This is a genomic window from Nocardioides daedukensis (assembly GCF_013408415.1).
Taxonomy (GTDB): domain Bacteria; phylum Actinomycetota; class Actinomycetes; order Propionibacteriales; family Nocardioidaceae; genus Nocardioides; species Nocardioides daedukensis.
Map to the genome: position 1 here is coordinate 2827766 of NZ_JACCAA010000001.1, position 57524 is coordinate 2885289.

At 66.9% G+C, this 57524-nt stretch carries 49 protein-coding genes and 1 pseudogene (2 of these 50 running past the window's edge); 38 read left to right on the forward strand and 12 right to left on the reverse strand.

Annotation, left to right across the window (positions count from 1 at the left end):
* The 4 genes in view from BJ980_RS13950 to BJ980_RS13965 are tightly spaced (each overlapping or abutting the next) and all read left to right on the forward strand, a layout consistent with a single transcriptional unit that may run on beyond the window.
* Positions 1-688: the 3' portion of an ABC transporter permease subunit gene (locus BJ980_RS13950; protein ID WP_179502850.1), read on the forward strand. Its footprint begins 194 nt before the window's first position; the window shows 688 of its 882 coding nt (coding positions 195-882); its start codon lies beyond the left edge, outside the window; the stop codon is at positions 686-688.
* The gene (locus BJ980_RS13955; RefSeq protein WP_179502851.1) at positions 685-1833 is read left to right on the forward strand and encodes a branched-chain amino acid ABC transporter permease; all 1149 of its coding nucleotides are present in this window, start codon (positions 685-687) and stop codon (positions 1831-1833) included. Before BJ980_RS13950 ends, BJ980_RS13955 begins: the two co-directional genes overlap by 4 nt.
* The gene (locus BJ980_RS13960) at positions 1830-2558 is read left to right on the forward strand and encodes an ABC transporter ATP-binding protein (RefSeq protein WP_179503917.1); all 729 of its coding nucleotides are present in this window, start codon (positions 1830-1832) and stop codon (positions 2556-2558) included. Before BJ980_RS13955 ends, BJ980_RS13960 begins: the two co-directional genes overlap by 4 nt.
* Positions 2558-3262: an ABC transporter ATP-binding protein gene (locus tag BJ980_RS13965; protein WP_179502852.1), complete on the forward strand. Its 705-nt coding sequence runs from the start codon at positions 2558-2560 to the stop codon at positions 3260-3262. Before BJ980_RS13960 ends, BJ980_RS13965 begins: the two co-directional genes overlap by 1 nt.
* A 78-nt stretch (positions 3263-3340) precedes the next feature.
* On the opposite strand, the gene BJ980_RS13970 is transcribed toward BJ980_RS13965, so the two are convergent.
* Together BJ980_RS13970 and BJ980_RS13975 are read right to left on the reverse strand one after the other, a co-directional pair.
* Positions 3341-3931 carry a TetR/AcrR family transcriptional regulator gene (locus BJ980_RS13970; RefSeq protein ID WP_179502853.1) on the reverse strand — a complete coding sequence of 197 codons (591 nt, stop codon included), beginning with the start codon at positions 3929-3931 and terminating at the stop codon, positions 3341-3343.
* Entirely contained in the window at positions 3928-4962 is a 1035-nt protein-coding gene (locus tag BJ980_RS13975; RefSeq protein ID WP_179502854.1) for a CaiB/BaiF CoA transferase family protein, read from the reverse strand. Before BJ980_RS13975 ends, BJ980_RS13970 begins: the two co-directional genes overlap by 4 nt.
* 142 nt (positions 4963-5104) lie before the next feature.
* On the opposite strand from BJ980_RS13975, the gene BJ980_RS13980 reads away from it, so the two are divergent.
* Positions 5105-6697 (forward strand): AMP-binding protein, encoded by a 1593-nt coding sequence (locus BJ980_RS13980; protein ID WP_179502855.1) that lies wholly within the window; start codon positions 5105-5107, stop codon positions 6695-6697.
* A 10-nt stretch (positions 6698-6707) separates the two neighbouring features.
* A complete protein-coding gene (locus tag BJ980_RS13985; RefSeq protein ID WP_179502856.1) occupies positions 6708-9977 on the forward strand; it encodes an acetyl-CoA carboxylase family protein in 3270 nt (1089 codons plus the stop codon).
* Between the two features lie 65 nt (positions 9978-10042).
* On the opposite strand, the gene BJ980_RS13990 is transcribed toward BJ980_RS13985, so the two are convergent.
* A complete protein-coding gene (locus BJ980_RS13990) occupies positions 10043-11062 on the reverse strand; it encodes an NAD(P)H-dependent flavin oxidoreductase (protein ID WP_179502857.1) in 1020 nt (339 codons plus the stop codon).
* A gap of 118 nt (positions 11063-11180) precedes the next feature.
* On the opposite strand from BJ980_RS13990, the gene BJ980_RS13995 reads away from it, so the two are divergent.
* Genes BJ980_RS13995 through BJ980_RS14005 form a run of 3 tightly spaced genes read left to right on the forward strand, consistent with a single transcriptional unit; the run spans position 11181 to position 13809 of the window.
* A complete protein-coding gene (locus BJ980_RS13995; protein ID WP_179502858.1) occupies positions 11181-12281 on the forward strand; it encodes an enolase C-terminal domain-like protein in 1101 nt (366 codons plus the stop codon).
* A gap of 1 nt (position 12282) precedes the next feature.
* Positions 12283-13170, forward strand: a complete 888-nt coding sequence (locus BJ980_RS14000) for a ketopantoate reductase family protein (RefSeq protein WP_179502859.1) — start codon at positions 12283-12285, stop codon at positions 13168-13170.
* Between the two features lie 57 nt (positions 13171-13227).
* A complete protein-coding gene (locus BJ980_RS14005) occupies positions 13228-13809 on the forward strand; it encodes a TetR family transcriptional regulator (RefSeq protein WP_179502860.1) in 582 nt (193 codons plus the stop codon).
* Positions 13810-13851: 42 nt separating this feature from the next.
* Here the strand turns inward: BJ980_RS14005 and BJ980_RS14010 are convergent, their stop codons facing one another.
* The gene (locus BJ980_RS14010; RefSeq protein ID WP_179502861.1) at positions 13852-14958 is read right to left on the reverse strand and encodes a mandelate racemase/muconate lactonizing enzyme family protein; all 1107 of its coding nucleotides are present in this window, start codon (positions 14956-14958) and stop codon (positions 13852-13854) included.
* Positions 14959-15153: 195 nt separating this feature from the next.
* On the opposite strand from BJ980_RS14010, the gene BJ980_RS14015 reads away from it, so the two are divergent.
* The 8 genes from BJ980_RS14015 to BJ980_RS14050 all read left to right on the forward strand — a co-directional run bounded on the left by BJ980_RS14015 (position 15154) and on the right by BJ980_RS14050 (position 26022).
* A complete protein-coding gene (locus BJ980_RS14015) occupies positions 15154-15771 on the forward strand; it encodes a TetR/AcrR family transcriptional regulator (RefSeq protein ID WP_179502862.1) in 618 nt (205 codons plus the stop codon).
* A gap of 160 nt (positions 15772-15931) precedes the next feature.
* On the forward strand, positions 15932-17572 hold the full coding sequence (locus BJ980_RS14020; protein ID WP_179502863.1) for an ABC transporter substrate-binding protein: 1641 nt from the start codon (positions 15932-15934) through the stop codon (positions 17570-17572).
* 57 nt (positions 17573-17629) lie between these two features.
* Positions 17630-18616: an ABC transporter permease gene (locus tag BJ980_RS14025; protein ID WP_179502864.1), complete on the forward strand. Its 987-nt coding sequence runs from the start codon at positions 17630-17632 to the stop codon at positions 18614-18616.
* Positions 18616-19506 carry an ABC transporter permease gene (locus BJ980_RS14030; protein ID WP_179502865.1) on the forward strand — a complete coding sequence of 297 codons (891 nt, stop codon included), beginning with the start codon at positions 18616-18618 and terminating at the stop codon, positions 19504-19506. Before BJ980_RS14025 ends, BJ980_RS14030 begins: the two co-directional genes overlap by 1 nt.
* A gap of 5 nt (positions 19507-19511) precedes the next feature.
* A complete protein-coding gene (locus BJ980_RS14035) occupies positions 19512-20465 on the forward strand; it encodes an ABC transporter ATP-binding protein (protein WP_281363806.1) in 954 nt (317 codons plus the stop codon).
* Positions 20462-21310 carry an ABC transporter ATP-binding protein gene (locus BJ980_RS14040; RefSeq protein WP_179502867.1) on the forward strand — a complete coding sequence of 283 codons (849 nt, stop codon included), beginning with the start codon at positions 20462-20464 and terminating at the stop codon, positions 21308-21310. The genes BJ980_RS14035 and BJ980_RS14040 overlap by 4 nt, the downstream gene beginning before the upstream one ends.
* 13 nt (positions 21311-21323) lie before the next feature.
* The gene (locus tag BJ980_RS14045) at positions 21324-22442 is read left to right on the forward strand and encodes an enolase C-terminal domain-like protein (RefSeq protein ID WP_179502868.1); all 1119 of its coding nucleotides are present in this window, start codon (positions 21324-21326) and stop codon (positions 22440-22442) included.
* Positions 22443-22509: 67 nt separating this feature from the next.
* Positions 22510-26022, forward strand: a complete 3513-nt coding sequence (locus BJ980_RS14050; protein ID WP_179502869.1) for an indolepyruvate ferredoxin oxidoreductase family protein — start codon at positions 22510-22512, stop codon at positions 26020-26022.
* Between the two features lie 64 nt (positions 26023-26086).
* Here the strand turns inward: BJ980_RS14050 and BJ980_RS14055 are convergent.
* The 4 genes and pseudogenes from BJ980_RS14055 to BJ980_RS14070 form a co-directional block, all read right to left on the reverse strand.
* A pseudogene (locus BJ980_RS14055) lies at positions 26087-26993 on the reverse strand (TIGR02677 family protein).
* A 355-nt stretch (positions 26994-27348) separates the two neighbouring features.
* Positions 27349-28503, reverse strand: coding sequence for an acyl-CoA dehydrogenase family protein (locus BJ980_RS14060; RefSeq protein WP_179502871.1), 1155 nt, complete (start codon positions 28501-28503; stop codon positions 27349-27351).
* Positions 28500-29429 carry a crotonase/enoyl-CoA hydratase family protein gene (locus tag BJ980_RS14065; protein ID WP_179502872.1) on the reverse strand — a complete coding sequence of 310 codons (930 nt, stop codon included), beginning with the start codon at positions 29427-29429 and terminating at the stop codon, positions 28500-28502. The genes BJ980_RS14060 and BJ980_RS14065 overlap by 4 nt, the downstream gene beginning before the upstream one ends.
* Before the next feature lie 7 nt (positions 29430-29436).
* Positions 29437-30243, reverse strand: a complete 807-nt coding sequence (locus BJ980_RS14070; protein WP_179502873.1) for an enoyl-CoA hydratase/isomerase family protein — start codon at positions 30241-30243, stop codon at positions 29437-29439.
* Positions 30244-30340: 97 nt separating this feature from the next.
* On the opposite strand from BJ980_RS14070, the gene BJ980_RS19495 reads away from it, so the two are divergent.
* From BJ980_RS19495 to BJ980_RS14105, 7 genes are all read left to right on the forward strand, one after another.
* A complete protein-coding gene (locus BJ980_RS19495) occupies positions 30341-30976 on the forward strand; it encodes a TetR/AcrR family transcriptional regulator (protein ID WP_179502874.1) in 636 nt (211 codons plus the stop codon).
* 4 nt (positions 30977-30980) lie between these two features.
* Positions 30981-31640: a nitroreductase gene (locus BJ980_RS14080; protein WP_179502875.1), complete on the forward strand. Its 660-nt coding sequence runs from the start codon at positions 30981-30983 to the stop codon at positions 31638-31640.
* A 77-nt stretch (positions 31641-31717) separates the two neighbouring features.
* Complete coding sequence (locus tag BJ980_RS14085; RefSeq protein WP_218855514.1) at positions 31718-32773, forward strand: phosphotransferase family protein; 1056 nt, start codon at positions 31718-31720, stop codon at positions 32771-32773.
* A 66-nt stretch (positions 32774-32839) separates the two neighbouring features.
* Complete coding sequence (locus BJ980_RS14090) at positions 32840-34069, forward strand: acyl-CoA dehydrogenase family protein (RefSeq protein ID WP_179502876.1); 1230 nt, start codon at positions 32840-32842, stop codon at positions 34067-34069.
* Positions 34066-34818: an SDR family NAD(P)-dependent oxidoreductase gene (locus tag BJ980_RS14095; protein WP_179502877.1), complete on the forward strand. Its 753-nt coding sequence runs from the start codon at positions 34066-34068 to the stop codon at positions 34816-34818. The genes BJ980_RS14090 and BJ980_RS14095 overlap by 4 nt, the downstream gene beginning before the upstream one ends.
* 25 nt (positions 34819-34843) lie before the next feature.
* The gene (locus tag BJ980_RS14100) at positions 34844-35887 is read left to right on the forward strand and encodes an LLM class F420-dependent oxidoreductase (protein WP_179502878.1); all 1044 of its coding nucleotides are present in this window, start codon (positions 34844-34846) and stop codon (positions 35885-35887) included.
* Positions 35884-36630 (forward strand): enoyl-CoA hydratase-related protein, encoded by a 747-nt coding sequence (locus BJ980_RS14105; RefSeq protein WP_179502879.1) that lies wholly within the window; start codon positions 35884-35886, stop codon positions 36628-36630. The genes BJ980_RS14100 and BJ980_RS14105 overlap by 4 nt, the downstream gene beginning before the upstream one ends.
* Before the next feature lie 225 nt (positions 36631-36855).
* Here BJ980_RS14105 and BJ980_RS14110 read toward each other — a convergent pair whose 3' ends face one another.
* The gene (locus tag BJ980_RS14110) at positions 36856-37377 is read right to left on the reverse strand and encodes a thioesterase family protein (RefSeq protein WP_179502880.1); all 522 of its coding nucleotides are present in this window, start codon (positions 37375-37377) and stop codon (positions 36856-36858) included.
* A gap of 134 nt (positions 37378-37511) precedes the next feature.
* Between BJ980_RS14110 and BJ980_RS14115 the strand changes: the two genes are divergently transcribed.
* The 3 genes from BJ980_RS14115 (at position 37512) to BJ980_RS14125 (ending at position 41001) form a co-directional block, all read left to right on the forward strand.
* Positions 37512-38783, forward strand: coding sequence for an acyl-CoA dehydrogenase family protein (locus tag BJ980_RS14115; protein WP_179502881.1), 1272 nt, complete (start codon positions 37512-37514; stop codon positions 38781-38783).
* Between the two features lie 63 nt (positions 38784-38846).
* The gene (locus tag BJ980_RS14120; protein ID WP_218855515.1) at positions 38847-39869 is read left to right on the forward strand and encodes a phosphotransferase family protein; all 1023 of its coding nucleotides are present in this window, start codon (positions 38847-38849) and stop codon (positions 39867-39869) included.
* Positions 39870-39915: 46 nt separating this feature from the next.
* Positions 39916-41001, forward strand: coding sequence for a CaiB/BaiF CoA transferase family protein (locus BJ980_RS14125; RefSeq protein WP_179502882.1), 1086 nt, complete (start codon positions 39916-39918; stop codon positions 40999-41001).
* Positions 41002-41090: 89 nt separating this feature from the next.
* Here BJ980_RS14125 and BJ980_RS14130 read toward each other — a convergent pair whose 3' ends face one another.
* Positions 41091-41885: a TetR/AcrR family transcriptional regulator gene (locus BJ980_RS14130; RefSeq protein ID WP_179502883.1), complete on the reverse strand. Its 795-nt coding sequence runs from the start codon at positions 41883-41885 to the stop codon at positions 41091-41093.
* Positions 41886-42037: 152 nt separating this feature from the next.
* Between BJ980_RS14130 and BJ980_RS14135 the strand changes: the two genes are divergently transcribed.
* From BJ980_RS14135 to BJ980_RS14170, 8 genes are all read left to right on the forward strand, one after another.
* Positions 42038-43255: an ABC transporter substrate-binding protein gene (locus BJ980_RS14135; RefSeq protein ID WP_179502884.1), complete on the forward strand. Its 1218-nt coding sequence runs from the start codon at positions 42038-42040 to the stop codon at positions 43253-43255.
* 24 nt (positions 43256-43279) lie between these two features.
* On the forward strand, positions 43280-44149 hold the full coding sequence (locus BJ980_RS14140) for a branched-chain amino acid ABC transporter permease (RefSeq protein WP_179502885.1): 870 nt from the start codon (positions 43280-43282) through the stop codon (positions 44147-44149).
* Positions 44146-46236, forward strand: a complete 2091-nt coding sequence (locus BJ980_RS14145) for an ABC transporter permease subunit (RefSeq protein ID WP_179502886.1) — start codon at positions 44146-44148, stop codon at positions 46234-46236. The genes BJ980_RS14140 and BJ980_RS14145 overlap by 4 nt, the downstream gene beginning before the upstream one ends.
* Complete coding sequence (locus BJ980_RS14150) at positions 46233-46949, forward strand: ABC transporter ATP-binding protein (protein WP_179503920.1); 717 nt, start codon at positions 46233-46235, stop codon at positions 46947-46949. The genes BJ980_RS14145 and BJ980_RS14150 overlap by 4 nt, the downstream gene beginning before the upstream one ends.
* Before the next feature lie 48 nt (positions 46950-46997).
* Positions 46998-48257, forward strand: a complete 1260-nt coding sequence (locus BJ980_RS14155) for an acyl-CoA dehydrogenase family protein (RefSeq protein WP_179502887.1) — start codon at positions 46998-47000, stop codon at positions 48255-48257.
* An 87-nt stretch (positions 48258-48344) separates the two neighbouring features.
* A complete protein-coding gene (locus tag BJ980_RS14160; RefSeq protein WP_179502888.1) occupies positions 48345-49946 on the forward strand; it encodes a class I adenylate-forming enzyme family protein in 1602 nt (533 codons plus the stop codon).
* Positions 49943-50902: an LLM class F420-dependent oxidoreductase gene (locus BJ980_RS14165; protein WP_343047815.1), complete on the forward strand. Its 960-nt coding sequence runs from the start codon at positions 49943-49945 to the stop codon at positions 50900-50902. The genes BJ980_RS14160 and BJ980_RS14165 overlap by 4 nt, the downstream gene beginning before the upstream one ends.
* A 28-nt stretch (positions 50903-50930) precedes the next feature.
* The gene (locus BJ980_RS14170) at positions 50931-51689 is read left to right on the forward strand and encodes an SDR family NAD(P)-dependent oxidoreductase (RefSeq protein WP_179502889.1); all 759 of its coding nucleotides are present in this window, start codon (positions 50931-50933) and stop codon (positions 51687-51689) included.
* A gap of 163 nt (positions 51690-51852) precedes the next feature.
* Here BJ980_RS14170 and BJ980_RS14175 read toward each other — a convergent pair whose 3' ends face one another.
* Positions 51853-52623 (reverse strand): IclR family transcriptional regulator, encoded by a 771-nt coding sequence (locus BJ980_RS14175; protein ID WP_179502890.1) that lies wholly within the window; start codon positions 52621-52623, stop codon positions 51853-51855.
* A 146-nt stretch (positions 52624-52769) separates the two neighbouring features.
* On the opposite strand from BJ980_RS14175, the gene BJ980_RS14180 reads away from it, so the two are divergent.
* The 3 genes from BJ980_RS14180 to BJ980_RS14190 are packed head-to-tail and all read left to right on the forward strand — an operon-like array spanning position 52770 to position 56805.
* Positions 52770-54410 carry an acyl-CoA synthetase gene (locus BJ980_RS14180; protein WP_179502891.1) on the forward strand — a complete coding sequence of 547 codons (1641 nt, stop codon included), beginning with the start codon at positions 52770-52772 and terminating at the stop codon, positions 54408-54410.
* The gene (locus BJ980_RS14185; RefSeq protein WP_179502892.1) at positions 54407-56002 is read left to right on the forward strand and encodes an ABC transporter substrate-binding protein; all 1596 of its coding nucleotides are present in this window, start codon (positions 54407-54409) and stop codon (positions 56000-56002) included. Before BJ980_RS14180 ends, BJ980_RS14185 begins: the two co-directional genes overlap by 4 nt.
* Positions 55999-56805: an enoyl-CoA hydratase gene (locus tag BJ980_RS14190; RefSeq protein WP_179502893.1), complete on the forward strand. Its 807-nt coding sequence runs from the start codon at positions 55999-56001 to the stop codon at positions 56803-56805. The genes BJ980_RS14185 and BJ980_RS14190 overlap by 4 nt, the downstream gene beginning before the upstream one ends.
* A 50-nt stretch (positions 56806-56855) precedes the next feature.
* Here BJ980_RS14190 and BJ980_RS14195 read toward each other — a convergent pair whose 3' ends face one another.
* Positions 56856-57524: the 3' portion of an enoyl-CoA hydratase/isomerase family protein gene (locus BJ980_RS14195; RefSeq protein ID WP_179502894.1), read on the reverse strand. It continues 87 nt past the right edge of the window; 669 of the gene's 756 nt are visible here — the last part of the coding sequence; its start codon lies off the right edge, out of view — the gene reads right to left on this strand; its stop codon occupies positions 56856-56858.

Genomic DNA, 57524 nt, shown 5'->3' on the forward strand with positions numbered 1-57524 from the left:
GGTCTGCTCGGTCCTCGTGGTCGGCGCCATCGGGGCCCTGCTCGAGCGGACGGTCTTCCGTCGTCTGCAGAAGATCAGCACGGTCGCGATCCTGGTCGGCTCCCTTGCTCTGGCGATCGTGATCCAGGAGCTCCTCATGCTGATCTGGGGCAAGGACGCCCTGGCAGTCAGGGCTCCGTTCGAGGGCCAGGTGGAGCTCGGACCGGTCGTCATCTCGGCCTACCGCTTCTTCATCATCTGCGCAGTCGTCGTGGTCTCGGTGGTGCTCGGCATCGTCGTGCACAGGACCGTCTATGGCCGTCGGCTCCGCGCCCTGGCCCAGAACCGTGAGGTGGCCAGCCTGACCGGCATCAACACCTCGCTGATCGGAAGCCTCACGTTCGCCGTCGGCTCGGCCCTGGCCGGCCTGGCCGGCGCTCTGCTCGCGCCGACCACCGCGATCCAGCCGCACATGGGCTTCCAGCCGACCCTGATCGCCTTCGTGGTCCTGGTCGTCGTCGGCGCCGGAGGGCGGATGGGCGCGGTCATCGCGGTCGGCTTCCTGATTGCCGTCATCGAGACCCTCGCCGCCGGCTACATCTCCAACACGTCCAGGGGCATCGTCGTCTTCGCCGGCCTCGTGGTCTTCCTCGCCGTCCGCCCCGAGGGCGCCGTCCAGCAGGCATCGAGCACGAAGGTAAGGCTATGAGCACCCCCACCCTGGAGCGTCCGGCCGCGCAGCCCGACGCCACCGCCGCCAGCGGCCGCTGGTCCTGGCTGCGCACCGAGCAGGGCCTGACCCTGCCGATCCGGCTGCTCATCGCGGCCGTGGTCGTCGGCATCGGCTGGACGATCTCGGGCAACGCCACCAGCAGCGACCTGTTCATGCTCACCACCATCGTGGTCTGGGCCCTGGTCGCCACCAGCCTGAACATCATGGTCGGCTTCGTCGGCCAGCTGAACCTCGCCACCGGCTTCTTCTTCGCCCTCGGTGCCTACATCGGAGTCCTCGGCACCGGCAAGTGGGAATGGCCCGGCTGGCTGTCGATGCTCGCCGCGATCGCTCTCTCCGCAGCCCTCGCCGCGATCCTGGGCCTGGTCATCTTCCGCACCAAGGCGCTCTACTTCGCCCTGATCACGTCGGGGATCTCGCTGGTCGCCTACGAGCTCTCGTTCGCGTGGTCGGACCTCACCGGTGGTGCGGCCGGCATCTCGACCGCTGGCCCGCTCTCCGAGGGCGGCATCGCCAGGCCGTTCGATCTGGGCATCGTCTCGCTCGAGGAGCCCGAGGCCTACTTCCGCTTCGGCCTGGTGGCGCTCTGCGTGCTCGTGGTCGCCCTGACCGTCGTCGTACGCCGCCGTGAGGGCGCCTCATGGCGAGCAGTCCGGGAGGACGACGCGCTGGCTGCCTCCATCGGCATCAACGTCGCCCGCCGCAAGCGCGTCGCATTCATCGTCTGCTCCACACTGACCGGTGCGATCGGTGTCTTCTATGGTCACTGGGCCGGCTTCATCACACCCGAGGCGTTCACCTTCGGCGACGCGGCGTTCGCGCCGCTGGCGATGGTGGTCATCGGCGGTGCAGGGACCTTCGCGGGGCCGATCCTGGGTGCGGTGATCGTGGCCGGGTTCCCGGAGCTCTTCCGCGACCTGCGCGACTACTCGCACCTGCTCTATGGCGGGATCCTCCTGCTGGCCATGATGCTCGCCCCCGGTGGGCTGGTCGGCCTGGCCAAGGACGGCGTACGTCGCCTCGCGCGGCGGCGCGGGCAGGAGGGCTCATCGACGCCCGCTCCAGAGGAACCAACGGACCCGGGTGCCCGGCGGGCACCCGCCGGAGAGGATCTCCCATGACCAGCACGACAACCGTGGCCGCACCAGTGCTCTCCACCCACGGGGTGGGAGTGCGGTTCCAGGGACTCAAGGCACTGACCGACGTCACCATCGAGCTCCCCGCGGGGACTGTGACCGGACTGATCGGCCCCAACGGAGCCGGCAAGACCACGCTGGTCAACGTACTCAGCGGGATGATCGCCAACACCGAGGGCGAAGTTCGTCTGCACGGCAAGGCGGTGGCCCGCTGGGGGTTGGGCCGGGCCGCCCGGGCCGGGGTGTCCCGCTCCTTCCAGGCCTCGCGCGTCTTCACCGAGTTCAGCGTCTGGGAGAACGTCCGCCTGGGGCAGATGAACAGCTCCCGCGACGGTGACCCGGCCGAGATCCTCCGCACCGTCGACCTCCTGCACCGCGCCCGGCACCTTGCCGGGGACCTCTCCTTCGGGGAGCTGCGGCGGCTCGGGGTGGCGATCGCGCTGTCGACCTCGCCGGAGGTGCTCCTGCTCGACGAACCCGGTGCCGGACTGACCGGTGGGGACCTGACCCAGCTCCAGACCACCATTCATGCGATCCGCGAGCAGGGCACCACGGTGCTGCTCGTCGACCACAACATGCGGTTCCTGATGAACACCGTCGACCGGGTGATCGTGCTCGAGGGCGGCTGCCTGATCGCACAGGGATCGCCTGCCGAGGTGCAACAGGACCCGGCCGTGATCGCGGCCTACCTGGGAAGCGAGAAGAGCTGATGCTTGACGTGCAGAACCTGACCGTCGGCTATGGCCAGCGGGCGATCCTGAGTGACATCAGCTTCACCGTCGAACCAGGTGAGGTGGTGGCCATCCTCGGCGCGAACGGCGTCGGCAAGAGCACGTTGTTGCGCACGCTCGCGGGCCTCCAGCCCGGCCTGGCCGGCACCGTCGCCCTGGACGGCAGGACGATCACCCGGACCGCCGCGCACAAGCGGGTCGCGCTCGGACTCTGTCTGGTCCCTGAGGGTCAGCAGTCGTTCCCGGCGATGAGTGTGCAGGAGAACCTCTGGCTCGGCGCCTCGCTGCACGCCCGCGGCAGGTCCGAGACCGAGCGCGCCGTGGAGCCGGTGCTCGACCTCTTCCCGAAGCTGGCAGAACGGCGTTCCCAGCTGGCCGGAACGCTCTCCGGCGGCGAGCGGCAGATGCTGGCCATCGGTCGTGCCCTGCTGGCCCGGCCCACGGTGCTGATGCTCGATGAGCCGTCCCACGGTCTGGCCCCGATCATCGTGGAGCAGCTCGGTGAGCGGATCGCGGAGATCGCACGCGAGACCTCGGTGCTGGTGGTCGAGCAGAACCTGGCCGTGCCCGCGCGTGCCGCGACTCGGGTCCTGGTGCTCGACGAGGGGCGGATCACCCGTGAAGGACGCCCTGAGGAGATCCTGCACAACGAGGACGTGATCCACGCCTACCTGGGCGTGTGAACGGCGGCTCGGACGCAACGAAAGGAGGGTACGACGCACCCGGTGCGTCGTACCCTCCTCGCTGTCCAGAGGTGCTGGTCAGGCTTTCAGACCGAGCATGCGCAGGTGGAGCGCGACCAGGTCGTCACCGAGCTCGTCGAACCGGGTCGGGTCCGCGGCGATGAGCTGGGCGAACCGCATGACCAGGCCGTTGACGGCGTCGGCAATCGAGGCCAGCGACGCAGCGGGCGCGGCGCGATCTGCCTTCACCAGCCGGTCCATGAACCGCACGTGAGTGGCGTTGATGCCGCTGTGCAGGGCCTCCCACAGGTCGCTCATCGAGGGATCGCCCAGGCTCTGGTGCTGGATGATCGTGAGCAGGCCGAGGTTGTCGGTGAAGGAACGCAGGTAGTTGAGGTCAGTGAGCCGGATGATCTCATCCGGCGGCAGCTCCTCGGGCACCTTCTGGGCTGAGGCGAACTGTTGCCGCAGTCGCTGCGCGAGCTGACGGAAGATGTCCTCCTTGGAGGAGTAGTAGGCGTAGACCGTGGGGCGAGTGCTGTTGGCCGCCGTGGCGATGTCGGCGATCGTGGCGCGCGCATAGCCCAACTGCGCGAAGACCTGCGCTGCCGAGTTGAGTATGTGCTCGGCGGTCTCCGGGGACGGGCCCTTGAGGGTCGGGGTGCTCATCGTGTCTGGTCCTCCCAGCTGGTCGGGTGGGCGAAGCGCGGTGCCACACCGGCGGTCAGCTCACCATCCTTGTCGATCAGCGAGCCCCTGAAGAGGATATGGGGGTGCCGGGCTGCCTCGTCGAAGTCGAGGACGGGTGTCACGCAGGCGTCGGTGCCGGCGAAGACCTCGGCCCAGTGGTCACGCGCGTGCGCAGCGAAGTGCTCCGCCAGGACCGTGGCCAACTCGGGCCAGGCCTCTCGGTCCATCTGGGCGGGGAGGTCCGCGTCGGAGAGGCCGAGGCCCTGAAGGAGCAATGCATAGAACTGCGGCTCGATCGCGCCGACCGCGACGTGACCGCCGTCGCGGCACTCGTAGGTCCGGTAGAAGGGCGCACCACCGTCGAGGAGGTTAGCCTCCCTGCCGCCCGGTCCCCACGCACCCTGGGTGCGGAGCTCGAGCACCTGCTGGGTGAGCACCGAGGCACCGTCGACCATCGCGGCGTCGACCACCCGACCCCGGCCGGTGGTGGTCCGGGCCCACAGCGCGGAGAGGATCCCCGTGATCAGGAACATGGACCCGCCGCCATAGTCGCCGACGAGGTTGAGCGGCGGGACCGGCCGGTCGGCGGTGCCGATCGCGGCGAGCGCGCCGGTCAGTGACAGGTAGTTGATGTCGTGCCCGGCGGTGTGCGCCAACGGCCCGTCCTGACCCCAGCCGGTCATCCGCGCATAGACCAGGGCCGGGTTGACGGTGAGGCACTCGTCCGGACCGACGCCGAGTCGCTCAGCCACTCCGGGACGGAACCCCTCGATGAGTACGTCGGCCCGGCGCACGCGCTCCAGCAGCTTCTCTCGGCCGGCGTCAGTTTTGAGGTCAAGGGTGACGAAGGTCCGTGCGCGCAGGACGTGGTCGTTGCCCTTGTCCTGATCGCCTGGGCGCACGACCCTGGTGACGGAGGCGCCGAGGTCGGCCAGGATCATCGCGGCGTGCGGGCCGGGCCCGATCCCGGCAAGTTCAACGACGTCAAGGCCGGCGAGCGGGGCGTGCATGGGTCCTCCTGTGAACGCCGGCATGTGCAGGCGAGAAATGTTCGATTGGATAACCTGACGGATTCTACTTTACAGTGATGTAAAGTAGAAAGTAGCGATAGAGCACGTCACCAGACCCCAGCCCGGAGAGGGATTCAGGACAATGCGCGCACTGCCCCCAATATCCGAACGCACGTTCACCCACGCGTTCAAGCGGGCGATGGACGAGGTGCCCGACAAGGCCGCCTACATCGACGCCGATGGTGCCGAGCTGACCTACGCCCAGACGATGGACCGAGCACTGCGTGCCGCCACCGCGTTCGCCGCACTCGGCGTGGAGGAGGAACAGACCGTCGCGTTGATGCTCGACAACTCGGTCGAGTTCATCACCGCCGTCTACGGCCTCGGCCTGACCCGGCGGGTGCAGGTGCCGGTCAACACGGCGTACAAGGGCGACTTCCTGGCGCACATCCTCAATGACTGCGATGCCGAAGTGGTCGTGGTCGAGGCGGAGTACGCCGAGCGCCTCGCCCTGATCGCCGACCAGCTGCCCAAGATCCGGCACGTCGTCGTGCGCGGCGAGGCTCCGCCCTCCCTCGGCCGTTTCGAGACCAGCTCCTTTGCTGCCCTCTTCGACAACCAGCCTGCCGAGCTGGTCGACGCAGCACCCGATGACCTGATGGCGATCATGTACACCTCCGGCACGACGGGTCTCTCCAAGGGCGTCGAGATCAGTCACGCCCACGCCTACTCCTATGCCTCACGTGAGGATGCCGCGCGTCCGGTCGCCGAGGACCGCATCCTCGTGGTTCTTCCGCTCTTCCACCTCGCCGGCCAGTGGTACGGCGCCTACCAGTCGTTGATCGCCCGAGCCACGGCAGTGATCCAGCCCGCCTTCTCGGTCAGCAAGTTCTGGGGCTGGGTCCGCGACTTCAAGATCACCGAGACCGTGATGCTCGGTGCCGTCGCCGAGCTGCTGCAGCAGGCCGAGCCGCGTCCCGACGACGCCGACAACACGCTGTCCTATGCCGTGATGGCGCCGCTGGCCAGCGACCTGGAGACCTTCCGCACGCGGTTCGACGTGCAGCTCGGTGCGGTCTACGGGATGAGCGAGATCGGCGGAGTCATGTTCACCGAGCCCGAGGACGTCGTGCCGGGCGAGGCCGGCATGGCCCGCGATGGCTTCGAGCTGCGCCTGGTCGACAGCGATGGCAACGACGTGCCCAACGGTGCGCACGGTGAACTCCTCGTGCGGCCGGAGGACCCGGCCCTGGTGATGCGCGGCTATCGCGGGCTCCCGGAGAAGACCGCGGAGACCATCGTGGACGGGTGGGTGCACACCGGGGACATCTTCAAGCGAGACGACGAAGGGCACTACTACTTCGTCGACCGCAGCAAGGACGCCCTGCGCCGTCGCGGCGAGAACATCTCGAGCTTCGAGGTGGAGCGGACCGTGAACGCCTATCCGGACATCCTCGAGTGTGCCGTCGTGGCCGCCCCCTCCGACCTGGGTGAGGACGAGATCAAGGCCGTCGTCGTGGTCCGTGAGGGGCACGAGCTCGACTTCATCAAGCTGACCGAGTTCATGGTCGAGCGGATGCCCTACTTCATGGTGCCCCGCTACATCCAGGTGATCGGCGTCCTGCCCAAGACCCCGACCCAGAAGATCCAGAAGCACCTGCTCCGTGACTCCGGTGTGGCCCAGGACGTCTGGGACCGTGAGGCAGCAGGCATCAAGCTCAACCGGCGATCGTAGAAGGAACACCATGTCCACCACCAGGCCCATCACCAAGCTGCTCGTCGCGAACCGCGGTGAGATCGCGGTCCGCATCATCCAGACTGCTGCCGCCCGCGGCATCGAGACGGTCGCCATCGCCCCGACGGACGACCTCGGCTCGGGCCACACCTCGCGTGCGGACCACCTTGTCGAGATCGCCGGCACCGGCCCCGCGGCCTACCTCGACATAGCCCAGGTCGTCGGCGCCGCCACCGCCCAGGGCTGCGACGCGGTGCATCCCGGCTATGGCTTCCTCTCGGAGAGCGCCGAGTTCGCCGAGGCATGTGCCGCCGCCGGACTGGTCTTCGTCGGACCGACCCCGCAGACCCTGCGCGCCTTCGGCGACAAGACCGCCGCTCGCCGGGTTGCCGAGGAGCTGTCGGTGCCGCTGTTGCGCGGGACCACAGGTCCCACCACCCTGAAGCAGGCGACCGACTTCTTCGACGGCCTGGGCGAGGACGCACAGGTGATGGTCAAGGCGATCGCCGGTGGAGGTGGCCGGGGGATGGCCCCGGTCGCCGAACGCAGCGGCCTCGCAACGGCGTACGACCGCTGCTCGTCGGAGGCGAAGAGCGCGTTCGGCAACGGCGACCTCTACGTCGAGGAGTTGCTCGGCGCCGCGCGACACATCGAGGTGCAGATCATCGGCGACGGGCAGGGCGCGGTCTCCCATCTGTGGGACCGGGACTGCAGCGTGCAGCGAAGGCGGCAGAAGATCGTCGAGCTGGCGCCGGCGCAGCTGCCTGCGACCGTCCGCACCGCCCTCCTCGAGAGCGCCGTCCGCATCGGTGAGTCCTTGGACTACCGGGGATTGGGCACCGTCGAGTTCCTGGTCGAGGGGGACCGGTTCGCCTTCCTCGAGGTGAACCCACGCATCCAGGTCGAGCACACGGTCACCGAGGAGATCCTCGGGCTGGACCTCGTCGAGCAGCAGCTGCGGATCGCCGACGGTGCCTCGCTGGGCGAGTTGGGCCTCACCCAGGCCGACATTGCTGAGCCCGGCCGGACCGCGCTGCAGCTGCGAGTCACCACGGACACGCTGACAGCTGACGGATCTGTGGTCTCGGGCTCAGGGACGCTGGTCGCCTTCCAGCCACCCTCGGGACCATCGGTCCGGGTGGACACTCACGCCCACACCGGCATGGTCGGGAACCCGCGCTATGACTCGCTGCTGGCCAAGGTCATCGTCAGCACCCGCAGTGACGACCTGCCCGAGCTGGCAGCACGCGGGAGTCGCGCGCTGCGTGAGTTCGGGCTGGAGGGCGTGAGCACCAACATCCCACTGATCCAGGCGATCCTCGCCCACCCCGAGTTCCTCAAGGGTGCCCCGGACACCAACTTCGTCGAACGGCACCTGGCCGAGCTGCTCGACGCGCCCACTCCGGCGCCGCTGGGCAGGCAGTCTTCGGCGGCCGCAGCGGTGAATTCCTCGGCCTCCGAAGTGCTGATCCCGGACGGCTCGGCCGCGGTGCGGGCCCCCATGGCGGGTGTCGTGGTCTCGGTCGGCGTCGCTGACGGTGACGCGATCGCGCCGGGCGGAACGGTGCTCGTCCTCGAGGCGATGAAGATGGAGCACGTCGTGATCGCCGACGACGGTGGCTCGGTGGACCGGGTGCTGGTCAACGTCGGCGACGTCGTTGACGCGCACCAGGTGCTCGCCGTCGTCGCAGTCTCCGACGACGCGCTCCACGCAGGTGAGGCTGCCGAAGAGCTCGATCTCGACCGGGTACGGCCCGACCTCGCCGAGCTGCTCGAGCGGAAGCGGGTGACCACCGACGAGGCACGGCCCGACGCGGTGGCCAAGCGGCGCAAGGCAGGACGACGTACTGCACGGGAGAACGTCGCCGACCTGTGCGACGACGGAAGCTTCGTCGAGTACGGCGGCCTCCTGCTCGCCGCCCAGCGTCAGCGCCGGACCCTGGACCACCTGGTCGAGAAAACGCCGGCCGACGGTCTGGTCGGTGGCGTCGGAACCGTGTCCGGCCACCAGATGGTGGTGATGTCCTACGACTACACCGTCATGGCCGGAACGCAGGGCTTCTTCAACCACGCGAAGATGCGCCGTCTCTTCGAGCTCGCCCACAAGCAGAAGCTTCCTGTGGTGATGTTCGTCGAGGGCGGCGGCGGTCGCCCCGGGGACACGGACATGGCCGCCATCGCGCAGCTGGACGAGACGACCTTCTCTCTGGTAGCGCAGTTGTCCGGCAAGGTGCCGCTGGTGGCGATCGCGGCCGGACGGACCTTCGCCGGCAACGCGGCGCTGGCGTCGGTGGCGGACCTGATCATCGCGACTCGAGATGCCAACCTCGGCATGGGTGGCCCGGCGATGATCGAAGGCGGAGGCCTGGGTGTCTACGCACCCGAGGAGGTCGGACCGATCGAGGTGCAGGTCCCCAACGGTGTGATCGACGTGCTGACCCGTGATGAAGCGGAGGCAGTGCAGGTCGCGCAGACCTATCTGCTGCACCTGCTCGAGCGGAACCAGGAAGCGTTCGAAGAGCACGACGTACGCCTGCTGCGGCACGTGATTCCCGAAAACCGCCTGCGTGCCTACGACGTCCGCGACGCGGTGCGTCTCGTCGCCGACGTGGACAGCGTGCTGGAGCTTCGCCCTGAATACGGCCACGGCATCATCACCGCCCTGGTTCGGGTGCGAGGTCGGGCCGTGGGTCTGCTCGCCAACAACCCGCACCACCTGGGCGGCGCCATCGATTCACCTGCCGCGGAGAAGGCAGCCAGGTTCCTGCAGCTGTGCAACGCACACGGGCTGCCCGTCTTGTCGCTGGTCGACACCCCAGGCTTCATGGTGGGTCCCGACGCCGAGAAGTCCGGATCGGTGCGTCGCTTCGGACGACTCTTCCTGGCGGGGGCGAACCTGAGTGTTCCGGTGGTCGCAGTGGTGCTGCGCAAGGGTTACGGCCTCGGTGCGATGGCGATGACCGGTGGCGATCTGAAAGCGCCGCTGGCCACCCTGTCGTGGCCGACGGGTGAGTTCGGCGGGATGGGGTTGGAGGGCGCGGTTCGCCTTGCCTACAAGGCAGAACTCGAGGCGATCACCGACCTGGACGAGCGGCAGGCGCGCTATCAGTCGCTTGTCGACGAGCTCTATCAGCGGGGCAAGGCGCTCAACATTGCCACTGTGCATGAGGTGGACGACGTGATCGACCCGAGCGAGACGCGCGCGATCGTGTCTGCGCTGTTCGCGACGAGTTCCGGTGAGCTCCGCTCGGGCGAACGTGGGTTCATCGACTCCTGGTGACATGCGAAGAACTCGGCGGGGCCCACTCACCAGGTGAGTGGGCCCCGCCGAGTTCTCGTTAAGGATCAGGCAACGACGTTGGACAGGCGCCCGCGGATCAACTCAACTGCCTCTCCGACCATCCTGCTGATCAGTTCGTCGCAGGTCGGGATGTCGTGGATCAAGCCCTGGACCATCCCGACGCTCCACACACCGGCCTCGGGGTCGCCGGTCTCATAGACGGTGCGGCCGCGGATCCCGTTGACCAGGTGTTGCACGTCGGGGAACTGGCCGCCCTGGTTGAGGATCTCGACAGCTTCGCGTGCGACAGCGTTGCTGTGCACGCGCGAGGTGTTGCGAAGCGGCCGGAAGAGGAGCTCGGTGTCGCGCTCGGTGGCGGCGACGATGGCTTCCTTGATGTTGTGGTGGATCGGTGCCTCCTGGGTGCAGAGGAACCGGGTGCCCATGTTGACCGCCTCGGCGCCGAGGGCCAACGCGGCGGCCAAGCCGCGGCCGTCGGCGAAACCCCCGGCCGCGACCACCGGGATCTCGAGCTGGTCCACGGCCGACGGGATCAGGATCAGGCCGGGTACGTCGTCCTCTCCCGGGTGGCCGGCGCACTCGAAGCCGTCGATGCTGACCGCGGTCACGCCGACGTCCTGTGCCTTGAGGGCATGCCGGACGCTGGTGCACTTGTGGATGATCTTCACGCCGTGGTCGTGGAAGAAGTCCATGTAGGGACCGGGGTTGGCTCCGGCAGTCTCGATGATGCGAACTCCTGCGTCCACGATGGTCTCGCGCAATTCGTCGTGGTTCACCGTGCGCATCGACGGCAGGATCGTGAGGTTCACGCCGAACGGCTTGTCGGTGTTCGCCTGCACCTTCTCGATCTCGGCGCGCAGTGCTGCCGCGTCGGGGAAGGTCAGTGCGGTGAGCATCCCCAGGCCGCCGGCCTCGGCGACTGCGGTGACCAGCTCGGCCTTGCCGACCCACTGCATGCCGCCCTGCAAGATCGGGTGCTCGACACCGAACGTCTCGGTGAATCGGGTGTGCAGGCGAGAGTGCGTGGACATGACGGCCAACTTTCGGGGATGCAACAGAGGCATGGAGAGCGATGCGCTCCATCATGATCCAAATCGATATTGACGTCAATGTCAAGTTCTCGTACGGTGAGCGTGAGCCCGGCCACACCTATGCCGGACCCATTCGACAGAGGAGAAGGCAATGCGCATTACTGACCTCAAGATCCGGGTTGTCGAGCCTCCGGAGTTCACCTTCCAGTGGCGCGAGGACATCCCGCCGGTGCAGCTCACCATGACGGTCTTCGAAATCGAGACCGATGCGGGCATCACCGGTGTCTCGTCCTCGTGGCTCCCGGGGGCGCCGCGTGAGATCGGTGAGTCAGCGGACCACTTCTTCCGTCCGCTGCTGATCGGTGCAGACCCGTTGCAGAGGGAGAAGATCTGGCAGGAACTGATGGCGTTCAGTCGTTACATGATCGCTCCGAAGGCAGCCAGCAACATCGACATCGCTCTCTGGGACATTGCCGGCAAGGCAGCCAACATGCCGGTCCACCAGTTGCTGGGCGGCTACCGCGACAAGGTCCCCACCTACATCACCACCGAGACCCAGAAGGAGACGGCGGACTACGCCACGCTGGCCCTCGAGGCCAAGGCCGCAGGAATGCATGCAGTGAAGCTCCACGCCGCCGCGACTCCGGACAAGGACATTGCCGCATGTCGCGCAGTGCGCGAGGCAGTCGGTCCTGACTACACGCTGATGCTCGACGCTACGAGTGCATACGACTTCCAGGACGCGGTCCGGGTCGGTCGAGTCCTTGAGGAGCTGAACTTCCACTGGTACGAGGACCCGATTCGTGACGACGACGTGGCTGGCTTCCGCCGACTGTGCGAGGTTCTCGACGTCCCTGTCTTCATGGGGGAGTCGACTGCTCGCGGACCGTGGACCTACGCCAACTACTTGAACCAAGGCGCGGCTGATGGTCTGCGCGCCGTTGGTGACATCGTCGGTGGCATCACCGGCCTCCGTAAGATTGGTGCCCTCGCCGAACTGCACAACCGCAGGCTCGAACCGCATTCCTACGGATCGACTTTGGTCCAGGCTGCCCACCTGCACTACATCCTGTCGGCCAAGAACTGCGAGTTCTTCGAGCTGCCCTTCCCGCGCGGAGCCCTGGACTTCGGCATGAAGACGGTGATCGAGATCGACTCCGAGGGGTATGCGCTGGCGCCGACCGGTCCCGGCCTCGGGTACGAGGTCGACTGGGACGTGCTCGACGACGCGACGATCCAGGTCTACAACTGAGATGCGGGTCCTGGTCGTCGGTGCCGGCGCCATCGGGGGGCTCATCGCGGCGGAGTTTGCCCTCGCGGGTGGGCACGAGGTCTCCCTTGCCGTACGTCGCCCCGTGCCCGGCCTCGTCCTCGAAGAGGCTGGGGTCGAGCGGGTCGCACCGGTCACTCTCGTCCAGGACCCTGCTCTCGTGGCGCCGGCGGATGTCGTCGTCGTTGCGACCAAGGCGTACGACGTCGATGGGATAGGGCCGTGGCTGGTCAATGCCCTGACGGATTCGACGGACGTGGTCGTTGCCCAGAACGGGATCGAGCACGCAGAACGCATGGCCGGCCATGTGTCAGCCGATCGCGTCATCCCTGCCATCGTCAAGCACGCGGTCGAGCGACGCGCTGCCGGGCACATCGAGCGAACCAGTCATGGTGACATCAAGGTGCCCGACACCGCGGGCGGCCGGCGGTTCGCCGAAGCGGGTCGCGGCACCACGCTCGGAATCACGGTCGTCGAGGACTTCGAGACAGCCCTGTGGATCAAGCTTGCCTACAATCTGTCAGGAAACTCCGTCTCCACGATCACGGATCTTCGCGTCCGCGAACTCGGGGTCCGGGCGCCGCTCCAAGAACTCATACGTCATCTGGTCGCCGAGTGCACCGAAATTGCGGCTGGGCGCGGAGTAGCCCTGCCTCCCGACCTGGCAACAACGATCGTCGATGAGTTCGCGGCGTACCCCGATTCCATCCACTCCTCCATGTGGCAGGATCTGCGGGCGGGGCGACCTTTCGAGCACGATGCCATCAGCGGTGCCGTGGTCAGGGCCGCGGCTGCTCAAGGCAAGCAGGCGCCCTTCTCGGAGATGGCAACGCTCCTCTTAGGTGCGATTTCGCCAGTCAGGCATGGTTAGGAGAGAACAATGCGGGGGCCCACCGAACCACAACAGGCCAGGCGAGTCGCCGGGCCCGTGACTGATCGAGGAGCCGCCCGGAAGGATACCCTGCTGAAAGCCGCCCGAAGGGTCTTCGAGACCAAAGGGTTCATCGAGACGCGGGTTGCGGACATCGTCAAGCAGGCGAAGGTCTCACACGGCACGTTCTACACCTACTTCGAGACCAAGGATGCAATCTTCGAAGCAGTCAGCCGCCAGGTGATCGACGAAATGGTCGCAGGGATGGCGACCCCCGTCCCAACCAAGGGCGTCGATGAGCGTGTGCACGACTCCATCGAGCGTTTCGTGTACGCCTATCGACCGCACGCCACGATGATCGGGCTAATGGAACAAGTGGGGACGTTCTCGCCGGAGTTGCGAGACCTGCGCCTCGAGGTCCGGAACACCTTCGTGGAGCGCACACGTCGCGGCATCGACCGTCTGAAGGGCGAAGGTCGCACAGATCCGGAGTTGGATGTCGAGTACACCGCCGAAACCCTCGGGGCAATGCTGGAGTACACCTGTTACATCTGGTTCTGTCTCGACCACCCCTTCGAAGAAGAGCGACTGATCGACACCCTGGCCCATATCTGGTCTAGGGCCTTGGCGCCCCGCTAGGCGGTGCACCCCGAGTGGCGCACCGCCCAAGCGCATCGGGTGTCAGTTCCAGGTCTTGTGGACTTCTGTCGCGTTGTCGACGGCATCCCAGTCGACCTCATAGCCCAGACCGGGCTTCGTGGGAGCCTGGACGCGGCCATCCGGTCCAACCGTGATGACGTCCTTCATTCCGAAGTCGAGCATGCCGCCGGGAACTGCCTGTTCGTAGTACTCCGAGTTGGGAGCGGAGAGCATGAAGTGCAGGTGGGCAGCCTGGACGAGCGTGGGACCGTATGAGTGGGTCTCGATCTGGCGATTGAAGGCCTCGCACATGGCACCGACCTTGCGCAGCCCGGTGATGCCACCCATGGCGTCCCCGATGGTCCGGATGATGTCGCCAGCGTCGTTGCGCAGGAGATTCGCGTAGTCCCAGATCCCGCGGACCAGGGACTCGCCGGCCGCAATGGGAGTGCTCAGTTCTGCGGTCAGACGACGCAGACCAGCGATGTCCTCGTCCCGGATCGGGGCTTCGTACCAATAGAAGTCGAGTTCGTCGAGGACACGCCCCACGCGCATGGCGCCGTTGAAGTCATAGTGGTTCACCGGATCGATCATCAGGCGGATGTCGGGACCGACGTGCTCGCGCACGGCCCTGACCAAGTCGATGTCCTTGTCGGGCACGCCGAACGGATGCAGCTTGTAGGCCTGATAGCCCAAGGCGATCGACTCGTCCGCAAGCCTCAGGTAGGACTCGATGTCGTTGTAGTGCGTCGTCGAGGCATATGCGGGCTTGCTGTCCTGGTGGCCGCCGAGGTACTTGTACAGCGGCAGGTCTGCCGCCTTCGCGGCCAGGTCCCAGAGGGCCGTGTCGACGGCGCTGGTGGCCTTCGTGCCCATCGTGTTGTTGATCGTGGCCGTCATTTCCTGCCAGATCGCCTCGCGGTCCAACGGATCGCGGCCGATCAGGTTGTGACGAAAGAAGAGCTCCACCATCTCGCCGACCTCCGAGTGCGAGCCCGGGAGCCATGCGGTGGCGTGTCCCTCCACTCCGACATCGGTTTTGACGCGGATGAAGGTCAGTGCGATCGGGACGACTGGCTGCTTCTCGCCCCACTTGAAGCTGTAGCCATCTGGTCGCACCAGGTAGGTCTCTACCTCTGTGATTCGCATTTCTTGCGGCTCCTGTCGCGCGCTCGTACATGTCGGATGTACTCGCACTATCGAGTGAAGTTGACGTCAATGTCAATGCATCTGGAGATCAACTTGAGTTTGATGTCAAAAGATTTCTGAAACCCTTGACGAGTGACTCGACTCACTGTCTACTTGCCTGGACAGTGTGTCTAGCAAGATGGACGGGGTATCCAGATGAACCAAGAATCCAGGGTTCGGCCCTCGCTCCAGGACGAGCGTCGGGAGCTGGTCAGGCGGCGCCTCGAGGAGGGGGCGATCGATGTCTTTGCCGAGCGTGGTTACGCCTCCGCATCCATCGACCAGGTCGCCAAGGCGGCGGGACTCAGTCGTGCCACGTTCTATCTCCACTTCGCCAATAAGGCGGAACTGGCCATCGGCCTCTGGGGTGACCTCCGGGTCCAGCTGGTCGCGTTGTACGACGAGTTGGGCGCCGCGACCGCTATCGACGAGGCAGTCCTGGAGAAGTGGCTGGACGCGTCGTTCGATTTCTATGCCGACAACAAGACGGCGCTCCTCGCTGTCCATGAAGCGATTGCCCTCGAGGCCGAAGTTGCCGAGATGTACCGACGGCGTATGGGTGAGGTGACGTCAAAGGTCGGGCCCCTGATCATGCGCGCGCTCGGCGTCTCGAAGGAGAATGCCGAACTCCGCGCTGCGTTGATCACCATGCAGCACGAGCGGTTCTCCCACTTCTGGCTGCTTCGTGGCATGCCGTTCGATCGAACGATGGCCCGAGAAGTCCTGGCTCAACTGTGGGCGCAGCAGATGGGGTTCGGCCCCACCGAAACCTGATCGCATGAACCTCTTGACACCGGTGGTGTCGGGAATCACAATCTGACATGAGTATCAACTTGATGTGAATGTCAATAACGAGTTGCTCGGGTCAACTTCACGGTCAAGCACCGCGCACGTCGGACCCCCGGCGTCCGGCACCTGGAAAAAGGAGAAGGCAGTGTCCAAATCACTACTCGGGACGCACCGCGCGGTGAGCGCCAGTCGTTCCCTGCGCCATCACCAACGAGGCATCCGCGCGGTGACGGGGGCTGCCGCGCTCGCCCTCGTGCTGGCCGCCTGTGGTGGCGGAGGGGGTGACCCAGTCGATGAACTGGGCGAGGGAGACATCCCTGAGGTCGCCAAGAACCAGAGCATCACCGTCGGGGTCGCCACGCTCCAGCAGCAGTACGCCGACCCGGTGCTCGCAAACGAGGGCGGAAACACCTACCCGATCAAGTGGTCTGTCGGTGAACCCTTGGTCCGTCAGGACCTGGACGCCTCTTTCGTCCCCGGTCTCGCGACCGAGTGGGAGGTGAGCGAGGACGGAAAGACCTGGACGTTCAAGCTCCGTGAGGGCGTCAAGATGCACGATGGGTCCGACTTCGACGCCGAGGACGTCAAGGTCTCCATCGAGCGGGTCAGTGACCCCGAGTTCACGTCGTACGCGACGTTTGCTGAGCGGGTCGACAAGGTTGAAGTCATCGACCCCCTGACAGTTGCGGTCACGTCGAAGGAGCCCTACGCGACGCTCCCGATGGACGTGCCGGCGCCGATCGCCAGTGACTACTTCGCGAAGGTGGGGGAGAAGGAGTTCCGCAAGGCCCCCGTTGCCGCTGGTCCGTTCAAGTTCGTGTCGCAGAAGTTCAACGACTCAATGACCCTGGAGAGCTTCAAGGACTTCTGGGACAAGGAGCGGATCTCCAACTTCAAGACGCTGACCCTCAAGATCATCCCGGACGAGAGCAGCCGGGTTGCCGGCCTCCAGACCGGTCAGATCGACATTGCACAGGGCATCTCTCCCAACAGTGCGTCGCAGCTCGAGGGCGACGAGAGCATCCGGCTGATCAAGGGAGAGGCGGCCTCGCAGGGTCACGTTCTCTTCATGGACAACTACTTCCCCGAGGACTCTCCGCTCAAGGACCCGAACGTCCGCAAGGCACTGACGTTGGCCGTCGATCGTCAGAGCATCGCCGACTCGCTGTACAAGGGCTTCGGCTCGGTTCCTGCGAACAACACGTTCCCGGTGACTCTCGGCAACGATCCGTCACTGAAGGCACTTCCCTACGACCCAGCAGAAGCCAAGAAGTTATTGGCTGACGCCGGTGAGTCCGACCTGTCCTTCACGTTGACTCTTTACAACACCACGACTGCAGTGACCGACGTCCAGAAGATGGCTGAGGCCGTTGTCGGCTACTGGAAGGAGATCGGGGTCAACGTCAAGCTCGATGTCCAGGACCCCGCGACCTACCTCGACTCAGTGGTCAAGCACCAGCTCAAGGGCGCGATCGTCCTCGGCATGCCGGGGCTGCTGATGGCAGACCCGCAGAACTACCAGATCTTCTTCGGCTCCGATGGTGGCTACACCACGGTGAAGGACCCGAAGCTGGACACGATGTTTGCGGACATGGCGAAGGCGCTGGACCCGGCTGAAAAGGAGGCCGTGGCCAAGGAGATGGGCAAGTACCTCTACGACCAGTCCTACTCCCTGCCCGTCATCTCCCTGGATGCGGTCTATGCGGTCGGACCCAAGATTGCCGACTTCAAGCTGATGAGCGGCAACCCCTACGCCGGACCGTTCTGGTCCTTGCGGGCGAAGTAATCACCCCCGGTGCGCCCGCCCTCACCCGGCGGGCGCACCCCTCCACTTGGAGCCACCATGCTCAGGTACACCGGGACGCGACTCCTGCAAGGATTGATCGCGCTCTTCTTCATCGTGACCGTCGTCTTCTTCCTGGCGCGCATGACTGGTGACGCGACCGCACTTCTCGCGCCACCGGATGCCACCCCCGAACAGCTGGAAGCCGTTCGCGTGGATCTCGGCCTTGATCGACCGATCCTGGTCCAGTACTGGGACTACCTCCGGGGGCTCGTCACGGGTGACCTCGGAATGTCGACCAGTTACCGGATCCCAGTGTCCGACCTCGTGGTCCCCGGCATGCAGGCGACCGCCAAGTTGGCCCTGACTGCGTTCATCATCGCGCTGGTCCTGGGTGTCGCCGCAGGCGCTCTGGCGGCCTTCCGATCCAACACCCCCGCTGACTACGGAGTCCGCTTCATCTCGGTGCTTGGCCAGTCCATCCCCTCGTTCTGGCTCGGCATGCTCCTTGTAGCGGTCTTCAGCGTCAGTCTGGGCTGGTTCCCAGCGTTCGGTGATACGACGGCCACAAGCATCGTGCTCCCGGCGATATCTCTCGCAGCGTTCGCGCTTGCGTCCATCGCAAGACTGACGCGCTCAACTGTTCTCGAGATGCTCTCCAAGGACCAGACGCTCTTCGAACGGTCCAAGGGAGTTGCTCCGACCACCTTGGTCACTCATGTCCTGCGCAACTCGTCGTTGCCGGTCGTGACGCTGGCCGGCATCCAGCTCGGTGCCCTCTTCTCGGGGACGATCGTCATCGAGAACCTGTTCGCTTGGCCGGGAGTCGGCCAACTCGCCATCCAGGCAATCAACTCGAAGGACTTTGCCCTCATTCAGGGGATCGTCATCGTCAACACCCTGGTCTTCATCAGTCTGCTGTTCGTCGTGGACGTGCTCTACGGCCTCCTTGATCCCCGCGTCCGTCGTGCGACAGGCGATGGGAAGAGCAAGAAGAAGGCAGACCTCGAACCTGCGGAGACCCTCGACGTCGTGGAGTCACTCTGATGGCCATCATCGAAGCCCCCGCACCTGAGAACAAGACCCCGCAGCGTCGCGGGCTCAAGCGGAGCAAACAGTCCCGGACACCGTGGTTCTCCATCCTCGCGATGGGAACCTTCGCGGTGTGCGGCATCTTCGGCTCGTTCATCGCCCCGCACGACCCGACCACGAATGACCTGGGGAACTCACTGGTGCCGCCCTTCTGGGCAGAAGGTGGTTCAACGACCTATCTTCTCGGCACTGACCAGTTGGGTCGCGACATCCTCAGCCGCCTGCTCTCCGGGGCCCAGGTCTCCTTCCTGGTCGCCGTTGCCGCAGTGCTGATCGCCGGGGCGATCGGACTCGGGGTCGCGCTGCTCGCCGGCTATGTCGGCGGTCGTCTGGACGCCTTCCTCACCCGTGTCGCGGACTCGGCCATGGCCTTCCCGGTGCTGCTCCTTGCTGTGATCGTGGTGGCGCTCTATGGCAAGAGCATCACCATCGTGATCATCGTGCTCGTGCTCGCCGTGTGGCCGCAGTATGCACGTGTCCTTCGCAGTGAGGTCATTCGGATCCGCAACGAGGACTACGTGGTGATGTCCAAGGTGATGGGGGGCAGCGGTCGCTGGGCAATCGTGCGCCACATCCTCCCCAACGTCGTGCCGACCCTGCTGGTTCTGGCCACCTTGCAGATCGGGTTCGCGATCATCGCCGAGGGCTCGCTCAGCTTCCTCGGAATCGGCGTTCCCGCCCCAGCAGCATCGTGGGGGAACATGCTCGCCGATGGCCGCAACTTCATGCAGACGGCTTGGTGGGTCCCGGTCTTCCCCGGGATCGCCCTCAGCATCACAGTCCTCTCGGCGAACCTCCTCGGCGACTGGCTCCGCCAGACCCTCGACCCCGCGACAAGGCGGTGATGACCATGTTGGATATCCAGAACCTCCACACGGACTACTACGCGGGAGGACGCGTTGCGCATGCAGCCCGTGGTGTGTCAATCAACGTGCCCCAGGGTCAGGCGGTGGCTCTGGTCGGCGAGTCCGGCAGCGGCAAGAGCACCGTCGCACAGAGCATCATGCGCATGATCCGTCCCCCGGTCGGCGACCTTCGTGAGGGAGTTGTGTCGGTCAACGGTGTCGACGTACGACTCTGCACGGACCAGCAGATGCGTCAGGTGCTCCGGAGCGAAATCGGGTTCATCCCGCAGGATCCGACGACTGCGCTCGACCCGCTCTACACGATCCGGTCGCAGATCAAGGAGGTGCTTCCCCCTGAGGACAAGAAGAACGCGGACAGGGTCATCACCGAGCTGCTCGAGTCGCTCGGCATCGTCAACGCAGCCGACCGGCTCGGGGACTACCCGCACGAGTTCAGTGGCGGGATGAAACAGCGCGTCGCAATCGCAATCGCACTGGCCAAGAAGCCGAGCGTGCTGATCGCGGACGAGCCGACGACGGCACTGGACGTGACCACGCAGATCGGGATCCTGCGGCTGCTTGACAAGCTTCGTCGGGAACGCAGCCTGGCCACTCTCTTCATCACCCACAACATTCGCGTCGCGCGGCTCCTGTGCCAGCACGTGGTGGTGATGTACGGCGGAATCGTCGTCGAGAGCGGACCCATCGACCAGGTGATGGCGGCACCCTCTCACCCCTACACCCGTGCGTTGCTCGACGCGAGCGTTCTGGGAGACCACCCCCGTCAGAAGCTTCGGGCAATTCCCGGCAACCCGCCCTCCCTTTTCACCATGCCGAAGGGCTGCCCATTCAGTCCACGGTGTGCCAATGCGACCGATCAGTGCCACGACGGTCTACCCGAAGAAACCGCAACGGAGCGAGGGACTCGATACACATGCTGGAACCCGGTGATGTCATGAGCGACTACATCCTTGAAGCCCGCAATGTGGTCAAGACATACAACGCTCGGGGCGCCGCTCCCGTTCATGCCCTGAAGAACGTCTCGCTTGGAGTTGGCAAGGGGGAGACGGTTGGCCTGGTCGGTGAGTCCGGCAGCGGCAAAACCACGCTGATGCGGATGCTCCTGGCAATTGAGCAGCCCACGATGGGGGAGGTGCTCTACCGGGGGTCTTCCCGCAACTCGATGGGCAAGACCGAGTTGAAGGAATACTTCAACAACGTCACGGCCGTCTTCCAGAACCCGTTCAGTTCCTTGAACCCCCGGCGTCGCCTGTGGGACGTGATGACTGAACGGCGGGCCATCGAGCGCAATGCCAAGAAGGCCGAACGGCGGGAGCGAGCGGCTGAGCTGACCAGCATGGTCGGACTGCCGGAGGAGTACATCGACCGCTACCCCCACCAGCTGTCCGGCGGCCAGCGTCAGCGCATTGCGATTGCCCGCGCCCTGGCGGAGGACCCATCGGTGATCGTGCTTGACGAGCCGATGTCGGCCCTTGACGTGTCTGTGAGTGCCCAGATTGCCAACCTGTTACTCGAACTGCAGGAGAGTTATGGGGTCGGTTTCCTCCTCATCGGTCACGACATGGACATGATCCGGCATCTCTGTCACCGCGTCGCGGTGCTCTACAAGGGCGACATCGTGGAGGAGGGCTCCGTGGATGTCGTGATGAGAAACCCGGAGCACAGCTACACCAAGCTCCTGTTGGCCGCCTCCGAACTGACCTCACTCGAGATCGGCGATCTCAGTGACCCCGTGGCACGTGGTGCCGACTTTCGCCTCACCCAGCCTGTCCCGACCCACTAAGAATTGAGTGACCATGAAGATCATTGACGTTCGCGCAACTCAGTTGAAGTCACCTGACTACGAGTTCAAGTGGAAGGAGGAATGGGAGGGTCGTCGCATCGGCCTGATCCTGCTTCGCATCATCGGTGAAGACGGCAACGAGGGGCACTGCATCACCTGGCTGGTCGGCAACGGCCAGATGGAGGACTCGCTGCCACGACTCAAGCAGGTCCTCATCGGTCGTGACCCCCACGACGTCGAGGCGATCTCCTACGAGTTGAGTGACTCCCTCGCTGCACCGACTGGTGTCAGCTCTGCCGTGGACATCGCGTTGTGGGACCTCATCGGCAAGCACCATGAGACGCCGGTCTACAAGCTTCTCGGCGCCGCTCGGCACAAGGTCCGTGCCTATGCGAGCACTGTCTACTACCCGGAGGTTCAGGACTACGTCGACCTCGCTCTGCAGTGCCGAGACGAGGGTTTCAACGCCTACAAGCTGCACGCATTCGGCGTCCCGGACAAGGACATCGAGGTCTGTCGTGCGGTCCGCGAGGCGGTCGGTGACACGATGGACCTGATGCTCGATCCGGTCAACTCCTATGACCGACAGGGTGCATTCAAGGTCGGCCGCGTGTTGGAGGAGCTCGACTTCTACTGGTTCGAAGCTCCGATCCCCGACACTGACATTGACGGGCTCGTTGACCTCACCCGCAGTCTCGACATTCAGGTGGCCGGAGCCGAGAGCGTCATGGGGGGACTCAAGTTCCTTCCCCAGTACGTCACTCGTCACGCGGTCGACCAGGTCCGCGGCATCGGCGACTTCGTTGGCGGCATCTCGGCGATGAAGAAGTCGGCTGCCATGTGCGAGGCGTTCGGCATCAACTACGAGCCGCACTCCTATGGCTCCACGCTGATTCAGGCTGCTCACTTCAACGTCATGCTCGCGATCCACAACTGCGACCTCGTTGAGCTCCCGGTCCCGACCGGCATTCTCGACCAGGGCATGAAGGACACGTTGCGGGTCAACTCGGAAGGGTTCGTTGACGCACCCACGAAGCCCGGTCTTGGCTACGAGATCGACGAGGACGAGATCGACAAGATAACAGTTCGCGAACTCCAGGTCGGAGAGTTCAGCACGCACGCGGGTCACTGACCCAGATCCATCCGGTGTGCGGGTCCGATCCCGCACACCGGATCACCTCCCGAAAGGCCCGTCTGCCATGACCGTCACCGCCCGCCCCCAGGTCCACTCCCTGGCGGATCGCTTCGAGAACCAGTCCGACGACACCTACCTGACCGCGATCCAGGCACTCGTCCGGATCCTCCTCGACCAGCGTCGGCGCGACGTCTCGAACGGCCTGGACACGGGTGGCCTGATCTCCGGCTACCCGGGCTCTCCGTTGGGTGGCGTTGACGGTGAGATGGAGAAGCAGGCCAAGCTCCTCACCGAGCACCGGGTCGTGCACCGGCCCGGGCTCAACGAGGAGCTCGCGGCAACCGCGTTGTGGGGTGCGCAGACAGTCACCGAGCTGCCCGGCGCCACCGTCGACGGTGTCTTCGGCATGTGGTTCGGCAAGGCCCCCGGAGTCGACCGGGCCGCGGATGCCCTGCGTCACGGAAACATCCGCGGCACCGGCCGTCACGGGGGCGTCCTCATCGTCGCGGGCGACGACCCCGACGCGGCCTCGACGAACTTTCCGACCGACAGCAACGGAATGTTCATCGACTGGGGCATGCCGCTGCTCTTCCCCGGCAACGTGCAGGAGATCCTCGACCTGGGTGCGCACGGCTATGAGCTCTCCCGGATCAGTGGCCTGTGGATCGGTTTCAAGATGGTCACCGAGACCGCTGACGCGTCCGGTTCCGCTGACGTGGACCCGGCGCGGCTGACCTTCCGCCACCCGGAGACGGTCACCAATGGCAGTTTCACCCCGACCATCCGCATCAACACTCCCGGCGGTCCGATGCGCGAGGCCGAGAAGGACCTGGTCGAGCAACGCAAGCTCATCGCCGAGGAATACATCCGGATCAACAACCTCAACCCGATCACCGTCGAGCCGGAGAACCCGCGCGTCGGGATCATCGCCCCGGGCAAGACCTACTACGACCTGCACAAGGCTTTCGCCGATCTCGGCCTCGACGAGGCCACGCTTCGGACACTCGGCGTACGCGTCAAGCGGGTCGGTGCCCTCTGGCCGGTCAGCGACTCCGAGTGGCGTGCGTTCGCCGAGGGCCTTGAGCAGATCATCGTCGTCGAGGAGAAGAAGCCGCTGATCGAGCGGTTCCTCAAGGACGCGTTGTACGGCGTGCCCAACGCGCCGACGATCATCGGCAAGAAGACCGCCGCTGGGCGGCCGCTCCTGCCCGAGTTCGGGATGATCACCTCCGACACCGTCGTGGAGAAGATCGGCCCGGAACTGGCCGCCCTCTTCGGTGACGTGGTCAAGGTGCCGCCGGCACGGCGTACCCGCCCGCTCCTCCCGCTGATCACCTCGCGCAAGCCCTTCTTCTGCTCCGGCTGCCCGCACAACCGATCCCTGATCGCCCCCGAGGGCGCGACCGTCGCCGCCGGCATCGGCTGCCACATCCTCGAGCTCGTCGTCCCGCGCGAGGAGTACGGCGAGATGGCCGGCTACACGCAGATGGGCGGCGAGGGCTCCCAGTGGATCGGCATGGCGCCGTTCACCGACACCGGGCACATCTTCCAGAACGTCGGTGACGGCACTTTCCACCACTCGGCATCCCTGGCGCTGCGCTCCGCGGTGTCGGCCGGGGTGAACATCACCTACAAGCTGCTCTACAACTCGGCCGTCGGCATGACCGGTGGGCAGAACGTCGAGGGCGGCATGTCCGTACCCTCGTTGACGAAACTCTTCGAGGCCGAGGGTGTCGCGCGCACGATCATCACCACGGACGACCCGAAGAAGTATCGCCGACAGAAGCTCGCCAAGGGCGTCCAGGTCTGGCATCGGGACCGATTGATGGAGGCTCAGGAGACCTTGGCCGAAGTCCCCGGAGTCACCGTCCTGGTGCACGACCAATACTGCGCCGCCGAGAAGCGTCGTCTGCGCAAGCGCAAGCAGATGGTCACGCCCACCGAGAGGATCGCTATCAACAACCGGGTCTGCGAGGGATGTGGCGACTGCAACGCGAAATCGCAGTGCCTCTCGGTCCAGCCGATCGAGACCGAGTTCGGTCGGAAGACCACGATCCACCAGTCCTCCTGCAACTTTGACTACTCCTGTGCCGACGGCAACTGCCCGTCGTTCCTCAAGGTTGAGACCAAGGACGCTGTGCGCAAGGAGCGCAAGGTTGCTGATGCGCCTTCGGTTCCCGAACCGATTCGTGTGGTCCCGGACCAGGCGTTCAACATCTCGATGACCGGCATCGGCGGCACAGGTGTGGTCACGATGAGTCAGGTGCTGGCCAACGCTGCGGCCTTCGACGGCAAGTTGGTGCGCAACCTCGACCTGACCGGGTCGAGCCAGAAGGCCGGGCCCGTTGTCTCGCAGCTGCAGGTCTACTCAGACGCCGCCGACGAACCCGCAGCGCAAATCGCCAACGGGGAGACGGACCTCTTCCTGGCCTTCGACCTGCTGACCTCGATGGGACCGAAGAACCTCGCCCTGTCGTCGACGGAACGGACCGTCGTGGTGGCCTCGACCTCGCCGACCCCCACGGCCGACATGGCTGTCGACCCGAGCATTCCCTACCCGGACGTCGACGTGCTGCTCGGGGAGCTGGACGCCGTCTCACGTGCTTCGGAGAACGTTGCCGTCGACCCCAACCGTATCGCCGAGACCATCTTCGGCAACCACCTGATGACCAACACGGTCCTGGTCGGTGCGGCCTACCAGTCCGGTGCCCTGCCGATCTCGGCCGAGTCGATCGAGGAGGCCCTGCGAGCCAACGGCGCGGCCGCCGAACTGAACATCAAGGCTTTCCGCTGGGGTCGCGCCGCGGTCGCTGACCCGGCCGCCGTCGAGGCCATGATGGTCGCCGCGGAGCCGAAGCCGGCCGCCCGGATCTCCTCAGCCCTGACAGCCCGTGTCGCAGCCATCCCGCCAGGGACCGACCTACGTGAGTTGGTGGAGTCCCGCGTCCCCGAGCTGGTCGCGTTCCAGAACGAGAAGCTCGCCAACCGCTACCTCGAGGTCGTCGAACGTGCGGCCGCCGCGGAGCTGGAGGCGTACGGCGAGGTCGGCGCGCTGACTGAGACCGTCGCCTTTCAGCTGCACAGGCTGATGGCCTACAAGGACGAGTACGAGGTCTCCCGGCTGCATCTGCTCGACAGTGAGAAGGAGCGGCTTGAGGACGAGTTCGGCGTCGGCGCGAAGGTCTCGTTCTATCTCCATCCGCCGATTCTCGCCGCTCTCGGCGTGAAGAAGAAGATCAAGGTCGGCGGTTGGTTCCGCCCCCTCTTCGCGGTGATGGCGAGGATGAAGTTCCTGCGTGGCACTCCTCTCGACATCTTCGGTGTCGGAGAGGTGCGCAGGGTCGAGAAGGCCCTGGTCGCGCACTATGTCGCCCTGACCAACGAAGTCATCGGCAAGGTGGGCAGCGAGGGGCGGTCGTCGCTCACTGCGGTGCTCGCGCTGGCCGAGGACATCCGTGGCTATGACGAGGTGAAGCTCGGCAACGTCACGGAGTACGTCGACCGCCTGCGCGAGTCGACTCTCCGTCTGGGGATTGATGACCATCTCGACGGGACACTGACGTCCGTAGGTCGCTGAGTGAGCCGAGTCGACGCCCAGGCACATGCGAACCACACCTCGCGCGTGCTGCGCCGACCCGCCGTCAAATCGCATTCTGAGGCCAACCGAATGTGAATTCTCGACGGGTCGGCGGGGCGCGCACGACGGCGAGCAGCGCCGGGCTCGCCGAGCGTGCCCGGCTGCGCAACAGCTTGGTCTCGCTGTCGCGACTCGGAGTGCTGACGAACCAGTCCCGCAGGCCCGACCACTGAGCCAGCCATCGCTCTCGTGCCGCGGTCAGTGCACGGTCCGACACGCCGGTCCAGCACCTCCGCAATCGCGGCGCCACGGGTGAGCAGGTCGCTGATGAACCGCTCGAGATATTCGATGAGCTGTTCCTTGTAGGCCAAGAAAGCGTCCACGTCGGCATCGTGCAGGTCGATGGTCCGCTGGATCGATCCCATGAACGCCACCTCGTTCTCGGCGAGCTCGACGAACCGCTCCCGCAGGCTGCGCAGCGCTTGGTGAACCTGGGCCTCATCGAGGGTGCCGTCAACGGCGTGGCGGGCCACCGCGTCGCTGAGCCCGGTGAGCAGCACGACGATGTCCTCGAGTGCCACCGGCTGGAGGGCGCCACGGCTGCCCAGGGCGACGTCGTACTGGGCAAGTGCTCTCTCGGCCGCTTCGCCTTCCCGGGAGATCTGGTAGAGCATCCGGCGGCGGTAGAAGTCCTCCAGCGCCGTCACCCGGCTCGCGTCCGGAAACGCCAGCACGTTGCCCCACGACGGGTCGGCCAGGCGGTCCAAGGCATCGGCGACGGCCTCGCTGGTGAGGGTCGGACCGCCGTCATCGCCGATGGTGAGCATGATCTGGTCGGGGCGGGCGTGGACCGCGAAGCGCTCCTTCTCGGCCCTCATGGCCCGAGGAGCGCCAAGGGCGCCACGGCGGCCCCGTCCGGACGACGACAGGCATAGGGGCCGTGTTGACGACAACCCGGGCCACCACGTCATAGTTTCCGGCCGCGCTCGAACGCCGACTGGGGTCGGTCAGGTTCAGGGTCGCCACAGTTCGCTGTCCAGTAGTCGCGGTCTTGCCGACGCCTTTGGTGCCTTTGAGCGCTATCGCTGCGAGGTGGGGGAAGGAGCTCATCGACGACGTCGTCGAGGATCCGGCGGCGATAAGTCGCTATCCGGTCAACCAACAGATTTCCGGCTCTCCAACTAACAGGTCGTCGGGTCCCGACCCACATCGCGAAGGACACGGAGCGCATCTCATCGCCGCGGATGCTTCGGTCCGCGCGCACATCTGCGACGGGTCGGCGAGGGTCAGAATGCTTGAGTTCGCGACGGGTCGGCGCGGGTGCAATCAGGGACGCCCGACGATCTTTCGCCCGATGATCATTTTCATGATCTCGTTCGCGCCACCGAAGATCCGCTGGATCCGCGCGTCCTGATAGGCCCGGCCCACGGGATATTCGAGCATGAAGCCATAGCCGCCGTGCAGCTGGAGGCAGCGGTCGATCACGTCGTTCTGCAGGTCCGAGGTCCACCACTTGGCCTGGGCGGCGTCGACGTCGGTGAACTCGCCGGCGTTGAAGGACAGGATCGCCTGGTCGACATACACCCGTGCAACGTTGACCAGTGTCTGCATCTCGGCGAGTTCGAACTGGGTGTTCTGGAAGTCCGCAATCCGCTGTCCGAACGCGCGACGGTCCTTGGTGTAGGTGATCGTCTCGGCCAGCACTGCCTCGGCAACGGCGACCGCGTGAGCAGCGATCGAGAGCCGCTCGAGGGGGAGCATGTTCTTGAGCTGGCCGAACCCGCCGCCGATCTCGCCGAGCACGTTTTCGTCGGGGACGAAGACGTCCTCATAGACCAGCTCGGCGGTGTCCTGGGCGTGCAGACCGACCTTCTTCAACTTGCGCCCACGTCCGAAGCCCTCCATCTCGCGCTCCACCACGAACAGTGTGAAGGCGTTCGGCCCGCCGGCCGGGTCGGTCTTGGCCACGGTGATGACCAGGTCCGAGTTGATGCCGTTGGTGATGAAGGTCTTTGCGCCATTGACCACCCAACCCCCGGCGACCTGCTTGGCGGAGGTCTTGATGCCCTGCAGGTCCGAGCCGGTGCCGGGCTCGGTCATCGCGATCGCACCGATCCTCTCCCCGGCGATCATCGGGGGCAGGAAGCGCTGCTTCTGCTCCTCGTTGCCGATCTCGGCGATGTAGGGGATTGCGATGTCATCCTGGAGTGAGAACGACGACGCCAGCGCGGTGGCGTGCACCTTCGCGAACTCCTCGAGGATCACGTTGCGGAAGCGGTAGTCCGCGCCGCCCGCGCCGCCGTACTCCTCGGGCGCGGCCAGACCGAGCAGGCCCTGCTTGCCGGCGGCGAGCCACACGCCGCGATCGATGATCGCGTCCTCCTCCCACCGCTCGAGGTTGGGCACCACCTCGCGCTGGACGAAGGCGGCGACGCTCTCGCGGAAGGCTTCGTGGTCGGACGAGTAGAGCGTGCGCTTCATCGGGGGTCCTCCAGTGAGGTCGGGTCGAACGTGGGAGCGGGGAAAGAGCCGAACAGGTCTGGCAGCTCGGTCGAGACGAGGTTGGGGAAGGCCGCCGGTCGCTTCTCCACGAACGACGCGAATCCCTCGGCGCCGTCGGCGCTCACGCCGCGCAGGTTGATCCCCAGCGACTCGGCCTGGTGGGCGATCATCGGGTGCGAGGCACCCTGCATCCGCCACAGCAGCTGGCGGGCCAGAGCCGCCGAGACGGGCGCGGTGTTGTCCGCGATCTCACGAGCCAGGGCGTACGCCGTGGGCAACAGGTCCTCGGGCGCGTGCAGGCTCCGGACCAAGCCGCCCTCGAGTGCCTCGGGGGCCTTGAAGACTCGCCCGGTCAGCACCCACTCCATCGCGGTCTGCATCCCGACCAGGCGGGGCAGGAACCACGACGAGCAGGACTCCGGGATCACGCCACGCCGGTTGAAGACGAAGCCGAACTTCGCGGTCTCGGACGCGAGCCGGATGTCGGCAGCCAGGATCATCGTCGCACCGACGCCGGTGGCCGGACCGTTGACCGCAGCGATGATCGGCTTGAGGCAGTCGAACATCCGCAGCACCACGCGGCCACCGCCGTCCCGCCGGCGTGGCAGCTCGTCGCCGGGCACGTCGTACTGCGTACCCTCGGGTGCGGTGCTTGCCGTCCGCCAGGCGACGAAAGCATCGCCGGCGTCAACGACGTCCATGCCGGCGCAGAAGCCGCGGCCGGCGCCGGTGAGGACGACGGCCTTGACCTCGTCGTCGGCGTCGATGCGGTCGAAGGTCTCGATCAGTTCGGCCTCCATCTCGTCGACGAAGGCGTTGAGCCGGTCAGGCCGGTTGAGGGTGATCGTGGCGATGCCGTCGGCCACGTCATAGAGCAGGGTCTTCGGTTCACTCGGTGCGGTCATGAGGGGGTCACCTGTGCTTGTAGTCGGGATCGCGCTTCTCGAGGAAGGCGGCGGTGGCTTCGGGCTGGTCCTCGGTCATCGCGGTGATCACCTGCTGCCGGTTCTCCATCTCGATGCCGGCGCGCAGGCTCGGCATCTCCAGGGCCAGCCACATGCCCTGCTTGGTCAGGGCGACCGAGGCGGGCGGGTTCTTGCAGATCTCGAGGGCCTTGGCCAACGCGACGTCCATCAGCTCCTCGCCCGGGACGACGCGGGTGACCAGGCCGATGCGCAGAGCCTCGGCAGCGTCGAACTTGCGCCCGGTCAGCATCAACTCGTGGGCGTTGCCGGCGCCGACGATGCGGGGGAGCAGCCAGGACGTGCCGATGTCGCAGGCCGAGAATCCGGCCCGGATGAAGGCGACCGCATAGACCGACGACTCGGCGGCGATCCGGATGTCGCTGGCCAGCACCAAGGCCAGCCCGCCGCCGGCGGCGGGCCCGTTGACCGCGGAGATGACCGGCTGGGGGAGGGTGTGCAGCTTCTCGACCAGCCCGGCGATCTCGCGCTGGCGGTCCAGGGTGCCCAGGGTGAAGCCCATCTGCTCGATGCGCTCGGGGTCGCCGTAGCCGTTCAGGTCCAGGCCGGCACAGAATGCGCGGCCGGCACCGGTCAGTACGACGACCCGCACGGAGCGGTCGGTCGCGATCCGGTCCAGCTCGGCGTGGAGATCGGTGACGAGGTTGACGTTGAGGGTGTTCAACGCGTCCGGTCGGTCCAAGGTCAGCACCGTGATCCCAGGCAATGGGGTGGTGACCTGCACGAGAGATGGCATCTGGTTCCTCCTCGACGTGAATCCAGTTCTGTCCTACGCTGGATCCGTAAATATCATCTAAACAAACGATCGCTTAAATGGCTAGGGGAGGACTGGGGTGACTTCCGAACGCACCCAAGACCGCGCCTCGGTGAAGGGCAAGCAGAGGCTCGGCAAGGGCCCGGTGCTCGCCTCGGCGATCCGCAATTTCACCGAGCGTGGCTATCACGGGACCTCGATGCGCGACATCGCCCGCGACGCCGACGTCACCGTCGCCTCGATCTATCACCACTTCCCCTCCAAGCAGGAAGTGCTACAGGAGATCATGGTGCAGACCCTGAGCGACGTGATCTCGGCGACCCGCTCGGCGCTGATGGCCGCCGGTCGCCGACCCAGCGAGCAGCTCTCCGCCCTGGTCGGCGCCTTCGTCCTGTGGCACACCCGCGAGCGCGAGGTGGCGCTGATCGGTGCCTCCGAGATTCGCAGCCTCGACGCCGTCGGCCGCAAGCTCGTGGTCACTCTGCGTGACGAGCAGCAGCGGATGTTCGACGACGTCATCGACCGCGGCGTGAGCGAGGGTGACTTCACCACGCCCTACCCGCGCGAGGCCGCGCGCGCGATCATCAACATGGCCTACTCGATCGCCACTTGGTACAACCCCGCTGGCGATGTCTCTCCCGACGAGATGGCCGAGCGGTACGCCGTACTCGCCCTCGGCATCGTCGGTGCCCACCCTTCCTCGACCCAGGAGTGACCGCATGGAACTGACCGAGATCCTCAACGAGCGCTGGAGCTGCCGCGGGTTCCTGCCCGACCAGGTTCCCGAGGAGACGCTGCGCGAGATCTTCGCGCTGGCCCAGCGCACCGCGTCGTGGTGCAACACCCAGCCCTGGCAGGTGCAGGTGCTCAGCGGCGACCTGCGCGACCGGCTCGCCAAGGAGCTCGTCGAGGCAGTGATGCGGGGCGAGGGCGGCAACGACCTGGACATGCCCGAGCGCTATGTCGGCGTCTACAAGGAGCGCCAGCGTGAGGCCGGGTTCGGGCTCTACGGGGCTCTGGGCATCGCTCGTGAGGACAAGGCGGCTCGGGCCGAGCAGATGCTGAAGAACTTCACCTTCTTCGACGCCCCGCACGTCGCGATCGTCACCACCGACGTCAACCAGGGCCTCTATGGCGCGGCCGACTGCGGGGCCTATGTCGCCAACCTGCTCAACATCGCCCACGCCGCCGGGGTGGCAACGATCCCGCAGGCCGCGATCGCGATGCAGTCGCCGACCGTCCGGCGCGTGCTCGACCTCCCCGAGGAGCGACGGATCTTCTGTGGCATCTCCATCGGGTACGCCGACCCGGAGCACCCGGCCAACGCCTTCCGGACCTCACGTGCCCCTGCCGATGACGCGGTCGAGTTCCGGGCCTGATTCTTGCCCAGGCACTCGACCCCCGAGTCCTCGTCGGTTATGGTTGATCCGAACGAGCGTTTGGATTGGAGATCCTAATGAATGACGCCGAGGCACCCGCTGGCGAACTGGACATGGTGGCACTGAGCGCCTGGATGCAGGAACAGCTGGCAGATGGACTGGCTGGTGGATTGGCTGGCCCCCTGACCGCCCGGTTGATCGCCGGTGGCCGCAGCAACCCGACGTACGAGCTGACCGACGGCACACGCGACTGGATCCTGCGCCGGCCGCCCTACGGCGAGATCCTCCAGTCCGCGCACGACATGTCGCGCGAGGCGACGGTGATGGGTGCCCTGGCCGGCTCCGCCGTACCCGTGCCGCACATCGTCGGGTTGTGCCGCGACAAGGATGTGCTCGGTGCCGACTTCTATGTGATGGACAAGCTCGTCGGGCGGACGCTACGCACAGCGCAGGACACCGCCACCCTGACTCCCGAGCAGCGCGGTGCCCTGACCGAGTCGATGCTCGACACCCTCGTCGCCCTGCACGAGATCGACCCTGCCGACGTCGGACTGGCCGACTGGGGCCGCCCCGACGGCTACCTCGAGCGACAGGTCAAGCGGTGGGCCCGCCAGTGGCACACCATCAAGACCTCCGAGCGCCGGCAGATCGACGAGGTCGTCGAGATGCTGCAGCGCTCGATGCCGATCACCAAGTTCCCCGGCATCGTCCACGGCGACTACAAGATCGACAACCTCTACCTCGACGCTGACGACCCGACGCGGATCCTCGGCGTGCTCGACTGGGAGATGTCCACCCTCGGTGACACCCTCGCCGACCTCGGCACGCTGGTCAGCTTCTGGGACGAGATCGGCGCGTTCCACAACCCGATCACCGCCGGCGCCACCGCGCACGAGGGGTTCCCCTCCGCGCAGGAGGTCGTCAAAAAGTACGCCGACCGCCGTGGCATCTCGATCGACGACCTCGAGTGGTACATCGTCTTCGCCGACTTCAAGATCGCCGTCATCCTCGAGCAGATCCACGCCCGCCATGTCGCGGGAACCACCGTGGGGGACTGGTTCGATGACATTGGTGGCATGGTCGGACCATTGCTGAATCGCTCCCACGAGCGCGCGGTCCGCGCTGGACTCTGACCACGACTGACGCTCGACACCTGACGCACTGACACCTGATGTATCGGCAACCGGAAGGCACATGACATGCAGGAAATCGCTGGGCTGCAACTGACTCCGTCACCCAAGGCGCAGGAAATGCGCGCCAAGCTGGTCGACTTCATGAACGACGAGGTGTTCCCGGCCGAGGAGGCCTACCACGCCTACCGCGTCGAGAAGGGCCAGGACGACCACACCCTCCCGCCCGCCGTGGAGGAGCTCAAGACCAAGGCCAAGGCGCTCGGCCTGTGGAACCTCTTCCTGCCCTCCGAGTCGGGCATCTCGCAGCTCGACTACGCAAGCCTGGCCGAGGTCACCGGCTGGTCTCTCGAGATCGCGCCCGAGGTGCTCAACTGCCAGGCGCCGGACACCGGCAACATGGAGCTGCTCCACCTCTTCGGCACCGACGAGCAGAAGAAGCAGTGGCTCGAGCCGCTGCTGGCCGGCGAGATCCGCTCCGCCTTCGCGATGACCGAGAAGAACGTCGCCTCCTCGGATGCCACCAACATCGAGACCTCGATGGTGCGCGACGGCGACGAATACGTCATCAACGGTCGCAAGTGGTGGACCTCTGGTGCTGCTGACCCGCGCTGCAAGCTCTTCATCGTGATGGGCAAGACCGATCCCAGCGCCGCCAAGCACACGCAGCAGTCGATGATCCTGGTCCCGCGCGACACCCCAGGCCTGACCATCGTCCGCGACGTCCCGGTCTTCGGTCGCCACGACCAGCACGGCCACTGCGAGGTGCTCTTCGAGGACGTCCGCGTTCCGGTCAGCAACATCCTCAGCGAGGAGGGCTCCGGCTTCGCCCTGGCCCAGGCCCGCCTCGGCCCGGGCCGGATCCACCACTGCATGCGTGCGCTGGGCGCAGCCGAGCGCGCCCTCCAGCTGATGGTCGACCGGGTCCAGTCGCGCGTCGCGTTCGGCAAGCCGCTCGCCGAGCAGGGGATGATCCAGCGCGACATCGCCGAGTCCCGCCTCGAGATCGAGCAGGCCCGGCTGATCTGCCAGCACGCCTCCGCGATCATCGACGCGAAGGGCAACAAGGCCGCCGCGCCCTACGTGTCGATGGCCAAGGTGACCGTCCCGCGGATCACCCTGGCCGTCATCGACCGGGCCATCCAGGCACACGGCGGAATGGGTGTCAGCGACGACGTGCCGCTCGCCGCGATGTATGGCTGGCACCGCGCCATGCGGATCTTCGACGGTCCCGACGAGGTGCACCTGCGCACCATCGGGAAGACCGAGCTCTCGGCCGCGCAGGAACTGCGTCCGTGACAGCTGACCTCTCCGGGCAGGTCGCGATCGTCACCGGTGCGACGGCCGGTCTCGGCACCCGATTTGCCCAGGTGCTGGCCGCCGCGGGCGCGAAGGTCGCGGTGACCGGTCGTCGTACCGACCGGATCGCCGAGGTCGTCGAGTCGATCACCGCAACCGGCGCGACGGCGTACGGCGTCCAGCTCGACGTCTCCGACCCGGCCTCGATCGAGGCCTGCCTGAGCGAGGTGTCGCAGCAGCTCGGCACCCCGCAGATCCTGGTCAACAACGCCGGCATCCCCGACGCGGCGCGGGCGCACAAGATGTCGCTCGAGCTCGTCGACGCGGTGCTGGACACCAACGTGCGCGGGCCGTGGCTGATGTCGACCGGTGTGGCTCGGCAGCTGATCGCTGCCGAGCTGCCCGGGCGGATCGTGAACATCTCCTCGATGAGCGCCTATCACTACAGCGGTGAGGGGGCGGCGCTCTATGCGACCAGCAAGGCCGCGGTCGCGCGGATGACCGAGACCCTGGCCGTCGAGTGGGCGCGCAACCACATCAACGTCAACGCCATCGCCCCGGGCGCGTTCGCCTCGGAAATGATGGACGGGATGCTCTCCCGGATGGGCGACATCACCCAGGGCTTCCCGCGCAAGCGGCTCGGCGACCCGGCCCAGCTCGACAGCACGCTGCTCTACCTCGTCTCGCCGGACTCGGAGGCCGTGACCGGCACCATCATCAAGGTCGACGACGGCCAGACCCACCGCTGATTCCCTGTCACTGAAGGAGAAACCCATGCGACTCGGCATGATCATCGACTATTCCGGCGGCTTCGAAGAGGCCGTCGACCAGCTCGCCGACTACGAGGCCGCGGGCCTCGGTCTGGTGGCGGTCGCGGAGGCCTACTCCTTCGACTCGGTCAGCCAGCTCGGCTACATCGCCGCGCGGACCAAGAAGCTCGAGATCGCCTCGGCGATCTTCCAGCTCTACACCCGCACCCCGTCGCTGACCGCGATGACCGCAGCCGGCCTGGACAACGTCTCGAACGGCCGCTTCACGCTCGGCATCGGTGCGTCCGGGCCGCAGGTGATCGAGGGCTTCCACGGCGTGAAGTACGACGCCCCGCTGGCGCGCACGCGTGAGGTCATCGAGATCTGCCGCCAGGTGTGGCGCCGCGAGAAGGTCGAGCACCAGGGCAAGCACTACCAGATCCCGCTCCCCGCCGACCAGGGCACGGGCCTCGGCAAGCCGCTGAAGATCATCAACCACCCGGTGCGCAACCGGATCCCGATCTCGGTCGCCGCGATCGGGCCGAAGAACGTCGAGCTGGTCGCCGAGCTCGCCGAGTCGTGGCAGCCGCTCTTCTTCCACCCGCTCAAGAAGGACCTGGTCTGGGGCGAGTCGCTCGAGGCCGGTTTCGCCAAGCGCGACCCGGAGCTCGGATCGCTCGACATCATGCTCCAGATGAACTACGCGTTCGGTGAGCCCGACCCGGCACACCTGCAGCAGGTTCGTGACCAGCTGGCGCTCTACATCGGCGGCATGGGCGCGCGCGGGAAGAACTTCTACAACTCGTTGGCTTCGCGCTACGGCTATGAGGCAGAGGCCAAGGAGATCCAGGACCTCTACCTCGCGGGCAACAAGGCCGAGGCTGCGGCCGCCGTACCCGACGAGCTCCTGCACGCGGTGTCGCTGATCGGCGACGAGGACCACGTCCGGGCGCGGGTCGCGGAGTTCAAGGCGGCCGGGGTCACGACGTTCCTGCTCAACCCGTTGGCGTCGAGCCCTGAGCGACGCATCGCCGACGTGGCGAAGCTGTCGGAGATCGTCTCCGCATGAGCTCGCTGGTGGTCGAGGATCGCGAACACATCCGGATCCTCACCCTGTCGCGACCGGAGCGCCGCAACGCGATCGACCAGGGGCTGGCCGAGGAGCTCTCGGCCGCCTTCGACGCGATCGAGGCGGACCGTTCGGTGCGGGCTGTGATCCTGACCGGCGGGCCGTCGTTCTTCTGTGCCGGCACGGACCTCGCCTCCGAGGCTCCTCCGCGGACGGAGGCCGGTGGGCCCTACGGATTCCTCGCGCGGGTACGTCGTACCCCGCTCATCGCGGCTGTCGAGGGGTTCGCCTTCGGTGGCGGCTTCGAGTGCGTGCTGGCCAGTGACCTGGTCGTGGCGGCGCAGGACGCGCGCTTCGCGGCCCCCGAGGTGAAGCGGGGCGTGGTGGCCAACACAGGGGCGCTGTTCCGTGCCGGCGTACGACTGCCGTTCAACGTGGCCACCGAGATGCTGCTCACCGGCGACCCGCTGGGCGCCGAGCGGGCACACGAGGTTGGCTTCGTGAACGTGCTCACCGCCCCGGGCGGAACGCTCGACGCGGCGCTCGACCTGGCCGGCCGGGTCGGGGCCAACAGCCCCGACGCCGTGTCGATCTCACTCGGTGCGGTGGCGCAGGAGGCCGCCCAGCGCGAGGAGGGTGGTTGGCGACTGACCGCGCAGGCGGAAGTGGAGATCGCGCAGTCCCCGAACCGAGCGGAGGGCGTGACCGCGTTCTTCGAGAAGCGCCCGCCCCGCTGGTCCTGACCCCGGCCCTTTCGCCGACCCGTCGCGAATTGTCGTTCTGACCCTCGCTGACCCGTCGTGAGTTCGCGTTCTGGCTCCCGCTGACCCGTCGCGAGTTCGCGTTCTGGCTCGATCTTCCGGGCGCAGAATGCGAATTCACGACGGGTCAGCGATTTGGCCCGCAACAACTGGCGGTTCGACGCTCAAGAACTGCAGGTTCGACGCGCAACAACTGCAGGGTGGTGGTCAGTGGGCGGCCATCACGCCGCACAGCGGGGGTTGCCAGTCGACGACGGGTTGATCGGCCAGGACCTTGTCGAGGCCTGAGGCCACGTCGTCGGGGAACGGCTCGATGCGGCGGGCCTCGAGACTGACGTGGGCGAGCACCAGCTCGAGGGTGTTGGCGACCAGACGCCGGGCCGGATCGACGAGATAGCAGATCATGTGCGCGGTCTTCGCCGACCGGGCGAGCAGCTGCGGATGTACGGCGATGCTGTCGCCGAGCCTGAGCTCTGCCGCATAGCGGATGTGGTGCTCGAGGGTGAAGACCCCGAGACCTCGCTCGGCTCGATAGGCGTCGTCGATGCCGGCGAGCGTGCACAGGTCATCCGCCGCCCAGGAGTTGAGGTCGAGGTAGTAGCGGATGTTCATGTGGCCGTTGTAGTCGAGGAAGTCCTCGCCCACGCTGGCGGTGCGCGTCGCCGGGATCTGGGTGACCTGCTCATAGGTGGGCAGGGGGATCCGTGGCGGCGCAGAAGGAGCTGACATGGCAGGAGGATAGCAATCGGCAGACAAGATCAGTCAAGTGAAAATAATGTTAAGGCACTTGACTCACGCCGTGGAATGGCGCAGGCTGTCCGCAACGGCTTCGATCGGGGGCCCGCAGAGAAAGTGATCGCGCCGTGTGGAGTTTTGCCAATGACCCCGAGTTCCAGCCGGAGCTGGACTGGATCGACACGTTCGTGCGCGAAGAGGTGCAGCCCCTCGACTACGTCCTCGGGAGCCAGTGGAACATCCACGACCCCGAGTTCGAGCGGCTCGTGCGTCCCCTGCAAGCGCAGGTGAAGGCTCGCGGTCTATGGGCCTGCCACCTCGGCCCTGAGCTCGGCGGCCCCGGATATGGACAGCTCAAGCTGGCCCTGATGAACGAGAAGTTCGGGATGTCCCGGTTCGGTCCGATCGTGTTCGGCGCCCAGGCACCCGACACCGGCAACTCCGAGATCCTCGCCCACTTCGCGACTGAGGAGCAGAAGGAGAAATACCTCAAGCCGCTGCTCGCCAACGAAGTGGTCTCGTGCTTCTCGATGACCGAGCCGCAGGGTGGCGCCGACCCGCTCGCCTTCGAGACCAGTGCCGTCCGCGATGGTGACGACTGGGTGATCAACGGCGAGAAGTGGTTCGCCTCCGAGGCAGACGCGGCCGGCTTCTACATCATGATGGTGGTCACCGACCCCGAGGCCGCGAGCCCCTACAACCGGGCCTCGATGTTCATCATCGACCAGGGCACCCCCGGTCTGGTCAACGTGCGCAACTACGGCTTCTACGGCGAGCCCGAGGACACCCACGCCCACCTGCGGCTGACCGACGTACGTGTCTCGGCCAGTCAGATGCTCGGTGAGCCCGGGCAGGCCTTCGCCATTGCCCAGACCCGTCTCGGCGGTGGGCGCATGCACCACGCCATGCGCACGCTGGCCCAGGCCACCCGCGCCTTCGAGATGACCTGCGAGCGGGTGGTCTCCCGGACCACCAAGGGCGAGCGCCTGGCCGACAAGCAGCTGGTCCAGGCCTCCATCGCCGACACCTGGGTGCAGCTGCGCCAGTTCCGTCTGCTGGTCCTCGAGACCGCATGGATGGCCGACCAGGGCAAGGACTGGAAGGCCCTGCGCAAGAACGTCTCCGCAGTGAAGACAGTGATGCCCAAGGTGCTCAACGACGTCGCCTCGCGGGCCCTGCACCTGCACGGTGCGCTCGGCCTCACTCACGAGCTGCCCTTCGCGGAATGGGTGATCAACTCGTTCCACGTCGGGCTCGCCGACGGACCCACCGAGGTGCACCAGATGGTGGTCGCGCGTGAGGTGCTCAAGGACGTAAAGCCCGAGCCCAACATGTTCCCCAGCTACCTCCGCCACGACCTGGCCGAACAAGCAAGGGTGAAGTTCGGCATCACCGCCTGACCACTCGATCCGCCGGCGCACACGCCCTGACAACCCGGAAGGCCATGGAGCACAGTGGGAGTTGTGGAATCACCCGTCGACCTGGAGGCGCTGGCCTCATGGATGGACAAGCAGTCCCTGGGCAATGGCGAGATAGAGGTGCTCGGCCCACTCGGGGGCGGCACCCAGAACATCATCCTGCGGTTGCGCCGTGACGGGCGTGACTTCGTCCTGCGCCGCGGACCGGCCAACCTGCGTGCCAAGACGAACTCCGCCCTGCTGCGGGAGATGCGCGTCCTCTCGGCCCTCGCTGCCAGTCCGGTCCCGCACCCGGCGGTGATCGCCACCTGCGAGGACGAGACGGTCCTCGGCGGCGCGGTCTTCTATCTCATGGAGCCGGTCGACGGCTACAACCCCAGTGAGCAGGCGCCCGTCGGCGACCGCGACCGACTGCGCCACATCGCCTTCTCGTCCGTGGACGCCATCGCTGCGCTGGCCGCGGTGGATCACGTGGCCGTGGGCCTGGGTGACCTCGGTCGGCCCGAAGGCTTCCTCGACCGGCAGGTGCCCCAGTGGCTGGGCCAGCTGGAGCGCTATCGCGAGCTGGACGGCTATCCCGGGCACGACCTCCCGGGCGTCGACCGGGTCGCTGACTGGCTCACCGCCAACCAGCCCGCCGACCGGATCCCCGGCATCATGCACGGCGACTACCACCTCGCCAACCTGCTGGTCTCCCACGAGAGTGGCGACGTCGCCGCCGTGGTCGACTGGGAGATGTCGACCATCGGTGACCCGCTCCTCGACCTCGGTTGGCTCCTGGCCACCTGGCCGCAGGAGGATCAGCACCTGTTGCTCGGCGACGGCGTACGCGCCCTGCAGGGCGTGGTCACCCGCGATGAGCTGGTAGCGCGCTATGAGGAGCGTTCCGGACGCCGGGTCGCCGACGCCGAGTGGTACGTCGTACTCGCCTGCTTCAAGCTCGGCATCGTCATCGAAGGCACCCACGCCCGCGCCACCGCCGGCCTGATGGGCAAGGCGGTCGGCGACCGCATGCACGCCGGCGCCGTCGGCCTGCTCACCCAGGCCCGCTCCGTCGCGGGCGTCTGAGTCGCTCCCCAGGTTTTCTGCACGTCCCACCAGCACAGGAGTTGTGATGACCAAGCCCCTCAACGGCGTCCGCATCGTCGAGCTGGCCGGCATCGGGCCCGGCCCGCACGCCGCCATGATCCTGGCCGACCTCGGGGCCGAGGTGGTGCGGGTGACCCGGCCGGGTACGCCGTCCCACCTCACCGCCACCGCGCACACCCTGCGTGGGCGCCGGTCCGTCGTGGCAGACTTGAAGGATGTCGATGACCTGGCCTTGGTGAAGGCCATGGTCGAGAAGGCCGATGTCCTCGTCGAGGGTTTCCGCCCGGGTGTACTCGAGCGGCTCGGCCTCGGGCCCGAGGACACCCGTGAGGTCAACCCGCGACTGATCCACGCGCGGATGACCGGCTGGGGGCAGACCGGGCCGCTGGCCCACACTGCCGGGCACGACATCAACTACATCTCGTTGACCGGCGCCTTGCACGCGATCGGCACGGCAGAGCACCCGGTGCCGCCGTTGAACCTCGTCGGGGACTATGGCGGCGGCTCGATGATGCTGGTGACTGGCGTGCTGGCCGCCCTCTTCGAGCGCGAGCGGACCGGGGTGGGCCAGGTCGTCGACGCCGGCATGGTCGACGGGGCCAGTGTCCTGCTGCAGGGCCTGCTCGAGCTGCGGGACCTGGACCAGTGGACCGACACCCGGCACGACAACATCCTCGACGGGGCGGCGCCGTTCTATCGGACCTATGCCTGCAGTGACGGGGGTTTCATGGCGGTCGGTGCCATCGAGCCGCAGTTCTATGCCCTGCTCGTCGAGGGGCTGGGGCTCGAGCTGGAGGAGCTGGCGGACCGTGACGACAAGACCACCTGGCAGTCCCTCTCGGAACTGTTCGCGGGTCGGTTCGCCGAACAGTCGCGCGAGCACTGGACCAAGGTCTTCGACGGCACGGACGCCTGCGTGACCCCGGTGCTGTCCTTTGCCGAGGCGGTCGAGCACCCCCATGTCGCCGTACGCCGTTCACTCGTCGCGGGCGAGATGGCCGGGTCGGTCGTGGCCACCGTGGCGCCGCGTCTCGGCGCGACTCCGGACGCGGCACCTGCCGGACCCACGACCGAGGAAGCGCTGGCGGACCTGGTCGCCGACTGGTCCTGACACACCCGCCGACCCGGCAGTTGTTGACACCTGATCGTGTCAACAACTGCCGGGTCGGCGGTGTGGGGCGTCAACAACTGCCGGGTCGGTCAGGCCTCGGGGTGTCGCTCGTCCATGATCCGTCGGGTCTCGGGGGAGAGGTCCGCGCCGAGGATGGCCGCCGCGAGGTCGACCAGTTGGGCTGCGAAGAGCTCACCGCCGTGGTCGACACCCATGCGGGCGCGCCGCCCCAGCTCGAGGTGCACGAACCGGATCGCGGCAAACCTGCGGTGCAACGGAGGGCCCGCCGTACGCGGGGGCATCAGCTCTTCGATGAGCGTCGACCACCGGTCCAGGCTCCCGTCGGGGTCATAGACCAGGGCGCCCAGCGCGTCGTCGGGGTCGACAAGCGCGTCCGACCGGTTCACGAGCTGGGCTGCAACCTGGAGGAAGTGCCGGCCCCCCTCGTCGGAGAGCTCGGCGATCAAGGGCGTCACCAGGATGGCCGCGCCCTCGCGCAGGGTGATCTCTCCGCGGGAGAGCAGGTGGTCCAGGAGCGCGTGGCGGCGGACCGAGATGCGCGGGACGTAGTGATCGACGAGCACGCGCAGCATGCCCTCGCGATCACCGAAGTGATATTGGAGCGCGGTCGTGTTCTTCTGGCCGGCCTCGCGGGTGATCTCGCGCAGGGACACGCCTTCGAGGCCGCGCTCGGCGATGAGCCGGGCGGCGGCGTTGAGGATGCGGGTGCGGGCGTCGGGCCCGGCGTTGGCGCGCCCGTTGGTGCCCTTGACTGCGGTCTTCCGGGGTTGGGTGGTGGTCTCGGCCAGGGGGGCGGTGGCCGCCTTCCTGGCCGGCGCTCCGGCCTTGTTGGCCGGCGTTCTGGCCCCCGAGGAGTTACTCATGAGTTGGAAGTGTAGGGGGCAATCAGGCCCCTGACAATTAGAATCTGGATCAATTGCCAAAAGTCTTGTGTCAGTTGCCTTAATGCGTCTAGCATCATATCCACGCCGCCAGATGCGGCGCACGTCACACAGGATCCGAGAAAGGTTCGAACATGCTGAACTGGTCTGCAAAGCGCCCGGTGATCGCGGCGGTGGCTGCGATCCTCGCGCTCTCCGCGTGTGGCTCGGGCGACGACAGCGGCGCGACGGGCAAGAAGGACTCCGACGGGGTCATCACCGTCAAGCTCGGGGTGGTCGGTCCCAAGACCGGACCCGCCTCCCTCTACTACAAGTACATGGACCAGAACTTCGAGACCTTCTCCGACGACTTCGAGGAGAAGTACAAGGTCCGCTTCGAGATCATCGGCGAGGACGACCAGGCTTCCCCCGAGGAGACCGCCCGCGCGGTCAGCCGTCTGATCAACGAGGAGGCCGTCCACGCCATCCTCGGCCCGCCGCTCTCCGGCAATGCGCTCCAGGTCGCCGACGTGATCCAGAAGAGCCAGATCCCGTGGCTGCTGGCCGGCCCGAACGCCGATGAGGCGATCAACTACGACATCCAGCCGAACTGGGCCTTCCAGACCAACTTCACCAACCAGCAGATCATGGAGATCCTGGGCACCCGCCTCTTCGCCGACAACAACAAGGTCGGCATCGTCTACTCGGCGGACGGCTTCGGCCAGTCCAACCTGGACCACCTCAAGTCCTGGGCCAAGGAGAACGGCAAGAAGCTGACCGCCGAGGAGTCGCTCCAGCCCGGCTCGAGTGACGCCAACGCGATCATCAAGCGCTTCAAGTCGGCCGGCGTCGACTCGGTGTTCATGGGCATCACCCAGGGTGCCGACACGGCCACCGTGACCCGCGCGATCGAGCAGGCGGGCTATGAGCCCAAGACGATCATGACGACCGGCACGATCCTGACCAACTACAAGACCATCGCCGAGCCGTCGCAGTGGGAGAACATCCAGATCGTCGACCCGCGCAACTTCCTCGAGGGTGGCGACAAGGAGATCCTGGACGCCGTCCAGGAGGCAACTGGTGAGGCTCCGGCCATCCCGACCAACAACATCAGCACCTACGCGATGCTCGACATCTATGCCCAGGCCGTCGCCGAGGTCGGTGACGCGAACGACCGTGAGGCAGTGCGCAAGGCGATGGAGGACATCGAGACCGTCCACATCGGCAGCCTGACCATCGAGAAGCCGTTCACCACGACCGACCACAAGCTCTATGACGACGACCCGGCCAACTGGCTGACCTACGGCTTCGACGAGAAGTTCAACCTCAAGCTCCTCGGCACCGCCGAGGAGTGCCTCGAGAAGGGCTGCTGACGCCCCGGCGTCGGAGAGACTGACATGGACGCAGTGATCTTCGGATTGGTGCTGGGAGGGCTCTATGCCCTCCTGGCCCAGTCCTTCGTGCTCACCTTCATCACCACGAAGACGTTGAACTTCGCGGTGGGCGAGTTCGTCGCCCTCGGCGCGTTCGTCGTGCTGGCCGTGGCCAGTTGGTCCTGGTTGCCCGCGGCGGGCAAGATCGCGATCGGCTTCCTCGCCGCCGGCCTGGTCGGAGCGCTGGCCTACCGGTTCCTCGTGCTGCCCTTCACCACCCAGGGGGAGCACGACGTCCGCTGGCTGCTCTCCACGGTGGCGTTGTCCTTCGTCATGCTCAACCTGATCGGCAACGTCGAGGGCCCCTCGCCCCAGCGCTCCGACACGGGTCGGCTCGGGGGCAGCGTGGAGATCCTGGGCTCGGGGGTCAGCAAGCAGATGCTGCTGATCGCACTGCTCGCCGTGGCGGTCTCGATCGCCCTCATCGTGGCCTCCAAGAAGACCTCGATGGGTCTGATCATGCGCGCCGTCTCCCAGGACAAGGAGGTCACCTCCCTCATGGGCGTCTCCCCGCACATGGTCGGCGCGGTCTCCTACCTGGTCGCGATGGGCCTGGCCGGTCTGGCCGGCACGTTGTACGCCGCGACGGTGGGCGCCTCGCCCGTCATGGGCGCCCCACTCCTGGTCGCCTCGATCGCCGTCGGCGTCATCGGTGGACTCTCCTCCCTGTGGGGTCCGCTGCTCGGCGGGGCGCTGTACGGCGTGCTCAGCCAGGTCGCCAGCTTCGAATTCGGTGCCATCTGGGGTGAGACCGCGGGTCTGCTCCTGGTCATCGCCGTCCTGATCTGGAAGCCCGAGGGCCTTCTCGGTCGTCGCATGGAGGTCAAGCTGTGATCACCACCCAGACATCCACCCCCACGCCGGGCGGTGCGCCTGAGGGCAACGACCCGCACGGCAACAACCCGGACGCTGCTGACAAGGGTGGGAAGGGCCGCAGGGGCAGCCGCGGCAACAGAGCCACCGGCGCCGCGCGTCGGCGTACCCCCGGTCGTTCTGCCCTCCTGCGCGACATCCTCTTCGCCGTCGGGGCCTTCGCGGTCGCGATGATCGCGATCCTCCCCGGCCGCGAGGGCGTCGGCACCTCCATCTCCACCATGCAGCTGGTCGCCTCGATGGCAGCCATGACCGTTGCCGCGGTGGGCCTCAACCTGCTGATGGGCTACACCAAGCTGGTCTCCCTGGGGCAGGGCGGCTTCTATGCCATCGGTGCCTATGCCAGTGCCTGGCTCGCCCTGGACAAGGGCTGGAACCCGCTCCTCGCGATCGTCGGGGCGCTGGTCATCTGTGGCGTCATCGGCGCCCTCGTCGCGATGGCCACTATGCAGATGCGCGGACCGCAGTTCTCCGTGATCACCCTCGTCCTCGCCGTCCTGGTGGAGCGAATCCTCAACGAGGGCAAGGCATTCGGCCAGTTGGCCGGCTATCCCAACTATGCCCAGCACGGCGTCACCTCGATGCCTCCGATCGAGGTCTTCGGCCATGTCTTCGAGCCGCCGATGATCGCCAACACCGTCGCCACGGTGATGGTGCCGATCGTGCTGGTCACCGCCCTGGTGGTGATCCTGGCCCGCAACATCGCCCGCTCGCCGTGGGGCAGCTCGCTCAGCGCCATCGGTGAGAGCGAGATGCTCGCCTCGCACCTGGGCGTCAACGTCTTCTGGCGCAAGGTGTCGGTCTTCGTGCTCGCGTCCGTGCTTGGCGGCCTCGGTGGCGTCATCGCGGTGCAGGCGTTCTCCCACCTCCAGCCCGAGACCTTCGACATCTACCTGACCATCACCATCGTGCTGGCCGTCGTCTTCGGCGGCAGCGGCACCGTGCTCGGCCCGCTGGTCGGGGCGGTCGCGGTCGTGTGGCTCGAGCAGTCGCCGATCCTGACCAGCGTCAGCTCCTTCCAGCAGGAGAACATCTCCGAGACGTGGTATCTCTCCACGCCCGGCCTGGTAGGCATCCTGTTCCTGCTCACCCTCTTCCTGATGCCGCGCGGCATCGTCGGCAGCGTCGGTCAGCTCGTGCACTCGCGGATCCGCGGGGGAGCCGGACTGGCGAAGGCGGAGGCGGCCGAGGGCCTGAGTGAGGCCTCGGTGGAGAGCGAGCCGATCCCGGACGCCGACCCCGAGACCCCGCACGCCGAGGGCGTCGACCCCGACGCGATCCTCGTGATCGAGGGAGCGGCCAAGCACTTCGGCGGGCTCAAGGCCGTCGACGGCATGGACCTGCAGGTCGCCAAGGGGCAGATCCACGCGATCATCGGTCCCAACGGGGCTGGGAAGTCCACGCTGGCCAACCTGATCACCGGTGTCTACAAGCCCAACGGCGGCACGATCTCCTTCCAGGGCAAGGAAATCGGTGGCCTCGCGCCGCACAAGATCTCCCGCAGCGGCGTCGCCCGGACCTTCCAGACGCCCCAGCTCTTCCACGACGCCACCGTCCTGGAGAACGTGCTGACCGGCTTCCCTGATACCGGGCGTACGTCGTTGCTCGCCGCAGCGGTCAAGCCTCCGTCGCGCTATCGCCGGGACGCCGAGATGCGGGACGAGGCAGAGCGGCTCCTCGACCTGGTCGGACTGGCCGACCTTACCGACGTACTCGCTGGCGAGCTGCCCTATGGCAAGCAGCGAGCGCTCGAGATCGCGCGGGCGCTGGCCTCGTCGCCCGAGCTGATCGTCCTCGACGAGCCGGCAGCCGGGCTGCTCGCCACCGAGTCGGTCGGGTTGGGTGACCTGTTGATCGCCTTGCGTGAGCACGGCTATGCGCTGGTCGTGGTCGAGCACCACATGGACCTGGTCGCCCGAGTGGCGGACAAGGTCACCTGCATGGACCAGGGCCGGCTGCTCTCCCGCGGGACACCCGAGCAGGTCCTGTCCGACGAGGCCGTCATCGCGGCGTACCTCGGCAAGCCACTCGAGGAGGAGCAGGCATGACACTCACGGTCGACAACGTGGTCTGCGGCTATGACCGCGCACCCATCCTGCACGGCGTCAGCCTCCACGTGGAGCCCGGCGAGCTGGTCGCTGTCGTCGGCTCCAACGGGGCCGGGAAGTCGACGCTGGTCAAGACCATCTGTGGTCTGGTCGGGGTTCGTGGCGGTGACCTGACCGACGACGGCCAGTCGTTCGCCAAGGTCTCACCCGCCAAGCGGGCCAAGGCCGGCATCGTCGTGGTGCCCGAGGGCCGGCGGCTCTTCCCGCAGCTCACCGTGGGGGAGAACATCCAGCTCGGCCGGCACGCCGCGGGCAAGCGGGCGACCGGGGACGACCCAGTGAAGGACCTGCTCGACGCGTTCCCGATCATCTCCGAGCGCTGGAACCAGCAGGCCAACCTGCTCTCGGGTGGCGAGCAGCAGATGGTTGCGTTGACCCGTGCGGTCGCCGCCCGACCGCGCTACCTGCTGCTCGACGAGCCGTCGCTCGGGCTGAGCCCGCTGAAGACGCTGGACGTGTTCCGCCTGGTCGAGCTGGTTCGGGAGCGCACGGGTGCCGGGATCCTGCTGGTCGAGCAGATGGCCGACCAGGCGCTCAAGGCCGCCGACCGGGCCTATGTGCTCGAGCACGGGCAGATCGCCATGGAAGGCCCGGCTGCGGATGTGCGCGCGTCTCCCGAAGTACGCCGTGCCTATCTCGGCGTGGCCAGCTGAGCACATCCCCCACACCTGCCTGACGACCGTTCCCCGGAAGGAAAACCCATGTTCACCCAGACTCCCCGTGCAGCAGAGCTGCACGACAAGATGGTCGGCTTCCTCGAGGAGCACGTCTATCCCGCCGAGGCCGTGCACGAGGAGCAGATCGCCGAGATCGGCGCGGCGCGCACCCAGCCGCCGATCCTCGAGGAGCTCAAGAAGCGGGCCCGCGACCTGGGCCTGTGGAACCTCTTCCTGCCGCACAAGGAGGAGGGCCACGAACCGCTCTCGAACCTCGACTACGCGCCGATCGCCGAGCTGACCGGGCGCAGCCTGTGGCTGGCCCCCGAAGCGCTGAACTGCTCCGCGCCGGACACCGGCAACATGGAGCTGCTGTCGATGTTCGGCACGCCGGAGCAGAAGGAGCAGTGGCTCAAGCCGCTGATGGACGGCGCGATCAGGTCGGCCTACGTGATGACCGAGCCACAGGTCGCCTCCTCGGACGCCAGCAACATCGAGACCTCGATCGTGCGCGACGGTGACGACTGGGTGATCAACGGGCGCAAGTGGTGGATCTCGGGCGTCGAGCGGGAGACCTGCAAATTGCTGATCCTGATGGGGATCACCGACTCCTCGCCCGATGCGCCCCGTCACCAGCGCCACAGCATGGTGCTGATCCCCAGGGACACTCCCGGCGTCACGGTGCACCGCGACCTGACCGTGCTCGGCTACAACCCGTTCGAGTCCCACGTCGAGATGACCTTCGAGGACGTGCGCGTCCCGGTCGACAACATGATCGGTGAGGTCGGCGCCGGGTTCGCCATGTCCCAGGCCCGCCTGGGTCCCGGGCGGATCCACCACTGCATGCGGATGGTGGGTGCGGCCGAGCGGGCCCTGGAGCTCATGATCGATCGCGTGCAGAACCGGGCCACCTTCGGGACGCCTTTGGTGGACCAGGGCGTCGTACGTGAGTGGATCGCCGACTCCCGGATCGAGATCGACCAGGCCCGCCTCTACACGCTCTACACCGCACACCTGATGGACACCGTCGGGAACCGCGAGGCTGCGAGCGAGATCTCCGGCATCAAGGTTGCCGTGCCGAACATGGCCGTGCGGGTGATCGACCGCGCCATGCAGGCCTTCGGCGGCGGAGGACTTGCAGGCGACGTACCCCTGGCGAGGATGTATGCCGAGGCTCGCATCGTGCGGATGGCCGACGGGCCCGACGAGGTGCACCGCCGTGGTCTGGCCCGCACCGAGCTGCGCCGGTTCGCCGCAGCGACGAGCCCTGCGCCGCACGGGGTGACCGCACACCTGGCCCACTGACTGGCCCACTGAAGTGCCCACTGACTCGCCCACTGATCAGGTCGACACCCCGGCTGGTGTCCCAGCCACCCATGGAAAGGTGACGAGATGACCCTCGCCCGCAATGCCTTCGCGCTCCTGGACCGCACCGCCGAGTCCTATGCCGGCGACCGTCCGGCATACGGCTTCGAGGGTGAAGTGCGCACCTTCCGCGAGATGCGGGACGCCTCGCTCGAGGTGGCGGCCGGACTCGCGGCCAACGGCGTCGGCCGTGGCGACAAGGTCGCGGTGATGATGGGCAACCGGTTCGAGTGGGTCGAGACCTTCTTCGGCCTGGCCGCCCTCGGCGCGGTCTGCATCCCGGTCAACGTGCTGCTGACCGGCAAGGAGATCGAACACGTCTGCCGCGACAGCGACGCACGGTTCCTCGTCGTCGACGAGATCGGGTCGAAGATCGGGCGCCTCGGGCACAGCTTCGACGCCGTGATCACCGTCGGGTCCGCTGCGATCGAGGCCGCCGGACGCCGGGTGGAGTACGCCGACCTGCGCGCGGGTCACGTGCTGCCCGCCGACCACGTCGGTCCGGCACTCGAGGACACCTTCCTGCTCTACTACAGCTCCGGGACCACCGGGCTGCCGAAGGCCGCCGAGCACTCGCACGACGGGGTGCTGTGGAACGCGATGGGGCAGGTCCAGGGGCTCGGGCTGACCGGCGAGGACAGATATTTCGTGATCCCGTCGCTCTCGTGGGCTGCCGGGTTCCACAACCTCGTGATCGCGCTGACCTGGGTGGGCGGCTATTCGGAGATCCGCTCCACCGGCGGCGCGACGATGGAGAACATCGTCGACTCGATCGAGGCCGGGTCGATCACCCACGTGATGCTGGTGCCCAGCCTGCTGCGGGAGCTGGTCACGCGACCCGACCTGATGGCGCGGCTGAGTGCGAGCGCGCTGCGCTGGATCGTGACCGGCGCCGAGCCGGTTCCAAAGGCGGTCATCGAGACGGTCTGCCGCGGCATTCCCGACGTGGACGTCTGCCAGGGCTACGGGCTCTCGGAGTTCCCCACGATCTGCACCGTGCTGATGGCCGACGAGGTGTTCGACCACGAGGGGTCGGCCGGTCGCCCGCTGCCGCACACCGACCTTGCGGTCCGTGACGTCGACGGCGTGATCCGTCGGTCCGGCCAGGGTGAGCTGCTGATCCGCTCCCTGGCCTCGATGAAGGGCTACTACGGCAAGCCCGAACAGACTGCCGAGGCCTTCCGCGACGGTTGGTTGCACACCGGCGACCTGGTGGCGATCGATGAGGACGGATTCATGACCGTGGTCGGCAGGACCAAGGACATGATCATCTCCGGGGGACTCAACGTCTATCCCAAGGAGATCGAGGACGTCATCCACCGCGCCCCCGGCGTGCTCGAGGCCGCCGTGGTCGGCGTACCGCACGAGCGCTTCGGCGAGACGACCGTAGCGATCGTGGTCACCGACGACCCGGCCTTCAGCATCGACGAGATCGAGCGGCTGTGCCTGGAGGAGCTGGCGTCATACAAGCGGCCACGCCAGATCCTGGTCCGTCACGACCCGTTGCCCCGCAACGCCAACGCCAAGCTGCTCAAGCGCGAGCTCCGGCCCTGGGCCACGGCACAGCTCGGGACGGGGGCTGCCTCGCAGCCGACAGCGCCGAGTGTGCAGGCGGACTCGACGTCGTGACCTCGCGTTATGGGATGACGATCCCGCTCGACGACGTACCCCTCTCGGCGGTGCCCTACGCGGCGCGCGAGCTGGAGGACCTCGGCTACACCGATCTGTGGACAGCTGAAGGGATGGGTGCCGACGGGTTCACGCCGTTGGCCGCCGCGCTCGGGGTCACCTCGTCGGTGCACCTGGGCGTCGCGATCGCACCGGTCTTCACCCGCGGCCCGGCGTTGCTCGCGCAGACCGCGGCGACGATGGCCGCGATGGCGCCGGGACGGTTCACGCTCGGGCTCGGCGCGTCGTCGAACGTGATCGTGGAGAAATGGAACTCGATCCCTTTCGACAAGCCACTCTCACGCAGCCGTGACATGCTTCGATTCCTGCGCGCGGCGTTAGAAGGGCAGCGGGTGGACGAGGAGTTCGCGACCTTCACCGTGCAGGGCTTCCGGGCTGGCGTCGTACCCGAGGTTCCACCGAAGCTGCTGCTGGCCGGGCTGCGCGGCAAGATGCTCGACCTTGCCGGATCGCACGCTGACGGCGCCGTGCTCAACTGGCTCTCCGCCGAGGACGTCGGCCGGGTCGTGCCCGCGGTGACTGCGCACGGTGCCGACAAGGAGATCGTCTGCAGGATCCTGGTTGCGCCGACTGCCGATGCGGACCTGGCCCGTGGCGTGGCCCGGCGGCTGATCGCCACCTATCTCAACGTGCCCGTCTATCGGGCCTTCCACGCCGACCTGGGGCGTGACGAACTTGAGCCGATGTGGAAGCTGTGGGCCGATGGCGACCGGGCCGCAGCCGTGGAGGCGATCCCGGACCACGTCGTCGACGAGCTCGTCGTGCACGGATCCCCGGGCGCGTGCCGCGAGCACATCGGGCGCTACGTCGAGCACGGGGTCACCGTGCCGGTCGCCTCGCTGCTTCCGGTCGGGGTGGATCCACTCGAGGCCTGCCGGGCGCTCGCGCCCTCCTGACCACTCACCACCAACCACAAGGGGAACCATGACCGACACCGCATCCACCGAGTTCACGGGCAAGACCGTCCTGATCACCGGCGGCAGCCGGGGGATGGGCGAGCAGATGGCGCACGCCTTCGCCGCACGCGGAGCCAACATCGTGGTGGCGAGCCGCAAGCTGGAGAACTGCCGCAGCGTGGCCGACGACCTGGTGCGCAAGCACGGCGTACGCGCCTTGCCGGTGGGCTTCAACGCCAGCTCGTGGGAGGACTGCGACCGGCTGATCGAGGAGGCGTACGCCGAGTTCGGCAGCGTTGATGTGTTGATCAACAACGCCGGGATGTCGCCGCACTACCCCTCGCTCGCCGAGGTCAGCCAGGAGCTGTTCGACAAGGTGATCGCGGTGAACCTGCGTGGTCCGTTCCGGCTCAGCGCCGTGATCGGCGAGCGGATGGCCGAGGGTGACGGGGGCTCGATCATCAGCATCGGGTCCATCGAGGCGATCCGTCCGCAGCCCGAGGCGCTGCCCTATGCGGCCGCGAAATCGGGGCTGCACGTGTTCACCGAGGGCTTCGCGCAGGCATACGGTCCGAAGGTGCGGGTGAACACGATCCAGGCCGGCCCCTTCCTGACCGACATCTCCACGAACTGGTCCGAGGGGCTGCGTGAGGAGATGGAGGCCAAGGTCGCTCTCGGTCGCTGCGCAGAGGCCGACGAGATCGTCGGCGCCGCACTCTATTTCGCCGGTTCGGCGTCGTCCTTCACGACCGGTGCGCTGCTGCGGGTCGACGGCGGCTGGAAGTAGCCGCGAACCTGCAGTTGTTGCGTCGCGAACCTGCACTTGTTGCGCGTCGAACAGGCGATTGTTGTGGCTTGAACCTGCAGTTGTTGTGGTCGGCGAGCGCAAGACTTGCCGGTTCAATGCGCAACAACTGCAGGTTGGACGCGCAACAACTGCAGGTTCGCGGTCAATGGGTGAGAAGGGCGGTGGTTTCCAGGGCCGCGCGACGGACCATCGGGGCAAACTTCTCCACGGGGGCGTCAGGACCCCGTAGCGCTACGGAGATGGCTCCCAGCGGGCCGTGCGGTCCGGTGACCGGGGCGGCGACGGCGCGCATGTCGGTGCGCATGTCCGCGGGGGTGAGCGCGAGGCCGTGGCGGCGACGGATCGGACCCAGGCGACGGTGAAGCCTGGCCCGGGCCCGCGGCGAGATGGATCCGGGCTCGTCATAGAGGCGATCCACCTCCTCGGGGTGCATGCAGCCGAGGATGGCCAGGCCGCTGATCGTGCGGTGGGCCCGGATCTGGATGCCGACCCGGGACGGGATGCTGGCCCCGGCCGGACCGCCGACCTTGTCCAGGTAGACCACGGCATTGCCGTCGAGCACCACCAGGTGCACCACCGCCGAGGTCGCCAGGTGCAGCTCGTTGAGCACGTTCGCTGCGGCCGCGCGCAGGTGCGCGTGGTCGAAGACGCGGCGACCGACCGCGTGCATCCGCGGCCCGAGGCGATATCCGCGCTCGTCGTGATCGATCCATTGCATCTCGACCAGCTGGCGCAGCAACCGGAAGGTGGTCGACCGGGGCAGTCCGGTCAGGCCGGAGACCTCCTCGAGGAAGAGGTGGTCGGGCCCGTGCGTGAACACATCGAGGATGTCGGTGAGGCGCTCGATCACGCCGGGTCGTGGTGCTGGCGGTGCGAGCTGGGTGGTGGCGGGTTCTGCGGCAAGTGCGGTCATCTCGGGGATCCCTCCAGATTGCCTAAGTGGTGACCTGCATCACAACCTAACACTTGCTTGGCGTCTCCAACCTCCGTTCGACCGACCGGTTCCGTTGGATGAAACCGCACTGTCGCGGGCACGATGACGATCCGCAGGATGCGGGCATGGCTCTCAACATCGCTGACCTCTTCGAGCACGCCGTCGACGCCGTGCCCGAGCGCCTCGCCCTGGTCATCGGCGACGACCGGCTCACCTATGCCGAGCTCGACGCCGCCGCCAACCGGGTCGCCCACCACCTGGTCTCTGCCGGGATCCAACCCGGCGAGCACGTCGGGCTGATGGCGCGCAACACCGTCGACCACGTCGCCGCCATGCTCGGCACCTTCAAGGCCCGGATGGTGCCGATCAACATCAACTACCGCTACGTCGAGGGCGAGCTGGACTACCTCTTCGACAACTCACGGATGGTCGCGCTGCTCCACGAGGCCCGCTACTCGCCGGTCCTGGACAAGGTCGTGGGCAACCACGAGCTGCTGCGGCACGTGGTCACCATGCCCGACGGCACCGACGCCGCCCCCACGGCGTACTCCTCGCTCGACTGGACCACCGCCGTCGGCGAGCAGCCGAGCACCCGCGGCTTCCTCGACGCGGTCGGGCAGCGCAGCGCCGATGACCTGTACGTCGTCTACACCGGCGGCACGACCGGCTATCCGAAGGGCGTGATGTGGCGCCAGGAGGACGTATGGCGCACCCTCGGCGGCGGCATCGACTTCGCCACCAGGCAACGGTTGGAAGAGCTCGACCAGTCACGAACGGGTGCCGCCAACCCGCACCCGCTCACCTGCCTCCAGCTCGGCCCGATCATGCACGCCAACGGACAGTGGGGGATGCTGCTGCGCTTCCTCACCTGCCACACCAACGTCCTGCTGCCGAAGTTCGACCCGGTCGAGATCTGGAACACGATCGAGAAGGAGAAGGTGCAGACCATCTCCTTGATCGGGGACGCGATGGCGCGTCCGCTGATCGAGGAGTTCGAGACCGGCAACCACGACGGGAGCACGCTGGTCAACGTCAACAGCGCCGCCGCGATCTTCTCCGTCGAGGTCAAGGAGCGCTGGCTCAACGCCCTCCCGAACGTGGTCGTGATGGACATCATCGGGTCCTCGGAGACCGGCTTCACCGGGAACGGCCGGGTGGAGAAGTCGAACCTCGCCGACAAGGGCAGCCTGGTCAACATTGGCGTCGACATGGCGGTCCTCGACGAGGAGATGAACCTGCTCGACCCCGCCACGCACGTCGGCGAGATCGGGTTGATGGCGCGCTCGGGCAACATCCCGCTCGGCTACTACGGCGACCCGGAGAAGAGCGCGCGCACCTTTATCACCATCGACGGCACTCGCTATGCGGTTCCCGGTGACTGGGTCCAGATCGAGCCGGACCTGAAGGTGACGCTGCTCGGTCGCGGCTCGAACTGCATCAACACCGGCGGAGAGAAGGTCTATCCCGAGGAGGTCGAGGTCGCGCTCAAGTCGCACGCGGGCGTCTTTGACGCCCTGGTGATGGGGCTGCCGCACCCGGTCTGGGGCCAGGAGGTGGCTGCGCTGCTGCAGGCCCGACCCGGCACGGAGCTCGACTTCGACGACGTCCGCACCCACCTGCGCACCCGCATCTCCGGCTATAAGGTGCCGCGCACGATCCACGTCGTCGACGAGATCCCGCGCCACGTCACCGGCAAGGCCGACTACAAGACAGCCAGGGAGATCACCGAATCCCTCGCAACGACAGAGAGTGAGACAGTCCAGTGAGCACCACGATCCGATCTCGTACGACGTCCCTCGCCGCGGCCGTGCTGCTCGTCGGCACCCTGGCCGCATGCGCCGGTGACGACAAGGACGACAAGAAGGAAGCCGACTCCTCGATCTTCGAGGTCGGCCTGGTCGGCGACCAGCCCGAGGGTGACCCGGTCAAGGGCGGACAGCTCCGCGTCTCCACCTTCGGCGAGCTGCGCGACTTCGACCCGGTCGCGCTGATTGCCAACGGACTCTCCGGTGGCACCGAGCTCGCGGCGATCTATGACGTGCTGCTGCGCCACGACCCCGAGACCGGGAAGTACGTCGGTCAGCTCGCCGACTCCATCGAGGCCAACGACGACGCCACGACGTACACCCTCACGCTGCGCGACGGGGTGAAGTTCAGCGACGGCACCGACCTCGACGCCGACGCCGTGGTCGCCAGCATCGAGCGCTACTTGAAGAACGGTGGCGGACAGGCCGGCCTGTGGCAGCGCAAGGTCAAGTCGATGAAGGCCGCCGACCCGCTCACCGTCGAGTTCACGATGGTCGAGCCGTGGCTGGACTTCGAGTACATGCTGGCCTCCGCGCCCGGCATGATCGTGGCCGCATCCGCCGACGCGAAGGCGAAGTTCACCCCGGTGGGTGCGGGGCCCTACACCTTCGACAGCTATGCGCCCGGCGAGCAGCTGGTGCTCAAGGCCAACCCGGACTACCACGGCGGAGCGCCCGCTCTGGAGTCGTTGCGGTTCACTCTGATCCAGACCGCGCAGGGCACCCTCGACGTGCTCAAGGCCGGTGACGCCGATGTGGCGGTGCTGCGTGACTCGCACGTGATCGCGGACGCCGTCGAGTCCGATCTGGGCGGCTCGATGAACGTGGTCAGCCTCGGCGTCGGACTGGTGATCAACCACCGCGAGGGTTCCGTGCTGGCCGACCCCGACCTGCGGCGCGCCATCGCGGCCGCGCTCGATCCGAAGGTGATCACCGAGCGGACCTACAAGGGCTATGGGATCCCCGGGACCGAGATGTTCCCGGCCGAGTCGTTGTGGGGACCCACCGACGGGCCCGAGATCGACCTCAAGCAGGCGAAGGAGCTCGTGGCCAAGGCCAAGGAGAACGGCTTCGACGGGACGGTGCGCTATCTCGGCATCGCGAAGGTCTCCCAGCAGACCGGGCTCTCGATCGAGGCGATGCTCGGCCGGATCGGCATCGAGGTGAAGTCGACCTATGTGCCCGGCTCGGCGGAGATGATCGAGAAGGTCTTCATGAAGCACGACTTCGACCTGGCCGGATGGTCGTTCGGTACGCCGGACGCTGCGGTCTTCCCCGAGCTCTATGACAGCTTCCACTCCTCCTCGCGCTCCAACGCGGGCGGCTATGCCGACACCGAGATGGACGGCCTGATCGAGGATCTCGGCTCGGCGCAGACCGAGGACGAGCAGACGGAGCTGATCGGCAAGATCCAGGAGCAGTGGAACGAGTCGATTCCCGCGATCGTGTTCGGCGCGCAGCCGGAATATGTCGCGTGGAGCGACCAGGTCGGTGGGGTCACGCCGCACGTGGACAGCATCGTCCTGCTCGATGACGCCTGGCTGGCGAAGTGAGCTCGTTCGTCCTCGTCGACCGGCCGGTTCCAGAGGTCGCCGTGGTGACGCTGAACCGGCCGGATCGGATGAACGCGATGGCGTTCGACGTGATGGTTCCGGTGCGTGACGCCCTGGTGGAGCTGAGCAACGACAACTCGGTGCGGGCCGTCGTGCTGACCGGTGCCGGGGAGGGGTTCTGCTCCGGCGCGGACCAGGAGAACGCCGGTCGTGCTCCGCACGTGGAGGGCCTCGGACGCCCGGGCTTCGGGCTCCGCTCGCTGGAGCTGCTGGAGGACGTGGTGCTGGCGTTGCGGCGGTTGCACCAGCCGGTGATCGCGGCCGTGAACGGGGCCGCGATCGGCGGCGGGCTCTGCCTGGCGCTGGCCTGCGACCTCCGGATCGCCTCGAGTACGGCGTACTTCCGTGCGGCCGGCATCAACAACGGGCTGACCGCGAGCGAGCTGGGGCTGAGCTTCCTGCTGCCGCGGGCGGTGGGCTCGACCCGTGCCGCGGACATCATGCTGACCGGCCGCGACGTGGGCGCGGAGGAGGCGGAGCGGATCGGTCTCGTCTCACGGGTCGAGGACCCGGTCGTCGATGCCGCGGTGGAGATGGGGCAGCGGATCGCGGGCTTCTCCCAGCCGGGCATCGAGCTGACCAAGAGGTCGCTCCATGCCGGGATGGCGGCCTCATCGCTGGAGAGCTACATGCCCTCGGAAGGCCTCGGGCAGCTCTATCTGCGACTGCTCACCGACAACTTCGAGGAGGCCACGGCGGCCCGCAAGCAGGGGCGGGCGCCGCAATTCCGCGACGGCCGCTGAGGTCCTGGCCGACTAACCGCTGATCAGCGGTTGGTCGGCCAGTGCTCAGATCAGCGGTTGGCGAAGGCGTGGATCAGCCCGCGGGCGTCCTCGGTCATCACCGCGCGACCGATGGTCTCGGCCTCGTCGGCACCGGCCTCGGCTCGGGTGGCCGCATAGGAGTTGCGGATCAACCGGCGGGCCTGGCCCAGGGCGAAGACCGGACCGGCGGCGAGCTGGGTGGCGAGCTCGGTGGCGCGCGAGGCGTCGCCGACCTCGGTGACCAGGCCCCAGTCCAGGGCCACGTCGGAGCCGATCGGCTTGTTGGTCAGGGCCAGGTGCAGGGCACGCTGCTGGCCGATCGCGCGGGGCAGCAGCCACGAGCAGCCGACGTCGGGCACGAGACCGACACCTGGGTAGGCGATCACGAACTTGGTGCCCTCGGCGGCGACGATCAGGTCGCAGCTGAGCATCACCGACAGGCCGGCGCCGGCGACGGCGCCCTGGACGTGGGCGACGACCGGCTTCTCCAGCGCGGCCAGCTCCTGGTTGGCGGCATCGAGCTCGTGCGCCAGCCCGACCAGGTAGTCCCGCTGGTCCTCGGCCGACTCGAAGGAAGCGAAGGCGGCGACGTCGCCGCCGGCGCAGAAGCGCTTGCCGGCACCGGTGAGGAGCACGGCGCGCACCGCGTCGTCGGCAGCGGCCTGCCCGATTGCTGCGCGGAAGGCCTGGGCGGTCGG

Bases quoted from the DNA above. Each gene is read 5' to 3' on its own strand.
- BJ980_RS13955 (WP_179502851.1), top strand. From the start codon at position 685: ATGAGCACCCCCACCCTGGAGCGTCCGGCCGCGCAGCCCGACGCCACC.
- BJ980_RS13960 (WP_179503917.1), top strand. From the start codon at position 1,830: ATGACCAGCACGACAACCGTGGCCGCACCAGTGCTCTCCACCCACGGG.
- BJ980_RS13965 (WP_179502852.1), top strand. From the start codon at position 2,558: ATGCTTGACGTGCAGAACCTGACCGTCGGCTATGGCCAGCGGGCGATC.
- BJ980_RS13970 (WP_179502853.1), bottom strand. From the start codon at position 3,931: ATGAGCACCCCGACCCTCAAGGGCCCGTCCCCGGAGACCGCCGAGCAC.
- BJ980_RS13975 (WP_179502854.1), bottom strand. From the start codon at position 4,962: ATGCACGCCCCGCTCGCCGGCCTTGACGTCGTTGAACTTGCCGGGATC.
- BJ980_RS13980 (WP_179502855.1), top strand. From the start codon at position 5,105: ATGCGCGCACTGCCCCCAATATCCGAACGCACGTTCACCCACGCGTTC.
- BJ980_RS13985 (WP_179502856.1), top strand. From the start codon at position 6,708: ATGTCCACCACCAGGCCCATCACCAAGCTGCTCGTCGCGAACCGCGGT.
- BJ980_RS13990 (WP_179502857.1), bottom strand. From the start codon at position 11,062: ATGCCTCTGTTGCATCCCCGAAAGTTGGCCGTCATGTCCACGCACTCT.
- BJ980_RS13995 (WP_179502858.1), top strand. From the start codon at position 11,181: ATGCGCATTACTGACCTCAAGATCCGGGTTGTCGAGCCTCCGGAGTTC.
- BJ980_RS14000 (WP_179502859.1), top strand. From the start codon at position 12,283: ATGCGGGTCCTGGTCGTCGGTGCCGGCGCCATCGGGGGGCTCATCGCG.
- BJ980_RS14010 (WP_179502861.1), bottom strand. From the start codon at position 14,958: ATGCGAATCACAGAGGTAGAGACCTACCTGGTGCGACCAGATGGCTAC.
- BJ980_RS14015 (WP_179502862.1), top strand. From the start codon at position 15,154: ATGAACCAAGAATCCAGGGTTCGGCCCTCGCTCCAGGACGAGCGTCGG.
- BJ980_RS14025 (WP_179502864.1), top strand. From the start codon at position 17,630: ATGCTCAGGTACACCGGGACGCGACTCCTGCAAGGATTGATCGCGCTC.
- BJ980_RS14030 (WP_179502865.1), top strand. From the start codon at position 18,616: ATGGCCATCATCGAAGCCCCCGCACCTGAGAACAAGACCCCGCAGCGT.
- BJ980_RS14035 (WP_281363806.1), top strand. From the start codon at position 19,512: ATGTTGGATATCCAGAACCTCCACACGGACTACTACGCGGGAGGACGC.
- BJ980_RS14040 (WP_179502867.1), top strand. From the start codon at position 20,462: ATGAGCGACTACATCCTTGAAGCCCGCAATGTGGTCAAGACATACAAC.
- BJ980_RS14045 (WP_179502868.1), top strand. From the start codon at position 21,324: ATGAAGATCATTGACGTTCGCGCAACTCAGTTGAAGTCACCTGACTAC.
- BJ980_RS14050 (WP_179502869.1), top strand. From the start codon at position 22,510: ATGACCGTCACCGCCCGCCCCCAGGTCCACTCCCTGGCGGATCGCTTC.
- BJ980_RS14060 (WP_179502871.1), bottom strand. From the start codon at position 28,503: ATGAAGCGCACGCTCTACTCGTCCGACCACGAAGCCTTCCGCGAGAGC.
- BJ980_RS14065 (WP_179502872.1), bottom strand. From the start codon at position 29,429: ATGACCGCACCGAGTGAACCGAAGACCCTGCTCTATGACGTGGCCGAC.
- BJ980_RS14070 (WP_179502873.1), bottom strand. From the start codon at position 30,243: ATGCCATCTCTCGTGCAGGTCACCACCCCATTGCCTGGGATCACGGTG.
- BJ980_RS14080 (WP_179502875.1), top strand. From the start codon at position 30,981: ATGGAACTGACCGAGATCCTCAACGAGCGCTGGAGCTGCCGCGGGTTC.
- BJ980_RS14085 (WP_218855514.1), top strand. From the start codon at position 31,718: ATGAATGACGCCGAGGCACCCGCTGGCGAACTGGACATGGTGGCACTG.
- BJ980_RS14090 (WP_179502876.1), top strand. From the start codon at position 32,840: ATGCAGGAAATCGCTGGGCTGCAACTGACTCCGTCACCCAAGGCGCAG.
- BJ980_RS14100 (WP_179502878.1), top strand. From the start codon at position 34,844: ATGCGACTCGGCATGATCATCGACTATTCCGGCGGCTTCGAAGAGGCC.
- BJ980_RS14105 (WP_179502879.1), top strand. From the start codon at position 35,884: ATGAGCTCGCTGGTGGTCGAGGATCGCGAACACATCCGGATCCTCACC.
- BJ980_RS14110 (WP_179502880.1), bottom strand. From the start codon at position 37,377: ATGTCAGCTCCTTCTGCGCCGCCACGGATCCCCCTGCCCACCTATGAG.
- BJ980_RS14125 (WP_179502882.1), top strand. From the start codon at position 39,916: ATGACCAAGCCCCTCAACGGCGTCCGCATCGTCGAGCTGGCCGGCATC.
- BJ980_RS14130 (WP_179502883.1), bottom strand. From the start codon at position 41,885: ATGAGTAACTCCTCGGGGGCCAGAACGCCGGCCAACAAGGCCGGAGCG.
- BJ980_RS14135 (WP_179502884.1), top strand. From the start codon at position 42,038: ATGCTGAACTGGTCTGCAAAGCGCCCGGTGATCGCGGCGGTGGCTGCG.
- BJ980_RS14140 (WP_179502885.1), top strand. From the start codon at position 43,280: ATGGACGCAGTGATCTTCGGATTGGTGCTGGGAGGGCTCTATGCCCTC.
- BJ980_RS14150 (WP_179503920.1), top strand. From the start codon at position 46,233: ATGACACTCACGGTCGACAACGTGGTCTGCGGCTATGACCGCGCACCC.
- BJ980_RS14155 (WP_179502887.1), top strand. From the start codon at position 46,998: ATGTTCACCCAGACTCCCCGTGCAGCAGAGCTGCACGACAAGATGGTC.
- BJ980_RS14160 (WP_179502888.1), top strand. From the start codon at position 48,345: ATGACCCTCGCCCGCAATGCCTTCGCGCTCCTGGACCGCACCGCCGAG.
- BJ980_RS14170 (WP_179502889.1), top strand. From the start codon at position 50,931: ATGACCGACACCGCATCCACCGAGTTCACGGGCAAGACCGTCCTGATC.
- BJ980_RS14175 (WP_179502890.1), bottom strand. From the start codon at position 52,623: ATGACCGCACTTGCCGCAGAACCCGCCACCACCCAGCTCGCACCGCCA.
- BJ980_RS14180 (WP_179502891.1), top strand. From the start codon at position 52,770: ATGGCTCTCAACATCGCTGACCTCTTCGAGCACGCCGTCGACGCCGTG.